A 56988-nucleotide genomic window follows, 5' to 3' on the forward strand; every position below is an offset into this window, starting at 1 on the left:
TGCTGCAGTTGAATAGCTTTTCAAATCTCTGCCAATTACCTCGGTGAAGCCGGAGCCCACTGGCTGCAATGGGTCGTTAGCGGACCTGTGCTCGGAAGTCAAAAGGGTGCTGGGGAGCGCACAACGGTAGGCGTTGTTGTGGGCCTTCCAGTGCCGGAGGAACGTGTGGCAAACGCGCTTGTGGACTGTGTGGATCGGCGATTCATCGGTCATCGCGCGATTGTCTCAGAGGAGGGTGCTGCTCCGGTGCGTTTGACTGTGAACGGCCATCAGCAGTCCTTCGGGTCAAATCCGTCAGCGGCAGGTTTAGGCTATTTGCGTTCCTTCAACTGAAAGTTGCCAATGGCTGCTCTTCGAGAAAGCATTCCTTGCGAAGCAATTTGTATATTTTCTTCGAGCCGTAAAGCTGTCTACCAAAAGCTGAACGACTCAGTGGCTGTAGAGATCGTCACCTCGAGTCCGACTCTGCCAGTAAACTGAGTCTTTGTTAGAAATTAAGAATAAATAACCGACATGAGTATTTCCAAAAGCTGGCGCATCCCATCCAACTGGCAGGACTTTGAAGAACTCTGCGAACAACTTCTTGAGCGCGAGTACCGACCATGCAGCGCACACCGCTATGGCCGAGCCGGACAAGACCAGCACGGCGTTGACATCACAGTGCTTCTCGAAGGTGATAAGAAACCAATTGGCGTCCAGTGCAAGCTCCGATCCGAGCTCACTGGTAGACAACTCAAAGACACTGATATCAATGAAATTTATCAAACCTCCCTAAAATACTCACAGGGCCTCAAATCGCTGAAGATTGCCACAACTTGTCCCTACGATAAATCGGCGACTGACATGTGTGCGCAAATTTCCGAAAGCTGGCAAAAAAAGTATCCGATTGAGCTGCTTTTCTGGCCTGATATCGAAGCCCTCCTAACCAAACATGAGGACGTCGCATGTCGGTTCTACCCTGAAGCATTTTCACCTGAACGCTTACTGCAATTTGATCGCCTTGGCCATATTCAGATCTCGTTACCGCAGTTCAACTGGGAGTCAGGCCTTAAGGAGCTTTTCAAAAGAAAAGAATTTCAAAGTATGGCAGGCACTGACCTAGAGGCACTGAAAACAATTCTTTCAGAACTTACGGCAAATACTTTAGACCCGGGAAAAGGCACCGCAACTGTGGCACGTATTACAGTGCGATCAAATAAGATAATTTTCGAAGATAACGGAAAAATCTTCAACAGCCTAACCGCTTCATTGCCAAAGAGATCGAATCAACATGGCCTTCGAACTATTAGAAAACTGCACGAGGAAAGTGGAAGGTTGGCTTGGGAATACACCCCGCACAACCCAAAATTAACCCGATTTAACACTACGCACATTACCGCCATGGCGCCTCTGGCCTCAATCCCAGAAACATGCAGATCTGCGTTGGAATTAGAGTACGTTATATCTCGTGACGAAGCACGACGTTTCGTCAGTAGGTTGGCAATTCCGCCCGAATGTGATTCATACACCGTCTGCTTGGCATTGAACGGAGTCCGGGTCGTCAGCGCATCTGCGGCAGATGAAATCCTTGAGCAATTGGTAAAGGTAATTGATGGTAGACCCCTGACACTGGAGGTCGAGCCTTCCACAGTTGCAAGTGAGCTCGAGGAATGGGTTTGCCGTCATCAAAATGTCTCAATACGCTGGGTCCAATAAGGAATCGCATTTGGTCTATTTAAGAAAGTCGTAGAACACGGACACTAAACACCGCCCATCGAAAATCAGATGACTGAAATTGGCCAATAACACCACTTTCTCTCCCGTAATATCTGACATGTTATGCCAACTGGTTAGCGGGCCTCCTGCTGTAATTGGCTGTCGCACCGCTCAGGATGGCTACTTTTGGCAAGAGCGGCCAAACCTCGTCCAGATTGCCGAGTCCCGAGTGACCGCTCCTGCCAAAAGAGCAGACACTCGCTACTAATTTTGCGGCGACCGCAATGGGGCATTAGCGGTCCTGCGCACTTCGCTCAGAAAGGAGCGGGGGAGCGAACCACGCTCGCCGGGCCCGGCCCGAAGTACACAAGCCCATCATCAAGGGTGACTACAAGCACCCATTCGGGGTGGACTGCTTCTGTGATGTAGTCGCTGGCGCGCTCTGGCCAGGAATTCCGACGTTAGCCTAGGTGCATGACTTCTCTCAGTAGCCTTCAACGAGAGGCATTTCCGTCCCATCGACCGCAATCATCGCACCCGTGGTGTTGGGGTCGATTTCTATTGGGACGCCCCACAGCTCATTGGGCTTGCCGAAGGAGTTGACGATGTTGAACTGCCGCAGCTCTTCGGGCGTCATCTTGATCAGCTTGGGGTAGGCGTTGTTGTGGGCCTTCCAGTGCCGGAGGAACGTGTGGCAAACGCGCTTGTGGACTGTGTGGATCGGCGATTCATCGGTCATCGCGCGATTGTCTCAGAGGAGGGTGCAGCTCCGGTGCGTATGACTGGGAACGGCCAGAAGCAGTCCTTGGAGGTACTCTCCTAGGCGACTGCTTCTGCCCGGTTGCGGCTGTTGCTGTTCGACTCATTAGAGTATTTTACGCATCGTATGGTCCATGCCAATAGTGAAACGATGCAAGCACGTTCACCTGGACTTTAGGTTTGCAGCGCAATGAGTAGGAGGCTTTTCTACACACGGCAACATCATTGGGCAATGCTTTCCTGATTCACAGGGTGTGATATTTTTCTCCTTATTGGTGTTAGTCCACACATCTATAACGCGAGCGCGCTTATCGGCATCAAAAGGACTGGCCGATGCTCTTGGGTGCAATGGGTAATATGCAGTGCAAGTCTTCCACACAACTAGCGGAATCAACGAATACATGAGGATTCGAATCAATGCAGCCTCGCTCTTTTGATTTTTTAATGTTATCTCATGTAACAAATAAATTCACCCTCTAGTAGTCATCGCAAACCTTCCTTGTGCATATGAATTTTTTTATTGCTGGTTTCGGTTGTTGATGCGAAAACACCGGAATTAAGGAAGCGTATGAGGAGGCTTCCGTGTCGATAAAAGTCAGGTTTACATATCAAGCAAGCATCGTCCGCGCGTGAGCCTTAAGAAATTGATAAGTTGCAAAACCTAGATTCCAGACAGCAATAACAGCGGGTGAGCTGCTCCGTCCGAGCCCATCACGACTTGTTTAGCCAAAGGAGTCGGTGATGCTGCTAGTAAAGATGCAAAGGTTTGAGGTTGCAGCCAGAAGCGAATGCGCTGCAACTTCCGTTATTTCACTGTGCGGTCTGGTCTAGCCCATGCAAACCGCCATCCCTCTGGGCGTGAAGGCCTTCAGCCGCAAGATCGACGACACACTCCTTTGCGGCTTGGCAATGGCGCTGTGGCTCTTGGCCTTTGCGTGGATTCGTCCATTGAGTGACCCGGATGAGGGACGCTATGCCGTCGTTGCTTTGGACATGCTGCGCACCGGCAATTGGGTGACGCCTCATCTCAACGGGCTTCCCTTCTTTCACAAACCACCTCTGTACTACTGGCTTGCAGCCGGTGGCTATGAGCTGTTCGGTGTCCATGCATGGGTGGCGCGCGTGCCGTCCATGCTGGGAGCATGGCTGGCATCGATGAGCCTGCTGGCTCTAGCCAGACGCTACACAAGCACCTCGACCGCCATAGCTGCGGCGATCATCTTCCTCACGATGCCCTTCGCTTATTTGGCCGCTCAGTACGCCAATATGGACATGCTGCTGGCTGGTTGCATGTGCACCTGCACCACCTGTGCATTCATTGCCACGATAGAGGCGGACCTCGGCAAGACGTGGCGCACCTGGATCACGGCGGCTGGTGTTTTTGCGGGTCTCGGCTTTCTCGCCAAAGGGCTCATTGGCCTGGTGTTACCGGGCTTGATCTGGTCAATATGGATGCTTTGGGAGCGTCGCTGGAAGCAAATGGCGCTTCCCCTGTACCCGCCAGTGTGGCTTGCCATACTGGCGGTTGCGGGGCCATGGGCATGGTTTGCGCAAAAGCAGCATCCGCAGTTTTTTCATTACTTCTTCGTTACACAGCATTTCCAGCGCTACACCGAAACGGGCTTCAACAACCCGCAGCCATGGTGGTTCTACCTGGCGGTGATCGCACTTGCATGTCTTCCATTGACTCTGGCTGGAATCTATATGCTGTTCAGGCAATGGCGGGCTCAGCAAGAGTTCATGCCCAAATCTGACTCACACCCTGCTCAAACGAACCTCGATCGGTATATGGCGGTCTGGCTGTTGGCTGTGGTGGCCTTCTTTTCTATTCCCAGCAGCAAGATCGTGGGCTATGTGCTGCCGGCACTTCCACCTCTGGCTTACCTGATCGCCCGAATCTGGCAAACGGCTCTCGATGGTGATGGGTCGAATATACTGCGGGTGAGATCTAAGCTCTCTATCACCATTGGAGCTGCGGCGGCTCTTTGCACGGTGCTGGCTATCGGCTTCGGCACCAAAGGTGTTCCACAGAAAACTCGTTGGGACCGCCTGGCCGCGCTGCCGGTGCAGCCCGACGATCGGATCATGATGCTCGGACAGTTGTACTACGGCGCTCCTTTCTACATGCACACAGGCCAGATCCCTTGGGTCGTCGATGACTGGCAAGCCGCCAAAGCATCAAAGTCCGATAACTGGAGGAAGGAACTGCTGGATGCCACAGCATTCTCTCCAAATAGCGCAAGCCATTTACTCCTTGAAAAACAGGATGTAAACCATGCTTTGTGCACAACCAAGCACCGGGTATGGGTTGTTGGAGAGCCCGAGTCTGCGAAGCAGATGACACCATCGCTATCTGGTATCAAACCGATGCTTGAGCTGGGTTCTCGCGCTGTTTGGCTTTGGACACCTAACACCGCTTGCACAGCACCTTCTCCCATCGTGCATTGATTAGGCGACGCTGTATCAACCTCAGTCTACGCTTTTATCCGAGCCAAGCACGCCTCCGCCGAGTGACTGATAGAGGGCCACCACATCACCATAGAGGCTGCCTTGCGCTGCCACGCGGGCAGCTTGCGCCTGCAGCCAGGACTGTTTGGCGGCCAGGGCCGTGGGCATGCTGGCATAGCCGGCCTTGAGCTGTGAGTCACTGAGCTTCCAGGTCGTCTGGCTGGCACTTTCACTATCTTGGCTCATCTGTAGGGCGCGAGAATCTGCATCCACGGCATACAGCGCATTGGCTACGTCCTGAAATGCAGAAAGTACCGTGCTCTGGTAGCTGGCGGTCGAAGCCTGCAGTTCGGCCTCGGCCGCCTTTTGATGGGCCCGCAATGTGCCGCCATTGAACAGAGGCGCCAGCAGGTTGGCGCCCAGGGCCCAGGTCACATTGCCAGCCGAGAACATGCGCGCAAACGTGGTGGCACCACCACCATAGGCCGCCGAGATGCTCAGCTGCGGCAGTCGCGCAGCAGTAGCTACACCCACTGCCGCACTGGCCTGCTGCACTTGGGTCTCTGCAGCGCGGATATCGGGGCGCTGGTCTACCAGCTGTGATGGCACGACCTCAGGCAGCGATGGCAGCCGGAAGCTGGACAAAGGCAGCAGGGCTGGAGCCTGATCAGGCGTGCGAGCCATGAGTGTGGCCACGAGGTTGCGAGTCTGCTCCAGTGACTTTTGCAGCGGCACCAACTGCTGTTGCAGCTGCAGCAACAGGGTTTGCTGGGTGGCGACATCCATGCCGCTGGCATAGCCGTTGGCCTGTTGCTTGCGCATATGCTGCAACTGCTGCTGGGCGGCTTCAGTGGCTTGTTGCAGCAGGTCTGTCTGCTCTTGCAGCATGGAGGTCTGGATCACTGCCGCCACCAGATTGGCAGCCAGGCTCAGTCTGGCTGCCTGCAACTGCAGTCGCTGGTTTTCTTCGGCTGCCTGCAGGCCTTCGACCTGGCGGCGGTTGCCGCCAAATAGGTCAGGGGCGTAGGAAACGCTGAGCTGGGCCGTGTGATAGGTGTATAGCGATTCGCCATTGTTCAGGGGGGGCGAGACAGATTGCCCGGTGTTCTGACGTGTGGGGCTGTAGCCCAGTTGAATCGAGGGCAGAAAGTAGCCGCGCTGAGCCACCACGTTCTGGTGTGCGGCGCGCAAAGTGGCCTGGGCCGCCTCGATGGAGGGGCTTTTGCTCAAGGCCTCTTGCACCATGGAGTCCAGCTCTGCGTTGCCAAAAGCCTGCCACCACTGGTTGCCGATGCCGCCAGCGGTGCTCACAGGCAGCGATGTCGCCACGGAGGCTCGGGTCAGGGTCTGCGGCTTGTGCACCTCGGGGCGTACATAGTCGGGGCCCACGGCGCAGCCGGCCAGCAAGGCAGTCAAGCTGCTTGCCAGGGTGATCGCGCGCAATTTTGGGTATGTAGTTGTTTTACGCACGTTTGCCTCCCAGACCTTCGCGGCGTGTATTGGGTTTCATGCGACGCAGCACCACCAGGCGCAGCGCCGGGACCACCAGCAGCAGGAATACCGGGCCTATCAGCATGCCGCCCACTACCACAGTGGCCAGGGGGCGCTGGACCTCGCTGCCGATGCTGTGGGAGATGGCGGCAGGCAGCAGGCCAATGCAGGCCGACAGAGCCGTCATCAGCAGCGGGCGCATGCGACTGCGGTACGCCTCGCCAACGGCGCGTGTGGGTTCATGGCCCATGGCACGCAGGTCCTTGTAGACGCTGAGAATCAGAATCCCGTCCATCACGGACACGCCCAGCAGTGAGATGAAGCCGATGATGGCCGAAACGCTGAGCACCTGACCCGAGACGTAGAGGGCCAGAATGCCGCCGATCACCGTGAATGGCACCGAGGCCAGCGTCAGCAGACAATAGGTGAAGTTGTTGAACAAGGCATACAGAAGCGCAAACACCAGGCAGAAGGCCACGGGGATGGCAATCATCATGCGAGCCTTGGCCTGCTGAAGCGCTTCAAATTCCCCGGCGTAGATGATGCGGTAGCCCTGCGGCAGATGCACCTCCTGAGCAATGCGATGCTGGACTTCGCTGACCGTGCTGCCCAGATCGCGCCCGCGTGCGGAAAACTTGATGGGGATGTAGCGCTCGTTGCTTTCGCGGTAGATATACGTGGCGCCCGTGTCCAGTGTGATCGTGGCAATGTCCGATAGCGGTACATAGGAGGTTCCGCCCGAGGCAGTGGTGTAGCCCACGCGCAGATTGCGCACGTTCTCGGGTGACGCACGGCTGGTTTCGGCAAAGCGCACCGTCAGGCCGAACTGCTTTTCGCCTTCCAGTACCGTGGTGGCCTGGGTACCCGCCAGCGCTGTCTGGATGGTGTTGGCCACATCGCCAGTGTTGAGGCCATAGCGTGCCGCTTTCTGGCGATCAATCTGGATGTTCATATTGGGCTGGCCCAGCACATGAAACACGCCTAGGTCGGCCACGCCGTCGATATGGCCCATGACCTCGTAGACATGGTCGGCAATCTTTTCCAGCGTGGGCAGGTCGGGACCGATGATCTTGACGGAGTTGGCACCCTTCACGCCAGACAAGCCTTCTTGCACATTGTCCTGAATGTATTGCGAGAAGTTGAAACTCACACCAGGGAACTCCGTCGCAAACCGGCTTTGAAGCTCGTTGACCAGACGGGTCTTTGTCATGCCGGGACGCCATTTCTCAAAGGGCTGCAGCGGTGCAAACAGCTCCACATTATTAAAGCCCGAAGCGTCCGAGCCGTCGTCCGGCCGGCCATGCTGGGACACCACCGTGATGACCTCGGGATACTCGTTGATGATCTGGCGCATGCGGTCGGTACGTGTCCGGCCTGATTCCAGCGAAATGGTGGGCGGCATGGACGCACGAATCCACAGATTGCCCTCTTCCAGTGCGGGCAAGAATTCGCTGCCCAGCTGCATGGCCATGAGCCCGCCGCCGGCCAGCGCGACGACGCCCAGCATCACCACCAGGCGCGCATTCTTGAGAACCCAGCTCAGAGCTGGCTCGTAGATGCGATGAATTGCGTGGACAACGAAGGTTTCCTTTTCCTCGATCTTTGCGGGCAGCAGATAGCTGGCCAGCACCGGAGTGATGGTGAACGTGGCAAGCAGCGCACCGGCCAGTGCATAGCCATAGGTACGTGCCATGGGGCCGAAGATCTGGCCTTCCACGCCCTGCATCGCAAACAAGGGGGTGAAGGCGGCAATCGTGATACAGGTCGAGAACAACACCGAGCTGTCAACCTGGGTGGCGCTTAGATAGATCATGCGCAGCCGCGAGGTCCAGCCATCGCCGGGTTGTGTGCGTGCTCCGTCTGGCCCTTTTGACATGGCTCTGAGCAGGGAGGCTCGGATGGGAGCCGGTCGTTGGAAATTGCGGAAGACGTTCTCCACCAGAATCACGGCCGCGTCTACGATGATGCCGAAGTCCACCGCTCCCAGTGACAGCAGATTGGCGGACTCTCCCGTCAACACCAGCATCATGATGCTGAAGAACAGCGCAAACGGGATATTGACGCTGACGATGACGGCACTGCGCAGATCGCCCAGAAACACCCATTGGATGAAAAACACCAGCAGGCAGCCGAAGATCAGGTTGTGAAGCACAGTATGCGTGGTTACGCCCACCAGCACTGCACGATCGTAGTAGGGTTCGAGCTTGACACCAGCGGGCAGGGTGCCGTCGGAGTTGATCTTCTGTACCGCGGCCTTGACCTTGTCGATGACATCGCTGGTGTGCAGCGTGCGGTTCATAATGACCACGCCGGTCACCACATCGTTTTGCTTGTCGCGACCTGCTTCGCCCAGACGCGGGATCGTGCCTTCCTGGATGCTGGCCACATCCTTGATCTGCACGGGCATGCCGTTTTTCTGTCCTACGACGATATTGGCGATATCGTCCAAGTTGTTGACCAGCCCCAGGCCGCGGATGTTCACCGATTGGTCGCCCACGCTAATGGCGCGTCCGCCAACGTTGAGGTTGGCATTGCCTATGGAATCCAGCAAGTTCTTGAGGGTGATGCCGTGAGCCTCAAGTCGCTTCGGATCCGCGTCGACGTGGTACTCCTTGGTGGTGCCGCCCCAGGTCACGACTTGCACCACGCCGGGCACGGTCAGTAGACGCTTTTCTATCACCCAGTTCTGCAAGGTTCGCAGATCGGTCAGGCTATAGCTCGAAGGCCCCTTGACCTGGTAGCGCAGGATTTCCCCAACCAGACTGGAGGCCTGAATCTGCGGCTGCACGCCGCCCGGCAGGCTCACATTGGCCTGCAGATTGTTGGCCACCTGCGACAGCGCAAAATAGTAGTCCGTGCCGTACTTGAAGGTGATACGCACGAAGGACAGGCCGTAGAACGAAGTGGAGCGGATGTTGTCCACATTGGGCGTGGTGGCCAGCCCGATTTCCATGGGGCGGGTGTAGTAGCGCTCCATCTCCTCGGCGGACAGACCAGGAGCCTGGGCCGTGATTTCCAGAATCACGGGAGCAGGGTTGGGGTAGGCCTCCACATTGAGCTTGGAGAAGGCCAGCAGGCCTGCTCCCATGAAGGCCAGCAGGGCCAGCAACACGATGGGTCGGCGCGAAAGGACAAAGGCTAGCAAAGGTCTGAACACTGCAATACTCCTGATGCAGACGGCAGTCTTACTGCGCGTCGGTCTCGTACAGGCTGCTCAGGAACAGCGCGTTCTTGCGGGCGATCAGTTGATCGCTTCTAAGGCCTTGCTCGATCTGTACCCAGCCGTCGGCAGTCTTCCCGCGCACCACGGCCGTCTTGGTAAACAGCGATCCCTTGGCATCCTTGCCCATGGCCAGCCATACCACGTCATGGCCGTTGCCTTCTCGAACCACTGCCTGGGCAGGGACGGCGAGGCTGTCTTCTGCGGCGGCTACCGTGATGTTGAAGTCCGCCGTCATCTGCGGGCGCAGCAAATGCTCGGGGTCGGCGACTTCGGCTCGCACCACAAAACGACGGCTGTCGGCGTCCACACTGTCGCCTACATAGGAGACCTTGGCGTCAAAGCTCTTGTCCGGCCAAGCTGAGACCCTGACCTGCACGGGTTGCCCCAGGCGATACTGGCTGAACTGGGATTCGGGCACATTGGCCACCATCCACAACGAGCGCATGTCTGAAACCACGATTGGAGCCGGGTCGCTGCCCGGCTGCACCAGTTGGCCGGGCTGTGTGCTGCGCTGCGTCACACGGCCGGCGATTGGGCTTTTGACGGCGAACTCCAGGCCTATCTTGCGATCACGCTCCATGCGGCTTATGTCTGCGTCACTCAGATCAAACAGGCGCAGATTTTGATGGGCTGCGTCATAGGCGGCCTTGGCACTTTGCTGATCGGCCTGGGCCTGTAGAAACTCCTTCTGGGGAATGCTGCTGTCTTTTGCCAGCGTCTCTGCACGCCTGAGAGTTTCGTTGGCGTTGCGCAGTGTGGCACTGGCGCTAACCAATGCGGATGCGGCTTGGGCCATGTCTGGCACCGCCACGGTGTAGAGCACCTGACCCGCCTTGACATCGTCGCCAGCCTTGACCAAGACCTGCGAGACCCGCCCCTGATAAGGCGAGAGCACCTTGGCGGTACGATCCTGATTGAAGTCGATGACACCGATGGACTGGCGCACATTGCTGAACTCGTGCGTTTCTGGCTTTCCGATCTCAAAGCTGGCAGCCTGATCGGGCTGGACCCGCACGATGCCTTTATCTACTTTGCCGGCAACGGCGTCTGTAGGCGCCTCCTCTGCCTGAGCGTTGTGAGAGCCTGCATAGATGATGCCACCGACGGCTGCCAGGCAGAGCAGAGCAGCCATTGCGATAAGGATCGTACGCTTTGGCGAAGAAGAGCGAGGTGTGCTTGGGGCGGTCATGGGGGGCCATCCTTTGAATCGAGCTGCTTGGTTGCTTATGACTGCGTTTCATGGGCGCAGTCAGCAACAGTGCTGTCGAAGTTAAGCCCCGCAAGCTTTACATCAGCTTGAAGTCCTCAGTTGTCCTCTGCATTCCGCTCCTCTAATGCGGGTAGTTGCCTTGCCTCGCAGGGCAGCGTAATTTCAAAGCAGGCGCCGAGCCCGGGTTTGTCGATCAGGACAAAGCGCCCGCCAAGGCGTTCCACAATGCGGTGGGAAATGGACAGGCCAAGGCCAGAGCCTTCGGGTTGGCCATGGTCGCCGCGCCAGAAGGGCAGCAGCAGATGCTCGCGCGTATGGTCATCCAGTGGCGGCCCGTTGTCCTGTACCTGGACTATCAGCGTGCTGCCGTGATGGTGCAGTCGCAGCCAGATCTGTTGGCCGCCATAGCGAATGGCATTGTCCAGGAGATTGGAAATGACTTCGCCCAGTAACACCGATGAACCATGGAGCATGAACTCCTGCATGGGGTCAACATGGTTTTCCAGCTCCAAGCTTTTGCCTGCAGCAAGAGCGAGGCCGCGCCAGCGAGCGGCGGGCTCCAGCACGGCCTCCACTGCGTCGAAGTGTTCGGGCTCGGCCGCAGAGTCTTCTGCCACACGGGAAAATGCCAGCAATTGCTTGACCATGCGCGCGCCGCGTGTAGCGACTTCATCGAGTTGGGCCAGAACCTCGGCATCCATGGGTTGTGTGGGGTCGGCTTTTTGAATGCGTCGCATGTCACCAACCAGCAGCCGAATTCCGGCCATGGGGGTTTGCAGTTGGTGTGCCGCATCGGCAATGAAGCGGCGCTGCTCGCTGACCGAGGCCTGCAGTCGTTGCAGCAGCGAGTTGGTGTGCGCGACCAGCTCTCGCAGCTCCTGCGGGACTTGTTCCACGGGAAGCGGGGACAGGTTATCGTCACCGTGAGCTACGACCAGGGCACTGAGCTGGCGCGTGGGGGAGAGTGCTCTGCGAATGCTGTAGTAGAACAGCGGAATGATGATGAAGCCGACGATCAGCGCGGGCAGGAAGATTGCGGTGGCGATCTCGTCCTTGACCTGTCTGCGCTTTTCCTTGGACTCCGCCACCACCACCCATACGGCCTCATCGCTGGGGGAGGGCTGTAAGCGCTGTGCGACCACTCGCAAATGGGTATGGCTGCGGCTTCCCGTGTGGTCGAAGAAGATGGCTTGCTGGTCGGTGCGGGCCTCGATCTCTGGAATCTCCAGATGCATGTCGCCCATGAGCGTGCGTCCGCTGGCCGTGTGTACCGAGTAGTGGCTCAGGGATAGCGAGTCGAACACGAGCGAATCTGCGGTTTCCTTGTTTGCGGCAAAGCTGGCTACACCGTCGTTCCAGCGTAGCTGGGCAGACAGGGCCTGCGCATCATCGGCCAGCAAGCGGTCGAACGAGGTATTGGTGCTTCGCCCTGCCAGCAGATAGGCCGCACTGGTCGCCAGCAAGGCACAGGCCACCCATAGCGAGACTACGGGCAGCATCAACTGCTTGAGCAGGCTGGGATTGATCCAGCCTAGAGGGGTGAGGTTGGTACGGCTTGGGGGCGGCATGCTCACAGTAGCTCCAGCGCGTAGCCTACGCCACGCAGGGTGACGATGTTGACTCCTGCAGGTGCCAGCTTGCGGCGCAGCTTGAGGATGTAGATCTCTACCGAGTTGGCGCTGAAGTTGCTTTCCCAGCTCGACATGGCCGAAATGATGCGCGCTTTGGGCACGGCACTGCCATGCGAGGACATCAAAAGCTCTAGCAGCGCGGCCTCTCGCGGACTCAGAGCCAAGCGTTCCCCATCACTGTTCAGTTCCTTGGTGTCGGTATTGAAACGCAAGCGCCCCAGGCTCAGCAGATTGCTGGTATTGCCGCTGCGTCTGCGGGTGATGGCGCGCAGGCGCGCCACCAGTTCTTCGGGCTCGAAGGGTTTTGCCAGATAGTCGTCTGCACCGTTGTTCAGACCTTGAACCCGGCTCGTCAGCCCGTCGTTGGCGGTGAGAATGAGCACGGCTAGATCCTTGCCCTGGTTGCGCCAGCGCGAGAGCACTTCCAGACCGCTGCGCCGAGGCAGACCCAGATCCAGCACAGCCGCGTCGTAGTCCTGTGTTGCCGATGCGGAAAGAGCGTATTCGCCATCCGTGACGACGTCCACCTGCCAACCCTCGGCCTGAAGCATGCGGCTGATGCCCAGACGCAGGGCGGGATCGTCTTCTACAACAAGTACACGCATGGTTTTCTGAATAAAGAAGTGAAAGTGTTCGATGCCATTTTTGCGCCAAATGTGACGCAATTGTGTGCCGGTATGGGCTTTGTCCAGCCACTGCGTCTAGGAAGCTTGGGGGATTGTCTAGCAAGCACATTGCTCCATGTCCGCATAGCGTGTCCCCAACTCCACTCGTGGCCGCAACTTGACCGGTGCGCATGCCCTGTAGTCTGCTGCCGGTCTGAAAGATGACAACAGCGAATTCAGACAGATGGCAGTTCAGTCTCGCAATTGCTGCTGGATACCGAAAAATCTAATGTCGGTTTTCATGGCTGAGCCGACTTTGGGTTGTGATGTTCAAACGGCTGCAATAGGTCGTAAGCAGCCTTCGGCGGCTGGCTGCTACCGGCCAGAAGCAGCCGTGCACCGTGAGATCACGAACGGAAGGTACGGGCTGGTTACAGCCGTTCGACTAAGAAATGCCAATGACTGCTGAATGGCCCACCACCGTCATTGCATCAGGGCCTTTTATGTGGGCCTGTCTAACACCTCAAAGTTGTCGAGGAGGATGTTCTTTCAAGAGTCCAAATGCCAAGCAGGTATTGCACGAGGTATATCCATATCTGTTTTTCTTCCTTAACGCACCACGAAACAGCTTCTAGAGTCAGGACACGATTTCGCTGGCCTTGAACTTCAGGCCGCGCCGATTCCTCATCGTGAACTGCCTTATGGAACCATATTCCCATTCCTCGCTTTCGCCCTCAAGAAGGCGCATGCTGCAAAGCGCTGGAGCGTTATCGCTGGCCGCGGCTTTGCCATCCATCGGCAATGCGCAAAGCAATTTGCGTGGTGTGACTTTGCGTGCGGCCACCTATAAAGGCGGCCACAAAACTTTGCTGGAGGCCGCAGGCCTGGCGCAAACGCCGTATCAGATTGACTGGAAAGAGTTCAACTCTGGCGTGCAGCACATTGAAAGCATCAACGCCGATGCGCTGGATTTTGGCTCTGGCAGCGAGATACCAGCTGTGTTTGCCGCGAAGGCCAAGGCCTCGGTCAAAGTGGTTGCGGTCTATCACGAAGACTTGAACAACCAGGCCACGCTGGCGCAAAAAGACTCGGCCATTTACAAGGTGGCAGATCTGCGTGGCAAGCGCGTGGGTTATGTGCGCGGTACCACCTCGCATCTGTATCTGTATCAACAGCTCAAGGAAGCTGGGCTGAGTTTTGACGATATCAAACCCGTCAATCTCTCGCCCGCAGATGGACTGTCGGCTTTTGCGCGCGGCGATATCGATGCCTGGGCCATTTATGGCTACAACGGCCAACTGGCCCGCACACGTCATGGTGCACGCATTCTCAAAACGGCGGTGGGTTATCTGTCGGGCAATTTTCTGATTTATGCCAATCCAAAGGCGGTGCAAGACATGCAACGCCAAGCTGCCCTGGCTGATTTGCTGCAGCGCCTGCAAAAAGCCTATGTCTGGAGCAATGCCAACTTTCTGGACTACGCCAAGGCCCAGTCCGCACAAACGCGCGTGCCGGTGGGTGACTTGGTCGAAATCTATAACAACCGCAGCCAGAACAGCAGTGTTCAGGCGGTAAGCGACAAAGCCGTTTTAAGTCACCAGCGTGTAGCCGAAGCCTTTCAGTCCATGGGGGTGCTGGAAGGTTCGGCCGATGTGCGGCCGCTGTGGGACAAAACATTCAATCGATATTTAGGCGGTACAGCCTGAGGGAGGGGAAGCAAGATGAGCAAACGACAACTTAAGGCCGGTTTTGTTCTGCATGGAGTGGGGGCGGGTTGGGGAGACTGGCGCCATGAGGCGGCGCTGACCGATGGCAGCGTGAATTTCGGTTTCTATCGAGAGCAGGCACAGCTGGCAGAAAAAGCGGGGTTCGAATTTCTGTTTGTGGCCGATAGCGTGCATATCACTGAGCGCTCCAGTCCACACTATCTCAACCGCTTTGAGCCGTTGACGATTCTTTCTGCACTGGCGGGGGGCACCTCTCATATCGGGTTGGTTGCCACCATTACAGCCAGCTATAGCGAGCCGTTTACGGTGGCGCGCCAATTGGCTTCGCTAGACCATATCAGCGGTGGCCGCGCGGGCTGGAATGTGGTGACTTCTTGGCTGGACGGTAGTGCGCGCAACTACAGTCGCAATGAGCACTATGCTCATGATGTGCGCTACCGCCTGGCGGGTGAACATCTGGATGTGGTGCAAGGTCTGTGGGACTCGTGGGAAGACGATGCACTGGTGCGCAACAAGGCTACAGGCCAATTCTTTGACAAGAAGAAGCTACACCGCTTGGATCACAAGGGTGAGTTTTTCTCGGTGGAAGGGCCGCTCAATATTGCACGTTCACGGCAAGGCCAGCCGGTGATTTTTCAGGCTGGAGCCTCCGAAGACGGTAAAAATTTTGCCGCCTCACGCTCTGATGCGATCTTTTTTCACGCCGACTCGCTGGAGCAAGCTCAAGCCTATTACCGCGACGTAAAAGCCAAGGTGGCAAAGTTTGGGCGTGACCCGAGCAAGGTGCTGCTCTTGCCTGGCATTCGCCCCATCGTAGGACGCACTGAGGAGGAAGCGCAAGAAAAGTACCGCATTGCAGCGAGCCTCGTGCCTATTGAGAATGCCTTGGCTGCTTTGGCCCGGCCTTTCAATGACCATGACTTCTCGGTCTATCCGCTGGATGAACCCTTCCCTGATTTGGGTGACATTGGACGCAACAGCCAGCAGGCCGCCAGCGATCACATCAAAAAGATTGCGCGTGAAAATGACTGGACTTTGCGTGAGGTGGCGCAGTGGTTCGCTACGCCAAAGACGGTGTTTGTCGGCACGGCCGAGCATGTAGCCAATGAAATTGAGCGCTGGTTCAACAACGAAGGCGCAGACGGCTTTAACTTCTTTGAAGCTTTGCCTAATACGTCGCTGAAAGACTTTGTTGAGCTGGTTGTGCCTTTGCTCAAGCAGCGCGGTATTTGGCGCGAAGCTTATGAGGCTGATACCTTCCGCGGCAACCTGGGGCTGGATGTGCCCGTGAACCGCAATACGGTCAAGCGCTTGGCTCAAGAGGCGAAAGAGACTCAAACAACGCAGAGTCAACCAGAAACAGCAGTGGTTTGAGTGTTCGGTATAGATTAAAAAAGGCAGCTTGCGAGCTGCCTTTTTTGTGGGTGAGTGTGAGACAGTTCAGATCACTTTGAAACCATGGGTACCATCGCGGCCCAGTTGTTCCACTAGACCAAACTCCCAGTCCAAATAGGCCTGCATGGCTTCATGGGCGTTGTCTGTGCCTTCATAGGGACGACGATAGCGGTCGACGCGGGGGCTGGCAAGGCGTTGCTCACCGGCTTCAACGGGCAGGCCTGTATCGGCCCAAGCCTGGTTGCCTCCCTCCAGTACCTCAACGGTTGCGCCGGTGGCCTCGGCAAACTCTTGTACCGCGTATTTGGCCAACAAGCTGCTGGCGCAGGTCAGCACATAGCGATCAGCCTTGGGAATGCGGCTCAGTGCTTGTTGGAGATCGGTTCGCAGCGCAAACCAGGCACCGGGGATATGGCGGCGCACATGGTTGGCGCTGGTGGTCAGGTCCACCACAGCAATGCTGTCTTTAGGTGCTTTGGCAATTGCATCAGCCAAGGCTTGGGGCTTGATCCAGGTCACGGGCGCTGTGGGCGCTGGCAGGTTTTGCGCCACCGGGCTGCTGTCTGAAAAGTCGGCACTGCTCAGACCGTCAAGCACATACACATTCCAGCCCATCTGGGCCAGCCAAGAAGCCGTCATATTGGCACGCACGCCATCATCGTCAGCCAGCACGATGCGAGCGCCGCGTACCGGTGCAGAGACATCGGTTTCTTGTACCAGTTGACCACCGGGCGCGCTGCGAAAGCCAGAGAGATGGCCTGCCGTAAATTCCTCGGGGGTTCTGACATCGAGCAGGTAAGTGGTGCGATCCACTTCTTTCTGCCAGTTGGCAATATCGCTGGGCACAGCGCGTTGTACGCCGGCTTTGTCTGCCACGTCGCGGGCTTGTTTGGCAGCAGCAGCTTTGTGCTCTGCAGAGACTGTGGCCGGAGCGCGGCGATCTGCACCGTGCTCCAGGGTCTGGCCTGCTAGCGTCCAGCCAATCGTGCCATTGCGCAGAGCGGAAATAGGATTTGGCAGACCTGCGTTGACGAGCGATTGGGTGCCAATAATGCTGCGCGTGCGGCCCGCGCAGTTCACGATGATGCGTGTTGTCGGGTTGGGCGCCAGTTCACGGGCGCGCAAGACCAGTTCAGCACCCGGCACGCTGCTGCTGCCGGGGATGTTCATGGTTTGGTACTCGTCAAAGCGGCGAGCATCCAGCACCACGACATCGGCTTTTTGATCCAGCAAGGCCTTGACTTCGGGGGCGGGCAAAGAGGGCGTGTGACGCTCGGACTCCACCAGTTCGCCAAAAGACTTGCTGGGGACGTTGACGTCGATAAAGATTTCGCCGCCTGCATCGCGCCAACCTTGCAATCCGCCTTGTAGCAGACTGACCTGGGTAAAGCCTTGGGCTTGCAGACGCTGTGCAGCAATTTCAGCAAGCCCTTCACCGTTGTCATAGACCACGATCTGGGTATTGGGGCGGGGAATGCGCCAGCGCGCATCCAACTCTAGTCGGCCCAGTGGAAGGTTGGCGGCAAACAGCGGGTGGCCTTGCGCAAACGGATCTTCTTCGCGCACATCAAGCAAGGCAATTTCGCGCTTGGCAAGCAAAGCTTCACGGACTTGAGCGGTCGTGGTGTAGGAAATAGGTTGAGTCATGGAGCGTGAGAAAGAAAAGTCAGTGAAATCAATGAGAGGTGGCAGCGTGCGATTCGGTTTCGCGCGATCTGTCCCAGATGTTGGGCAGCGTGGTGTTGCTGTAGCCAGAGATAAAGGCTTTTTCCTTGCCATCTTCTGTGAAGACAGAACGGTGGACTGCGCCGATATTGGCTCCATAGACATGGATGCTGATGGAGGTTTGGTCTTCGAAGAGATTGCTGACCTGGTGCACATCACCGATGGTGGGAGAAACGGCTTCCACGTCGCCCCGTGAAAGCACATGGGCGGCACCCTGAGGCTGCCATTGCTTTTCAGTGTTTTGCGCAAAGCCTTGGGACTTTTCCCCGCCGCGCAGCAAGCCAATCAAACCCCATACCGTATGGTTGTGCACCGGCGTTTTTTGACCGGGTCCCCATACAAAGCTCACAACGGAAAAGCGCTCAAGCGGATCTGCGTACAGCAGGTACTGCTGGTAACGCTCTGGTGATGGCTGGGCATAGGCATCTGGTAGCCAGTCATCGTGCTGCACCAGGTTGTGCAGCAGCACCTTGCCGCGCTCCAGTAACAAGGTTTCTTCAGGAGCCTCGTGGACTAGCTGGGTGAGTTGCGCGAGAAAGCGGCGCAGTCTTGCAGGGTTGTGGCTTGTCGTCATGGCTTTCGTTTACGAAGAGTGAAGTCTGAGCCGATTGCAGCAGAAGCGTGGCCCTGCTGGCCGAATACTTTCGCATAAGGATCTTCGTTTTTCTTCGTTGGCGCACCAGGGGTCTCTTGGGTTCAATGCAGGCTTGGCAACATAAGGGGATTGGTCATGGCGGCATTGGATCCAGCACAGCTGGGCGAGGGTAATGGCTTGGGGCGTCGTGCATTTTTGCGCACAGCGTCTGCAGCGGGCGCTTTGGGCTTGGTGGGCTTGGGGGCAAACCAGGTTCTGGCTGCTCCACCCACGCGCAGCCTAAAACTGGCCTGGAATATGGGGGCGGTTTGTCTTTCGCCAGCGCCGGTGGCCATAGAACGCGGTATTTTTGAAAAGCATGGTCTGAATGTTGAGCTGATTAACTTCAGCGGATCTACCGATCAGCTGTTGGAATCCATTGCCACAGGCAAGGCCGATGGCGGCCTGGGCATGATTCATCGCTGGCTCAAGCCTTTGGAGTCCGGCTTTGATGTCAAGCTGGTCGGCAGCAGCCATGGCGGCTGTGTGCGCTTGGTGGGCTTTCAACCTGCCGGCGTCACCACGCTCAAAGCGCTCAAGGGAAAGACGATTGCTGTTTCAGACCTGAATAGTCCCGGTAAGAATTTCTTCTCGATTCTGCTTCTCAAGGCTGGGCTGGATCCTGAAAAGGACGTGAACTGGCGACAGTTCCCCGGCGACATGCTGGGTGTGGCGGTGGAAAAGGGTGAAGCCCACGCAATTGCTGACGGAGACCCGAATCTCGCCATCATTGAGCGCCGCACCAAGGGCCTGGTGGAGCTGGCGACCAATTTGAGCGGTGAATATGCGACCAAGACTTGCTGCGTGGTAGGTGTGACAGGCAAGCTGGTGCGAAACGAAAAACCGGTGGTCGCTTCTTTGGTCAGAGCAATCAACGAAGCATCTGATTTTGTCGCCAATTACCCTGCGGAAACGGCTCGTATCTACAGCGCCTATTCGAAGGTGTCTGAGGCTGACTTGCGTGCGGTGCTGGCTACATTGACGCACAAGCATCACCCGCAGGGCCAGGCTTTGCGCCAAGAAATTGAATTCTACGCACGTGATTTCAAAACCGTTGGGGTGCTGAAACCCTCAACGGATCCCGCTCGCTTTGCGACCCATGTTCATGTGGATGTACTGACCTGAGGAGAAGGCTATGAGTGCGGTGAATATTTCTGCAACGCTGGAGCACTCTATCGAGGTTAAGTCTCCGTTGTCAGTGCCTCAAACACGTAGATCGATCCAGGCTTTGTGGTTGGTTGGGTTGTCGGCTGCGGTGTCCTGGGGAGTTTTATCTGCAGTGACCTTGCTCTGGCCCAACGCAGAGGTCGGCTTTAGCGATTGGGCCTACACCACTGAGTTTGGATGTGCTGCTGCAGTTGTGGCGCTGGTTGCGTTACTGCAGGCGATGAGCCCTTTGATTGGTATTCCCGTCACAAAGCGGGTTAAAGCACTGGGGCCTTGGTTGGTGGCGTTGGGCGCAGGTTTGACTGGGTGGGAAATTGTGACTGCCAAATTGGCCAGCTTGCCAACGCCATTTTTTGCACCACCTCAAAGCCTGATAGAAGTTTTTACCACGGACGCAGCCAAGCTGCTGGACAGCACCGGTAACTCTTTGGTGCTGCTGTCAGCAGGAATTGTGTGCGGTGCATGGACGGGCTTTCTGGTTGGGGTATGGATTGGTTGGTCGCGTCAGGCCAGCTACTGGATTCACCCTGTGCTGCGGGTTCTGGGACCCATCCCCGCCACGGCTTTGCTCCCTGTCTCGTTTTTCTTCTTTCCATCCAGTTGGTCCACTGCGGTGTTTTTGATCGCTTTGGGAACAGGTTTCCCTGTGGCTGTGCTGACATGGTCTGGCATTGCCGGCGTGAACAAGAATTTTTATGACGTGGCACGAACCATGGGGGCATCGCAGTGGTTTTTGATCTTGCGTGTGGCTGTACCTGCTGCCTTGCCTCAGGTGTTTGTGGGCCTGTTCATGGGTTTGGGCGCAGCGTTCTCCACCTTGGTTGCAGCTGAGATGCTGGGAGTGAAGTCGGGCTTGGGTTGGTATCTGACCTGGGCGCAGGGCTGGGCAGCCTATCCCAACATGTATGGGGCGCTGATTGTGATGGCACTGCTGTTCTCTGGCCTGATTAGCTTGCTATTTTTGGTTCGTGACCGCGTGCTGCGCTGGCAAAAAGGAGTGGTGAAATGGTAGGGCGAGTTGCAGAAGTCACGCGGGCCGATGCGTCCACGGTGCAAGCGGGCGCGCATGTGCAAATTGAGGCGGTTAACCACTGGTTTGGTGACGGCGACAAGCGCTTGCAGGTGCTGGATGATTTTTCTTTAGATATCGCTCCTGGCGAGTTTGTGGCCCTCTTGGGCCCTAGCGGCTGTGGTAAATCGAGCCTGCTGCGTTTGGTGGCTGGCCTGGATACGCCTACGACGGGAGAGATACGTCACAACAGCCAGCAGATTGAAGATCCAGATCCTTCACGCTTGCTGGTGTTCCAAGATCCCACGCTGTTCCCATGGCGCACTGTGCGTGACAACGTATTGCTAGGTTTGCAGGCCAGAGGTTTGCAGAAGACCCATGCCGCACGGGTTGATCAGGCTTTGTCTTTGGTGGGGTTGCAAGATTTTGCGCAGGCTTTCCCGCATCAATTGTCTGGCGGTATGGCGCAGCGTGCGGCTTTGGCACGGGCCTTGGTCAATGATCCTGAGTTGTTGATACTCGATGAACCGCTGGGCAAGCTTGACTCCTTGACGAGACTCGGTATGCAGACGGAAATTGTGCAGCTGTGGCAGCGCAAAGGCTTCTCTGCGCTGCTGGTAACCCATGATGTGGAAGAGGCGCTATTCCTTGCGCAGCGCATCGTGGTGCTTTCAGATCGACCAGCGCGGGTCAAGGCCGTTTTGCACAACGATCTGCCATATCCGCGTCACCGCAGCCATCCAGAACTGACGGAGCTGCGTCACGAAGCCCTCAAGCTGCTAGGTCTGGATGCAAGTTGGTAACTTGAGAATTTGGTAATGGCGAGCAGAGCTTGAATAGGTTGGTATGACGGATGATGGAGTCAAGACCCTTTTATGGGTCTTGCACCAGGCACAACTTGGCCTGGCAGCTTTCCTGGAAGTATTGGGGGTCAGCTCTTGGCCATTTAGCCATAGGTTGGCGGCAGAGCAGCTTCTTTTTGATCGGGGGCAGGCTGCGCGCGTGGTGTTGGCTGCACTGGCCATTGTTGCATTGCTGCTGATTTTGGCTGTGGCACTGTGGTGGCGAAAGAGGCCACGCAGGCTGCTGGTGCTCGGGGCTCTGGCGATCTTGATCGCTCTGTTCACGCCATGGCCTATATGGCGTTTGCTGTTGACGCCCACCGTCCCCACCGCGTTTCACGCCAGCGCCGTGCCTTTTAACGCTAGTGCAGTGATGCAAGGGCGGCAGCTTTATCAAGCACATTGCTTGCGTTGCCATGGCGCGTTGGGGGACGGCGATGGAGTGGATGCCGATAAGCAAGCGATATGGCCACCTACTTTGAATCGATCCATCTTGTGGCGACGATTTGAGGGTGAGCTGTTCTGGAGTGTTCGCCATGGCATGACAGACAGGCATGGCGCCGTAACCATGCCTGCTGCCGATGCATTAATGACGGATGAGCAGATCTGGATGGTCTTGGGCTTTGTTCGTGCGCAAGCGGCGGGGCAGTCTCTTAAGCGTGAAGGCGTTTGGGAGTTTCCTGTGGCTTTGCCAGATGAGGCCGTGAGATGTGCAGGGCGTGGCCCAGGCAGTCAACGCTTGGATGCCTTGCGCGGGCAGACCGTGCGCCTGGTCTTTGCAGGGGACACCATGGTCAGAGAAGACCCGCGGATGGTGACGGTGTCGGTGGGTGAGACGCAAGGCATAGATTGCACAAGCGATAGTGCAGAGATGCGCCGCGCTTTGAGCATCTTGCTGGGGGTGGAGGATGGCCAGTTGGGCGGGTATCAGATTCTGGTGGATAGACAAGGTTGGCTGCGCGCGCAATCCAAGCCTGGTAGTTCCGGCTGGAGTGAAGATGATCTGGTGTGTCGCACGGCGGATACCCTCCAAATCAGCAAGCCTGCTAGCGAGGCTGACGGCTTGCAGGCTCTGATACGCCGTATGGATGCCGAGCCCGTTCGCGCGGTGGTTGCGGGCTTCTCTCACTGAGTTGTGCCTCAGGTTTCACATGCGAAAAGCGAATGTGAAAACTCGTTTTTCTTCGTTGGTTGATTCAGGCGTTCGACCTATGGTTGAGGTCAATGATCAACTAACAAGGAATACACATGAGCGCTCAGTTCATCGGCATGATTCAGCCCCATGAAGTATCGGAAATCATTGCCAGGCGCGGTCCTGCCATAAATCCCGCTTATGTTCGTGCATCTGCCCAGGCCCACGAGTACGCGGGCTTTGACCGTATTCTGGTGCCTGCCAGCGGCAGCAGTCCAGATACGTTGCTGACGGTCAACTATGCCGCAGCTGCAACAAAAAATATTAACTTTCTGCTGGCACATCGCCCAGGCTTTGTCGAACCTACGTTGGCGGCTCGCCAGTTGGCGACTCTGGACCACTACACCGGTGGTCGGGTTGCGGTGCACATCATCTCGGGCGGCTCCGATGAAGACCAGCAGCGTGATGGCGACTTCTTGAGTCATGACGAGCGCTATGCGCGAACCGATGAGTACCTAGGTTTGCTGCGCCGTGTCTGGGGCGAAGACAAACCGTTTGATCACGAAGGGCGCTACTACCGCGCCAAGGGTGTGTGGTCTGAAGTCAAGCCTTTGCAGCAACCTCATATTCCGATCTACTTTGGCGGAGCTTCAGCACCTGCGCTGGAGGTTGCAGGTCGCCATGCCAATCTCTATGCGTTGTGGGGCGAGTCTTTGGCTCAGGCGGGTGATCTGGTGCAGCGTGTAAGAGCCGCTGCAGCGCTCCATAAACGTGAGATCGATTTCAGCATTTCGTTCCGACCTATTTTGGGTGCGACGGAAGCCGAAGCCTGGGATCGTGCACAGCATATTCTTGAGACTACAAGGCACTTGCGTTCCGAGCAAAGCTATGCCCGTGGTGGCCCACAGCAAAGCGAGGGTGCACGTCGTTTGTTGGCCGATGCAGCCAACGGCGACCGTGTGGATGAGCGCCTATGGACGGCGATTGCCCGTGAAACAGGTGGGCGCTCCAACACCACATCGCTGGTGGGCACGGCCGAGCAAGTGGCCGATGCGCTGATCAAGTACTACGACTTGGGTATTCACACCTTCTTGATTCGAGGCTTTGATCCTTTGCCAGATACCTTGGCCTATGGGCGTGAGCTGCTGCCTCTGGTGAAGGACAAGCTTGCAAGCAGCAAACGGGTGAGCGTTGCGGTCACCCATTCATCGCCAGCCTTGCAAGCCCTGGCGGCTTGAAACTCTTTTTGAAGAAATCGAACTGTCTATGTCTACTGTTATTGCCTTGTCCGAGCAAGTGCTCAGTCAGCGACTGGAGATTAACGCCCACCCCCGTCGACAAGACTGGTTTGAAGAGCCTGCGCCGCAGCGCGGCATCCTGCAAGAGCGTCAATATCGTCGTGAGCAACTTGCAATTGCTTTTCGATTGTTCGCACGCCACGGCTTGCATATAGGCCTGGCCGGCCATATTACGGCCCGTGACCCCGAGTGGAGTGACCATTTCTGGGTCAATCCATTAGGCATCAACTTCTCGCAAATTCGTGTTTCGGATCTATTGCTAGTCAACTCTGCCGGAGAAATTGTGGTGGGCAAAGGGCCGCTGAACCGTGCAGCGTTTGCGATTCATGCAGCCCTGCATGAGGCGCGTCCCAATATCGTGGCTGCGGCGCACACCCATTCCACCTATGGCAAGGCATGGTCCACCTTGGGGCGCTTGCTAGACCCATTGACCCAGGATTCATGCGCGTTCTACCAAGATCATGCGCTGTTTGACGATTATTCCGGGGTGGTGCTTGAGACCGATGAGGGCGAACGCATTGCCAAGGTGCTGGGAGAGCGCAAGGCGGTGATTCTCAAGAATCACGGTATCTTGACAGCGGGTCCATCGGTCGAAGCTGCGGCTTGGTGGTATATCGCACTAGAGAATGTTTGCCACACACAGTTGCTTGCAGAAGCGGCAGGCACACCGCAACCCATACCGCACGAGATTGCTGCATTGACGCATTCGCAAATTGGTGGCCCTGGTGGTGCTTATCACACCTTCCGCGATTTGGCAGCCGTTATTGTGCGTGAGCAGCCGGAGGTGCTGCAATGAACGCGCCGTTGAAATTACCGGAGCTGGTGCGTAGCCTGTCAGCTGATTTTGCGCAGCGTGCGGCTGCGCATGATAGGGATGCGAGCTTTCCTTTTGAGAATTTCTCGGATCTGCATCAAGCGGGCTTGCTGACCTTGGCCGCTCCCATCTCGCTTGGTGGGCAGGGGGCCACATTGGCGCAGCTCAGTGATGTGATTGGAGCGATTGGTAAGGGCGATCCTGCTACGGCACTGGTGCTGATCATGCAGTTCACTCAGCACCGCAGTTTGGGGCGCGTGGGTAATCGTTGGCCCAAAGCTTTGGCGCAAAAAGTAGTGCGTGAGGCCGCGGAGAAAGGGGCGTTGATCAACGCCTTGCGTGTGGAGCCTGAGTTGGGATCTCCTGCGCGTGGAGGTCTGCCTGCGACCATTGCACGCCAAACACCGGAGGGGTGGCGAGTCTCGGGGCGCAAGCTGTACTCAACAGGTGCGCCGATTCTGAGCTGGTATGCACTATGGGTGCGTACCGATGAGGCCGAGCCTAGAGTTGGCTATTTGCTGGTTCCTGCGGGGCTGGCCGGTACACGTATTGAAGAGACGTGGGACCACCTGGGTTTGCGCGCCAGTGGCAGCCATGATGTGGTGTTTGAAGATGTGCTGGTGCCTTTCGAGAATGCAGTGGATTTGCGTCTTCCGGCCGAATGGCTTGGTGCAGATCCCCAGGCGCAGGCAGAGATTGCTGTGCTGATCTCAGCGCTTTATACGGGTGTGGCCGAGGCCGCACGAGATTGGTTGCTGGGTTTCTTGCATGCACGCAAACCGTCTTCTTTGGGGGCTTCTTTGGCGACCTTGCCGCGTGCCCAAGAAATTGTTGGTCGTATAGAAAGTTTGTTACTGACAAATCAGCGCTTGATCGCTGGACTGGCCAGAGGCCAGGACGATGGTGTATTTCCATCAGCGAACGAAGCAGGGCTGATCAAGAGCGTGACTACCAATAATGCTGTGCAGGCGGTCGAGTTGGCCCAGTCGCTGACCAGCAACCATGGGCTGACACGGCATAACCCCTTGGAGCGCCATTGGCGTGATGTGCTGTGCGGTCGTATCCATACGCCTCAAGACGATAGCGTGTGGATTACCGTGGGGCGCAAGGCCCTGGGGATTTGATCATGGGCGCAATGACAGACGCACCCGCCTTGGCGCCTTCGCTGCGCCAAGCCGTCGTGCTTAATCAGTTGGGTAGTGCGGTTTTGTCCGCATCTACCGGTGTGCAGGTTCTGGATGCGGGCCAAGATTTGGCCTGGGAGCGTTGTCACGAGGCCGATGTGTTGCTGACGGCTCCACGTAGTGGATGGCGCGATGCCCCTAAAGAAAAGCCGGCAGGCTGGCCAGGGCGTCTGCGTTGGGTGCATCTGGCTTCGGTTGGCATCGATTATTTTCCCGCTTGGTTGTTTGAGGGTGTTCAAGTCAGTTGTGCGCGTGGTGTGGCGGCTGAGCCTATTGCCGACTACGTGCTTTCTGTACTGCTGGAGCAGTCTTTGGCGTTGAATGCGCGCCGTGCGAAAAACGCTGCGGCTTGGGAACGGCAATCGACTTTGGTGATCTCCCAGCCCATGAGGCTGCTTGCAGAGCAAACACTGGGTATTGTGGGTTACGGTGCCATAGGTAAGGCGGTAGCCCAACGTGCAAAAGCATTTGGCATGACGGTGCAGGCTTTGCGCAATGGAAAAGGATCTGCGCAGTTGACTGAGGATGGAACATCCTATGCCAAAGACCTGTCTCAATTGCTTGCTAGCAGTGACCATGTGGTGTTGGCTTTGCCGTTAACGGCGGAGAGCAGGGGATTGATCAATGCCGATGCATTGGCGTATTGCAAGCCGGGCCTGCATCTGATCAATGTGGCTCGTGGGGGCTTGGTAGACCAAGATGCACTCAAAGTTGCGCTGGATTCAGGTCTGCTCGGCGCAGCCAGCCTGGATGTGACCGAGCCTGAACCTCTGCCAGAAGACCATTGGCTCTACAGCCACGAGAAGGTCAGGCTCACCCCGCATATTTCTTGGGCCGCAGGCGATGTGCAAGCTGCGACCCGGGACAAGTTTGCCGAGAATCTCCAACGTTATCGGAGCTCCCAAGCTCTGTTTGATGTGGTGGATCTCAGCAAGGGCTACTGAGTTGTCTCACCGTTTTTCGCATAAGCATCTGCGAATTAATCGCTTCACCTAAAGCAACTTGACTGCTGCAATGGTTCTTGTATTTCAGACATCACAAGGACGGTTATGCAAAGAAGACAATTCCATCAAGTGCTAGGCGCTGTTTTTGCGGGTTCCAGCTTGTTGGGCGCTTCAAGTGTGGGGGCGCAAGGCAATCGCGTGCAACTGCGTGCAGGCGATCAAAAAGGCGGGTTGAAAGCCTTGCTGGATGCGGCAGGTGAGACCAAGGATTTGCCCTATGACATCAAGTGGAGTGAGTTCCCGGCAGCCGCACCTTTGGCGGAGGCGTTAAATGCCCGGGCCATTGATTTCGGCATTATTGGCGATGCACCCTTGTTGTTTAGTCTGGCGGCGGGCAGCGCTGCCAAGGCATTTGCCGCACAGCGCTCTGATGCCTATGGCACCGCCATTTTGGTGCGCCCAGATTCAGCATTCAAATCCGTCAACGACCTTAAGGGCAAAAGCATTGCCACGAATCGTGGCTCGATCGGACATTTTGTAGCGCTCAAAGCCTTGGATGCAGCAGGGCTGCCACTGGACTCCGTTCAGTTCAAATTCATTCCGCCAGCCGATGCCAAGCTGGCGCTGACACAAGGCGCGGTGGATGCGTGGGCAACTTGGGAGCCATATACAGCTTTGGCGGAAACTAGCCAGCATGCACGCGTACTGGTGAATGGACGAGGGCTGTGGAGTGGCCTGAGCTTTTTGGCTGCTACCGATGTAGCTCTAAAAGAAAAGCGTGAAGCCCTGCAGGACTTCAAACAGCGTGTCGCCAGAGCACAAATCTGGTCTTACAAAAATGCAGATGCTTATGGACAATCGCTGGCCAAAATCATTGGCATTCCCGTGGCTGCAGCAACTCTGCAATTTGAGCGTAGAGCCATGCGTTGGCAAGATATTGATGCCGCAGTCATTGCTGACCAGCAGCGCACCGCGGATTTTTATGTGAAAGCACGGTTACTCAAGCAAAAGCTGGAGGTTGAGACGACCTTTGATAAGAGCTTTAGGTTCCTTTGACTCGGGCTGGGATTTATCAAAAATTCTGATGTCAGAAACTGGACCTCCCATTCGCGCCCTCGTGCTGAACGGTGCTACTTCTGGCCGAACGCTGCTATAACAGGCTGAGGTAGTCGGTTCAATGAGAACGCCCAATTCGACCCGTTTCTCACGGTGGGTATCGATTGACGGGAATATTTGCTCTATTGGATACATCCAATGTGTAGATCCATTGATTGCGAAGGAGTGAATCATGGGCATAGAGCACAGCAAAATCCTCGGACGCGAAGAGGTTGCACAGGGCACGATGGCATTCCATCTCGCCAAACCGGCGGGATTTGATTTCCGCCCTGGACAGGCGTTTGAAATCCAGCTACCGGGCGCGGTCCCAGGGGAGAGCAAAGAGGAGCGATGTCACGCATTCTCCATCGTCAGCGCGCCGCACGAGAGTGAATTGGTGTTTGCCACGCGTATGAGGGACAGTGTTTACAAACGCGCTTTGCTAGCTCTGCCAGTAGGTGCTGAGCTGGATATCGATGGGCCATTTGGTTCGCTTACCTTGCACAAAAACACGGCGCGAGCGGGTGTGCTCATCGCCGGTGGGATTGGCGTGACGCCGTTCATGAGCATGCTTCGAAACGCTGCAATGCAGCAGTCACAGCAGGATTTGCTTCTGCTGTACTCCAATCGTCGTCCAGAAGATTCGGCGTTTCTCTCTGAGCTTCAAGCTCTCGAAAAGAAGAATCCAAAATTCCGGCTCAAGGCCACCATGACGGATATGGCGCACTCTGCCGTGGATTGGAGTGGTGATACACAAACGATTGATAAAGAGTGGCTCCAGCAGGCCATTGAGGGCTTGGCTAATCCGATCTTTTATGTTGCTGGCCCACCTTCCATGGTGGCGGCAATGCAGCAGTTGCTGTTATCAGCCGGCATTGATGAGGACGATGTGCGTAGTGAGGAGTTCTTTGGATATTGAACTGGCAGACTTTCCCCCTTGATCAGGGTGAGTCTGCCATGACGCATTTGGATGCAGCCGCTTGACATACCTCGCCAGGCTCTTACCAGTGCAGATAGAACATGGCCTTGGCCAGCAAGACAATGACCAGCACATGGCAGAACACGCTCAGATGCAATCGGTGCGAGCGTCGTCCATTAAGTTGTCCTTGGCGGCGCCACCACATGGCGCTGGCGAAGTGCGCAAGCACGCTAAGCGCCAGCGCAATCTTGAGCACCATCAGCATGCCTGTACTGCTGGCCAATGGGTGCGCCAGTACCGAGCGGTGCTGCCAGGCCAAGCCTGCTCCCGCAGAATACAGCACTAGCAACACCCAGGGCATGACGGTGGTCGCGCGTGTCCCCAGCGCCTGCTCCACGGGGAGCATGTGCTGCTGCGGCACTCGGCTGTGCACATTGGCCAGCAGCACGACTTCGAAGAACACTGTGCCTGCAAACGCCACGGCGGCCAGCAGGTGTAGTGTGATCAGCAGGCCATAGCTCATGTCTGGGCCTTCTCTCTTGACAGTCGTATGGCAGGAATCAACGGCACTGCGCTGACAGACGTTGGCGGTATCAGGTCCGCAAGAGTGAATCCATCTAGATGCGCCATGAAGCTGTGCAAAGCTCCCTGCAACATGCCTGCGAGGCGGCAGTTGCCGGTCAGCGTGCACCGGTTGTCGTTGCCAAAGCATTCCACCAGCGTGAAGTCGGACTCTAGTCCACGTATCACTGTACCGATATGGATTTGCTGAGGTTCACGGGCGAGGCGCATGCCGCCTCCCTTGCCACGTACCGTCTCGATCCAACCCTGCAGGGCCAGTTGATGCGTCACTTTCATCAGATTTGCCTCGGAAATGCTATAAGCCTGCGCAACCTCGGAAATCGTGCACAGGCGCTCTGGCCGCTGGGCCACATGCATGAGCAGCCGCAGCGCATAGTCGGTCATCAGGGTTAGACGCATTGAGTGATCTCGTTCAAACAGATTTTCTGGACTTGCTGGCGACATGTCCTGGGGGTTGAGCCGCTGAGAGTCCAGCTGGTGGCAGGCGCGGCCGAATCAGCAAGGGCGCAAATCGCCACAGGTACAAAGCAAAGGCCAGCACCCATGCAAGCGCCGAGGCATGCAGCGCGGCTTGAGGGAGCACCCCGGGCAGAAGTGCCAGCAGGCGCAGCAAAGCGGCGGCAAGCACCAGCACATACATGACCACGATGCTCCCATCGGCGCGCAATGGTCGCCCCAGATGGCCCAAAGCCGTACGTGTCACCATGCCGATTATCAGCACCGCAAAGCCGGCCACACCGATCACATGGACCGGCCAGGCCAAGCGCAGTACCCAGCCGCTCGCCTGGAACGCTGCCACCAGCAGGCCCGTGCCCAAGGCCGCATGACCCAGATACAGAATCCACAGCAACGGCACCTGACGCACAGCCCAGGGTTTCCAGGCCAGCACCTGCCATAGGGTGATTAGTCCCGTGACGGCCAATGCGGTCACCATACCCGACACCCATCCCAGCAACAGGCAGACAATGCCAAGCACGCCAGCCCAGAGTTGCCACTGCCCGCTGGCCGTATGCATGGGAATCTGCAGATCCGTCACTGCCCGCATTGCGAAGAATGGAATAACGCGCCGCGCAACCAGTAGTGCAATCACAGCCATGCACAGCAGCCCTGTATAAAGGTAATGCATCAGCGTTGCGTAGTCGCTGCCTTGCCATACCGAGCGCAGAAAGAGTGCATCGGCCACGCCCAGGCCTGACAGCAGCAGCGGCAGGCCGTAATTGTGCCGGCTGCGTGCTGCATAGATCACCCGGCCCAGCACTACGGCAGCGGCGGCGAAAAACAGCAGTTCACACACAACGGCAAAGGCAAAAGCTGTATCACCCACCACCAGGAAACCCACGCGCGCCAGCAGCCACAGTACGCACAACCCGCCCAGCGCCCGGCCCTGAATAGGGTTGCTTCCAGTCCAGTTACTAGCCGCCGTGAGCAGAAAGCCCACGGCAATCGTCGCCACAAAGGCCCACAACATCTCGTGCGCATGCCACTGCACGCCGCCCAAACGCCCCGCAAGCCACTGTGGCGCGAACACCCACAACGCGACCGACACCGCAGCCCACAGACAGCCGGCCATGTACAAGGGCCTGAAGCCAAGCTCCAGTAAGGCTTTCCACTGGGGTGCAGGAGCCTTGGGCTGGGGCACAGACCCCATTGGCTCCTCGATCTGCAGCAGCTCAGACATGGCTCACCACCGCCGGTAGTGCCTTGGGATCACGGCTCATCTGGTAGCCCGACCACAGGCTCTGTGCAATACGGCGCGCCGCCTGCCACGCTTGATCGGCCATTGCGCGGTTGGGTTGCTCGGCCAGCGTGATCTCGAACAGGCCCAGCCAGCGCTCAAACAGCTCCAGGCTTAGACCCGGTAGCGCAGCATGCTTGGGCATAGGGGCCCCTGAAAAGCGTGCTGTGCGTCGCAAAATGGCCGACCAGAAATTCACCAGTTTGGTCAGATGATGGTCCCAGTCCGCTATACGTGCATCGAAGATGGGGCCGAGCACCTCGTCCTGGCGTATTCGCGCATAGAAGGAGTGCACCAGGCTGACGACTTCCTCTTCAGTGCAAAGCTCATGAATCCTCATTGCACAATTCCTTTCGCTGTCGTTACTGCACATAAGATTCATTAATTATGTATCTTATAACTGGGCATGTCTCTAGGTGCATGGTGTTGTTGCATAAATCAGCACCGGGCCAGACTACCCCTGACCCCAGACGTGGCTATGCCACAGTCACCGCTTGCGGGCAGCCCAGCTCAGTGAACCGATTGAAAAATAGCGGCGCGGATATGAAGCTCTTTGACCTGCCGCTCGAACGTACGTGACATCACCTGTTCACCGAGTCGCTTGATGCAGTGGCTTTTGGTCTCCACCAGGCTGCATCGGTGATACCCACTCTAGCTCTTGCATCGTTTGCGCCCGAAGCGCCTGCAGGCGGCGATAGCCGCATTGCGATAAGCGCCCGTATCCTTCCCTTTTGGCATAAGAGCGGCTAACACCACCGATCCACGAAGCGTGCACAGATAATCGCCGCGGCCAGTTTCAGCAACGCTTCGTGGATGTCCAGTCGCCTTTCAAAGCGAATGCGCAGCTTGCCAAAGCCTGCAAACTATCCGGGTGTTCTCTCCACGACCCAGCGATGTATGCCCAGCTTTTCGCTGCAATCCTGCTGGCGATACCGCGCTGCCTCAAGTAAGCACGGCAGCGTTTGTAGTCGTAGCCTTTGTCGGCGTGCAGCTTCGCCGGTCGCTTGCGTGCCCGCCCCAGCAGGCCTGCAATAGCTGGAATCGCATCCATGCACTTCTCGAACATCATGGAGTGGCACCGCTGACGAGGAGCACCAACGGGATGCCTCTGACATCTACAACGAGGTGTCGTTTGGAGCCGAGCTTGCCTCTATCGGTGGGGTTGGGGCCCGTTTCCTGGCTCTCCGGGGGCTTGGTACCGATGAGCCATCGATGCTGGCCCGGCTCCAATCAATCTGGTCATGTTCGCGCAGTCGCACCAGCATCGCCAGATGCAATTTCTGCCAGACGCCGTTGGCCTTCCAATCACGTAAGCGCCGCCAGCAAGTCATGCCGCTGCCATACCCCAAAGCTTGAGGTAGGTCTTCCCATGCAATGCCGGTGTGCAGAACAAGCAAGATGCCATTGAGGGCAACTTCATCACTGATGGTGCGCTTACGACGTCCTCCTTTGCGTGAGGCAACGAATGGCGGGATGAGGGGTTCGAGTTGTGATCGGGGCACGAGGCATACGGCTGCGAAGCATAGATGCTTCGCAGCCCTTCAACGGAAAGTAGTGTTAGCTGCTCTTAGCTGCAGTTTTCACAAACACGGGGTTCGAATAGAACCACAGGTCGCTGTAGTTGCGTGCATTGATCTTATTGAAGCGCGCCACATGGTCGGTGCCGTCATCGATTTTCAGATCGGGCAGCGGTTCGCCATTAGCGGTTTCTCCGGTTACGTCGGTGCCCAGATTAGTGCCGCGCAGACGGAAATACTGATCGCCCGTAGCTTTCACCGTAGTGGTCATCGTGTAGTAGCCCTCGGAGTCGAGCTTCCAGTCCGCACGGGTAAAGCGTTTGAGAACGCGGGTCGATGGATTGGTGGCTTCATCGTAGCCAGGTGTGCCCGGGGTCTTGCGGCCGGTGACATTACCCACGATTAGGTCGATATGGTCCACCACGGGCTTGACGTTGGCATACTGCCCGCTGCCCAGTTGGTATTCGAAATTGTTGCGCGCAGGGCTCTTGAAGCGGATGGTGATGCTCAGCTCTTCGCCGCTTTGTGCCGACACTTCAGAGCCCATTTCGCCCGTAGCCTTGCTGCCTTTCACCTTGAAGTCCAGCCCATTGATCAGATCGCCATACACGGCAAATAACTTGCCATTGCGCAGCGTGGTCAGCAGTGATTGCGGGTCCTTGATATCGCCCCACAGGTAGTTCTTGGCATATTCGCCCGGCGCGTAGCCACTGCTGTATTTGCCTTGCGACATGGTGAAGTGGTAGTCCGAGTCGGCTACATTCCAGATGCGGCGGCCTTCAGACAGCAGCGCATCCCAGGCTCCCCCCAATTTGGCCACCATATAGTCCACACCGCCATAGGTGCGGGAAGGCAGGTTTGCGTCGATATAGTCGCTCGTGTAACCACCTCGGTCCGGTTCCATTTGGTTGCCCACCATGCCTTCGAGGGTAAAGACAATGTCGGGGGCCAGATCATTCATCTCACGCAACTGGGCAATTGTGTACTTGCCAGGGTTACGCGATGGGTGGTTGATCTGCAGATAGCTGGTGCTAGGGTAGTTTTTCTTGAGCCAGGCAATCGCGGCCATGGCTTCGACATGGGTGTTGTAGCCCGTGCCGGCCTTGGGGCCCCAGGCCGCTACATCTTCGGGCTTGAACAGTGCCGCATCGCGGTTGGTGAACAGATATTCGAACTGGTTGGCGGCCTTGAGCGCATCGGTCGACATGGGGTTGTCGGTCAGAATGCCGACGTTGCCGTGGTCATGCGAAGGCATGTCCCATTCAAAGGACGAGAAGATCACTTTGTCGGCGTACTTGCCTTGGGCTTGCAGTTCCTTGATGCGCGGCACCTGGAACTTGGCCATGGCTTCGGACATGGGAATCTGCGGGTTCAGACGGTTGCCGTTATTGTCCCAACTGGTCAGGCGAAGGTGATCGGACAGCGTAGCCCAGTCCAAACCAAAGCGGTCAAAAGCCGAGGCCAGCACTTTGTCCAAGGTGTTCACCTGCTGCGCATCGTCGGACTGCATCGTGTGCACATGCAAATCACCAGTGGTCCAGCGGCCTTGTACTACCGGTGGTTGGGGCGTGGTGGGGGCAGAATCAGAATCGTTGGAACCTCCGCATGCGACCAGCACGGCGGTGCTGAGAATGAGTGTGGCGGAGGCAATGGCAACGCGATTGAGAGCGAAGCCGGGGGATGCAGTTTTCATGACAACGAACACAAAGGGGCAAGGCTTTGAAGCCTATCCAGATGGGATGCGGGATGGTGGAAACCCTTAATGTCAACCTATGCTGTGACTACACGATGACAGTTGTGTTGGTGTGCTGGAGTAAAAATGGATGAAAACTCTTTCTTGGGCGTTGTTTACTGCAGCGCAGCCAGTGAGGCTGGATAAAGTTTATGGATGCTTGAGGCGTCTTGTTAGCCGCAATCTACGATTTGCGTGGGTGGCGTTAGCTGTTCTTAGAGTGGCTCACACCACTTAGGCGGTGCCTGCGCGACTGGAATGCCACTGGTGTCTGGGAGCAGTTACACCAGGCCATGTTGGCTCGCTTGCGTGAACATGATCAGATTGATTGGAGCAGGACCAGCGTTGATGGCTCCTCGGTACCAAGCCCCCGAGGTTTAGGAAACGGAGCCCAACTCCACGGACAGAGGCAAGCTTGGCTCCACGCGACACATTGTTGTAGACGCCAGAGGCATCCCGCTGGTGATCTTGGTCAGCAGTGCAAACAGACATGACTCCAAGATGTTTGAGGCGTGCGTGGACGCGATTCCTACGATTTCAGGCTTGGCAGGGCGTCCCCGTAAAAGGCCGGCGAAGCTGCACGCCGACAAGGGCTATGACTACAAGCGTTGCCGACAGTACCTGAGGTGGTAAGGCATCGCTGGCCGCATTGGCAGACGGGGGATTGAAAGCAGCGAGCGGCTGGGCAAGCACCGGTGGGTGGTGGAGAGGAGGCATAGCTGATTTGCAGGATTTGGCAAGCTGCGAATCCGCTTTGAACGACGGTTGGATATCCACGAAGCGCTGCTGAAATTGGCGGCGGCGGCCCTCTGCGCACGCTTCGTGGCTCGGTGGTGTTAGCCAATGAAATGGACGTCCCTCCTTCACCCGAGCACAGTAAGCGCTCTGCCACAACCGGGGTGCAGCCTTCATTTACCACCAGGAGTCCACCATGCAAGCAGACGATTCTGCGGCTGTCGAGCATGACACGTCCTACGAAGTTCGGATCGCTGACATCCTGGCCCAGCCCGCACACGCCTTATTTCTTGAGCAGTGGCTTGTTGTCGGACATGACATCGGGTGCACCCAGCAGCACCGAGAAGCCGTATCGACCAATGGAGCGCGGGAGTCTCCTTTGTGGCTGCTCTTGTGGCCGACGCAGCCTTGTGAGCCCTGGTCCTGCCAACCTTGCTCTTAGCACGCGGTAGTGAGCACGGCTAGTTGGCCGAGGCCCAAGCATGTAGCTAGACCAACCCTATCACCGCATTGCTGGCTCCGCGAGCTAGCACCCGGGAGAACGATTGGCACATTCCTGCGAAAGTATCCGCGCTGGTACTGAGCAGGCTGTCGCTGCGGTAGATCAGGCAGTTGTCGAAGGTCGGCGGCGGCTCCTCTATGGGCAGGGCCACAACATCGTTGCCCAGCAAATTGTTGTCCATCATAGCTATGGGCACCATGGCCAGCCAGTCCGTGCCTCGAAGCAGGGGCGTGAGGTGGGAGAAGGACTCGCAGGTGGCGGCCACGCGCGGCATGGACAGGCCTTGCTCGGTATGAAAGCGCAGTACGGTTCCCCCGGGGCCGCCGGGCGGGCCCAGCAGCACCCACTCCTGGCCTTGCAAGGCTTTGAGGCGGCATGCCCCGGCCAGGGGGTGACCGCGCCTGGCTATCACCACCAGGGCGCTGCGAAACAGCCTGCGCACTTCAAAGCCCGCGGCTACGCCGGTATCGGGCACGGCGGTGACTGCCAGTTGTATGCGCGACTGCTGTAACTCGGGCAGCAATTGCTCGTAAAAGCCGCTGAACAAGCGCAACTGCACTGAGGGAAAGCGTCGGTGGAACTCGGGAACCACCAAGTGCAGCAAAACTGCCGTGGGCGTGGGCCCCAGGCCAATGGCCAGGCTGCCGCCCTCGGCAGTGAGGGCCTGGCGCGCATCCTCCTCGGCCTTGTAGGCCTCGCGCGTAATGAGCTTGGCGCGCGGCAGCAGCCTCTCGCCCTCGGCTGTCAGTGCAACGCCTTGCACCGAGCGGCGCAGCAGTTGCACGCCCAGCGTGGCTTCCAGCGCCTTGAGGCTGGTCGTGATCCCGGCCTGTGAAATATCCAGCTGGCGCGAAGCCGCCCTGAAGCCGCCGAACTCTACCACGGCCAAAAAAACTCTCAACTGTTGCAGCGTCATGGCCTTTTCCGATAAGAAAACCTGATCACTATAAGCCTCTCCTGGCTTATCTGGCGCAGCGCTTGTCCATACGATCGACTACGCAAAAACACTTTTCGCCATCTCATTTAATTCAGAAATTCCAAAGTGAAAACACAGGTTGCAATCATTGGAGGCGGGCCCGCCGGATTACTTTTGTCCCATTTGCTGTACCAGGCCGGCGTGGACAGCGTAGTGCTGGAGCACCGCAGTCGCGCCCAGGTTGAGGCACGCATACGCGCAGGTGTGCTCGAGCAGGGCACAGTCGATCTGTTGCGCAGTTGCGGTCTGGGCGAGCGCATGGACAAAGAAGGCCATTTGCACGACGGAATGAAAATCGCCTGGGCCGGCCAGGAGAGCTTCTTCATTGATGTGCGCAAGCACCTGGGTCAGCGCTTCATGGCCTATGGCCAGACCCAGATTCAGGAGGACTTGCATGCGGCCAGTGATGCACGCTCGGCGCGCATACTGCATGAGGCCATGAACATAAGCTTGCATGATGTGGACGGCCAGGCGCCTTTCGTCACCTTCGAGCACAAAGGCCGCGCACAACGACTGGACTGCGAGTTCATCGGGGGCTGTGACGGCTTTCACGGCGTCTCACGCAAGAGCATTCCCGCCGATGTGCTGCGCGAGTTCGAGAAAGTCTATCCGTTTGGCTGGCTGGGCATTCTGTCTGAGACGCCGCCGCTGGACGACATCGTCTACGCAAATCACCCGCGCGGCTTTGCTCTGGCCTCCATGCGCAACCCCATGCTGAGCCGCTACTACATACAAGTGCCCCTGGACACGCGCCTGGAAGACTGGTCGGACGAGCGCTTTTGGGAAGAACTCAAGGCCCGCTATCCCAAGGAGATGGCCGAGCGCATCGTCACCGGCCCGTCCATAGAAAAATCGATTGCCCCCTTGCGCAGCTACGTGGCCGAGCCCATGCGCCATGGCCGACTGTTCCTGGCCGGCGACGCGGCCCACATCGTGCCGCCCACGGGTGCCAAGGGACTGAACCTGGCTGTTTCAGATGTGTTCTACCTGTCCAGAGCCTTGGCCAGCTTCTATGCCACGGGCTCGGCCGAGCTCATAGACGGCTACAGCGACATGGCGCTGCGCCGCGTCTGGGCCTCGGTGCGCACCTCCTGGTATCTGACCAATCTGCTGCACCGCTTTCCGGACAGTTCGGCCTTCGACCAGCGCGCCCAGGAGTACGAGCTCGAATACTTGCGCGGCAACCCCTCGGCCCAGTTGGCCTTGGCCGAGCAATACGCAGGCCTGCCGTTCGAGGAAACCGCAGGCGTAGCTGCAACTAAAGAGAAAGGAGAAGAAGCATGAAGGAGCAACTTATGGAGACAAAGGCAGCCCTGGCTGACATTCCCGGCACCTATGTCTTCGACGGTACCCAGCACCGCCAGGGCCTGAGGCTCAACCTATTTTGCAAGTCCCTGGACGACAAACACAACCGCGAGCGCTTTCGCCAAGACCCTGAGCAATATCTTGCAGACCATGCAATGTCCGATGAACAACTGGTCGCCGTACGCTCTCGCGACTGGCTGACCATGCTGAGTCTGGGCGGCAATATCTACTACCTGTTCAAGCTGGCCATCTTCGATGGATGGAGCATGCAGCACGCGGGAGCGGCCATGTCCGGCACGGGCATGAGCGTGGAGGAATTCCGCCAGATGATGCTCGGTGGCGGCCGGCCCATAGAGGGCTGGCGCAGCCGCAAGGAGGCTTGCCATGGCTGAGATCATTGGAGGCGTGGGCACATCGCATGTGCCTGCCATTGGCGCGGCCATTGACCATGGCAAATGCCACGAACCCTACTGGCAGCCTGTGTTTTCGGGCATGCAGGCCGCGCGTGACTGGATCGCGAAGACCCGGCCCGATGTCTGCATCATCGTCTACAACGACCATGCATCCTGCTTCGACCTGAGGCTGACGCCGACCTTTGCGCTGGGCGTGGGCGAGAAGTTCGCCCCGCATGACGAAGGCTATGGCCCCAGGCCCGTGCCCGAGGTCCAGGGCGTTCCCGAACTGGCCTGGCATATCGCCGAGTCCCTGATAGCCCAGAACTTCGACCTCACCCTGGTCAGCGAGATGAGCGTAGACCATGGACTGACCGTGCCCTTGTCGATTCTCTACGACCAGCCTTCGGTCTGGCCCTGCAAGGTGATTCCATTGTGCGTGAACGTGATACAGCACCCGCTGCCCACAGCCGCGCGCTGCCATGCGCTGGGCAAGGCCTTGCGTGTCGCCATAGAAAGCTATGCCAGCGGCCTCAAGGTCGTCGTTATCGGTACGGGCGGGCTATCGCACCAATTGCAGGGGGAGCGTGCCGGTCTGATCAACGCGGCTTATGACCAGCGCTGGCTGGACCTCTTCATACACGAGCCCGAGCGGGTTGCAGAAATCGGTGTTGCCGAGATGCTGCGCGAGACGGGCTCGGAAGGGGTGGAAGCCATCATGTGGATGGTCATGCGCGGCTGCCTCGACGCCCGAGTCAAGACCTTACACCGCTTCTACCACGTGCCCGTCTCCAACACCGCTTACGGACTCGTGGTGCTGGAAAACGAATGACTCCCTTGAGCTGTCTGCAGAGCTGGAGGGGACAGTCTGCTCGTGGGGAGCTAGTTTTTGGCACTTGGGTACTGAGTAGGCATTCCCCTGAGCAGCGAGGGCCTGCTCACACAATGCTCAGCACTGCTGAGGTCACTGAATTTCAAACAACAAGGAGGCAAACCATGTTCATCCACCTCAAACTCACACGCCGCCCGATTCTCGCAGCGCTTGCTGCCATGGCCGCACTGACCTCGCCGGCCATGGCATCTAACGTCGGTGCTTGGCCGCAAAAGCCTGTACGTGTTATTGTCAACTTTCCGCCGGGAAGTTCGCCCGATGTGGTCGCTAGGGCGATTACCGTGCCCCTGGCACAGGCCTTGGGCCAGCCTTTTGTGATCGACAACCGGTCGGGCGCTGGCGGCAGCTTGGGCGCCGATGCCGCGGCCAAGTCCGCCGCCGACGGCTATACGCTGCTAGCCTCTTCAGGTAGTGCTATCTCTATAAATCCCCATGTCTATCGCAAGCTTCCTTACGACACGGAAAAGGACTTGACCCCCGTGGCCGCAGCAGCGCGCATAGAGCTGTTTTTGGTTGCGCGCGCCAATGCACCCTTCAACAACTTCGATGAGTTGGTCGCTTATGCGAGAGCCAACCCCGGCCAACTGAGCTATGGCTCGCCTGGAAACGGAACGGCTCCCCATATCGCCGGCGAAATGCTCAAGGAGCAGGCCAAGATCAACCTGCTGCATGTGCCATACCGGGGAGCTGCCAATGTGCTGCAGGACGTGCTCGCAGGACAGATCGACATTTTCTTTGACCCGGGCATTGCCATTAGCCATATTCAGAGCAAAAAACTCAAGCTGATCGCCGTGGGCAGCCTCAAGCGCTCCAGCCTGTTTGCCCAAACGCCAACACTGGATGAGCTAGGCCTCAAGGGCTTTGATGCAGGCACCAGCCATGCGTTCTATCTGCCAGCAGGAACCTCTCAGCCTATCGTCCAGCGCCTGAACCAGGAAATCAATCGCATTGTGCAAACGCCCGCGGTCACCTCCCAGATCCACGCTCTAGGGGCCGAAGTGCAGGTGCTGTCTCCAGAACGGCTGCGCACCCAAATCCGGCAGGATCACCAGCGCTTTGGCGAAGTGGTCAAGCGCCAGGGTATTCGCGCAGAATAAATGCTGGCAGGCGATGTGGATTTAAAGGCTTGGGAAGTCCATCGTGCATGCGCTCATGACTGAGCATCGCTTTGAGGTCCGCGGGTAGCCCAGCTCTACGAGCAGGTGATTGCCGAGGCCACCCGGCCGTCCATCTGAAGCCTTACGCGCAGCGCCCAGATGTCCTTGAGCTTGAACGGAGCCTTCTGCCCGACGATCTTGCCCTTGTTCCACGGCTCGCGATGAGCGGTACTACCTGTGGAACCCATGATGGTCTCCCATCGAGTTGAGGGGCACTCAGGACGCGCTGGCTTCGACTCGCCTGAGCGACTAGCGATGCTCCGCTGCCACAGCCTTATGAATGTCAGCTTCCTGGCGCAGCCATGAATTCAAGATTTCGGCCAATTGCAGAGGAGGACAGCATGAGGGAGCGGTCAATCAATGGCTGATGTCAGCTGCTGCGGACATTTAGAACACCATCACATGGTCAACTAGATACCTGCCGTCTTTTTGGACTAGAACCATCTCCGCCACGAAGTCCCCTGGTTGTTTTGTAAAGGTCTGCTTCCAGACGACCGCAACAGATTCGGGTCTCCGAAAGGCCGCAACGAACTCCCTCTTGGCAAAGAATCCCTTGGTGCTCTGATAGTCTTGGCATATCCATTCCAGTCGTTCTTTTGATAGGACGCTTTTCAAGCGATCCGTAAAGTCCTTAATGTGTCTTTCATAGTCGACGGCCGTTGACGCATCCATCAAGTTGTCCATGATCGGATTGGCAATCGACAGGATTTCGGGATCTGTTTTTTTTGACAAGTCCATATGGGAACCTTTTGAGAGTTGACGCAATTTAGATCGCATTGTTGCCGAGTCAGGCGTATGTGCAATGAGTACACATGTCTGATTGCTGAACGACTGCTACGTGGTTCTTATCTGATTGGCTGCTCAGGGTCGTTTACGGACTTAGGTTGTGCCGAGGCTCACATAAGGCTTTGCGCCAATCCCATGGCGCGATTGTCGCGGCCTCTCGCCAAAGCCCAACTCTCTTGCTCTGCAAACTCGTATTGCCCGCGCTCCTGCGGTGACTGTTCGCGGGCATATGCGCGATACCACCAGCAAACAAGCGCGTTTTTGTGCATGACATCGTATTTAAAATCAATGACTTAGGAGGTTTTATGCCATCAACTGCAGAAAGCAGGGTTGATGGTATCGACGAGGCGGATGGTATTGGCGACGCTCGGTACCATGCAAAGTGCCATCGAAACCCGCCGACTTCGTACGACCGGCTAGTTCCAGATAGAGCTAGATAGAAATGAAAAAAGCCCGCGATATCGCGGGCTTGCATGAGAAAAGGTCTAAAGCTTGCGTGTCAGTTCACGACAGCTCTTTATTCCCACTCGATGGTTGCTGGTGGCTTGGTGCTCACGTCATAGGTGACGCGGTTGATGCCGCGCACTTCGTTGATGATGCGGCCGGAGACCTTCTTGAGCAGGCCGTAGGGCAGCTCGGCCCAGTCGGCAGTCATGAAGTCGCTGGTGACCACGGCGCGCAGGGCCACGACGTAGTCGTAGGTGCGGCCGTCGCCCATAACGCCCACGCTCTTGACGGGCAGGAACACGGTAAAGGCCTGGCTGGTCAGGTCGTACCAGCTCTTGCCGGTCTTTTCGTCGATCCAGTTGTTCAGCTCTTCGATGAAGATGGCATCTGCGCGACGCAGCAGGTCGGCATATTCCTTCTTCACTTCGCCCAGAATGCGCACGCCCAGGCCGGGGCCGGGGAAGGGGTGGCGGTAGACCATGCCGCGGGGCAGGCCCAGGGCCACGCCCAGTTCGCGCACTTCGTCCTTGAACAGGTCGCGCAGGGGCTCCAGCAGCTTCAGGCCCAGTTGCTCGGGCAGGCCGCCGACGTTGTGGTGGCTCTTGATGGTGACGGCCTTCTTGCTCTTGGCGCCGCCCGACTCGATCACGTCGGGGTAGATGGTGCCCTGGGCCAGGAAGGTGGCACCCTTGGAGCCGGCGTTGGCAGCCTTGAGCTTCTCGGCTTCGGCCTTGAATACGTCCACGAACAGGCGGCCGATGATCTTGCGCTTTTGCTCGGGCTCGGACACGCCGGCCAGCTCGCCCAGGAACAGGGCGGAGGCATCGACGCGCACGACCTTGGCGTGCAGCTTGCCTTCGAACATGTCCATGACCATATCGCCTTCGTTCAGGCGCAGCAGGCCGTGATCGACGAACACGCAGGTCAGCTGGTCGCCGATGGCGCGGTGGATCAGGGCTGCAGCCACGGAGGAGTCCACGCCGCCGGACAGGCCCAGGATCACTTCTTCGTCGCCCACCTGCTCGCGGATCTTGGTCACGGCTTCTTCGATGTAGTCGCCCATGATCCAGTCAGCTTGCGTGCCGCAGATGTCGAGCACAAAGCGGTTGAGCAGTGCCTGGCCCTGCACGGTATGCGTGACTTCGGGGTGGAACTGCACGGCGTAGTAGCGACGTGCTTCGTCGGCCATGCCGGCGATGGGGCAGGACGGCGTGGAGGCCATGACCTTGAAGCCTGGAGGCAGTTCGGTGACCTTGTCGCCGTGGCTCATCCAGACCTTGAGCATGCCGTGGCCTTCGGCCGTGGCGAAGTCTTCGATGCCTTCCAGCAGCTTGGTGTGGCCATGGGCGCGCACTTCGGCGTAACCGAATTCACGGGTGTTGGAGCCTTCGACCTTGCCGCCCAACTGGGTGGCCATGGTCTGCATGCCGTAGCAAATGCCCAGCACGGGCAGGTTCAGCTCGAACACGGCGTCGGGAGCGCGGTCGTCCACTTCGTAGACGGAGGCATGGCTGCCGGACAGGATGATGCCCTTGAGCTTGCCGTCGGCGGCAAACTCGCGCACCCAGTCGCTGCTCACATCGCAGGGGTGAACTTCGCAGTAGACATTGGCCTCGCGCACGCGGCGAGCAATCAGCTGCGTGACCTGGGAGCCGAAGTCCAGAATAAGAATCTTGTCGTGTTGCATGGTGATCAAGGGCAAGAGGGTGGCAAAAAAGGATTAGAAATCTTCGGGAGCCCAGACGGTGACGCCGCTTTTGCGGGCGGCCGCGATCTGGGCTGCATCGAATGTGGCCAGTGGCAGGCGCAGCGACTGCGCCAGCCACAGGTATGCGGCATCGTAGGTGGGCAGGCCGGTGTCCAGCGCCACATCCAGCACGGCCTTGTGCTGGGCAGGAGCCAGGTCGTGCAGTTCCACGCGGTGGCGAATGGCTTCCAGCACGCCCCACAGGCCTTCGACCGAAGTCTGCGGGATACGGCCATTATTGACGCCCGATGCAATCAGGTTGCCGCATTCCCACTGCCAGAGGTTGGGGGCTTGCGGGTCGACTTCATCGCGGCGGATGCGGGTGTAGAGGCGTCTGGTGTGCTCGCTGGCGTCGTCAGGCAGCAACCAGGCGGCGGTGACGGATGCATCAAGCACAAAAGCGGTGGCGCTCATGCCTGGCTCCGTCCTGTGTGGCGCAAACCGGTGATGCTGTTCGCCGCCGGGTTTATGGCTGCTTGGGCTTTCACTGTCTGCTGCAGAGCTGAAATCTGTTCCAGCTCACGGGCAATCTGTTCATCGGTGATCACGGGCTTGCGGCGCATGGGCAGCATGCGCACGACTTCTTTGCCATGGCGCGTGATGCGAACTTCTTCGCCTTGCTCGACCATTTCGACCAGGGCGGAAAAGCGGCTTTTGGCTTCGTAGATACCGATAGATTGCATGGTGGAAAACAAAAAATCTGGCTAGAACCAGTAGTTCAGGCCAGATTTTAGCAATCTGACCAGATTTTTCAATCTGGTCAGATTTCAAGGGGCTTGCTTAGTCAGCGCGGTAGTTGGGCGCTTCCTTGGTGATCTGCACGTCATGCACGTGAGATTCGCGAATGCCGGCTGCGGTGATTTCCACAAACTCGGCCTTTTCGTTCATCTCGGAGATCGTGGCGCAACCGCAGTAGCCCATGGAGGCGCGCACGCCGCCAGCCATCTGATAGACGATGGAGACCATGGAGCCCTTGTAGGGGACGCGGCCTTCGATGCCTTCGGGAACCAGCTTGTCGGCATTGGGGTTGCCGGTGGAGGATTCCTGGAAGTAACGGTCGGCAGAGCCTTGCTGCATGGCACCGATGGAGCCCATGCCGCGGTAGCTCTTGTACGAGCGGCCCTGGTACAGAATCACTTCGCCGGGAGCTTCTTCGGTGCCGGCAAACATGCCGCCCATCATGATGGTGGAGGCGCCAGCGGCCAGGGCTTTGGAGATGTCGCCGGAGAAGCGGATGCCGCCGTCACCGATCAGGGGCACGCCCGTGCCCTTCAGGGCGTCGGCCACATTGGAGATGGCCATGATCTGGGGCACGCCCACACCGGCCACGATACGGGTGGTGCAGATGGAGCCGGGGCCGATACCGACCTTGACCGCATCGGCACCGGCTTCCACCAGAGCCAGGGCGGCAGCACCGGTGGCAATATTGCCGCCGATGACGTCCACCTGGGGGTAGTTCTGCTTGACCCAGCGCACGCGATCGATCACGCCCTTGGAATGGCCGTGAGCCGTATCCACCACGATCGCGTCCACACCGGCCTTGACCAGCAGTTCCACGCGCTCTTCGGTGCCAGCACCCACGCCGACAGCGGCAGCCACGCGAAGGCGGCCCGATGCGTCACGTGCGGCATTGGGGAAGGTGGTTTGCTTGTTGATGTCCTTGACAGTGATCAGGCCCTTGAGTTCAAAGGCGTCGTTCACCACCAGGATTCGTTCGAGCTTGTGCTTGTTCAGCAGTGCCTTGGCTTCGGCGGGGCTGGTGCCGTCTTTTTCATTGACGGTGATCAGCTTCTCGCGGGGCGTCATGATCTGGCTGACCTTGACGTCGTAGCGGGTCTCGAAGCGCAGATCGCGGCTGGTCACAATGCCGACCACCTTGCCGCCGTCGCACACGGGGAAGCCCGAAATGCCGCGTTCTTCCGACAACTGCAGCACTTGCAGCACGGTGTGTTCGGGGGTGATGACCACAGGGTCGTGCACCACACCGGATTCGTGGCGCTTGACCTTGGACACTTCAGCGGCTTGTTGCTCGGCTGTCATGTTCTTGTGGATCACGCCGATACCGCCTTCTTGCGCAATGGCGATGGCCAGACGCGCTTCTGTCACCGTGTCCATGGCGGCAGACACCAGGGGCAGGTTCAGGCGGATATTGCGAGTGAATTGGGTGGCGAGGGAAACGTCCTTGGGCAGGACTTCGGAGTAGGCGGGAACGAGCAGGACGTCGTCAAAGGTCAGTGCTTTTCCGAGAAGGCGCATGTGATGGCTCCAAAAGAAAGATTGTACCTGTGACTTGCCGCACAATGTGGGCTCGTGACCCAGAATCCCCAACGCCAGTCCAAGACTTATTGACTCCATGCACGCCATCAAGTTCGCTTTGTTTGCAGCCATTGCCTGCTGCACGGTCCCCGCAATTGCCCAGTGGCAATGGATTGATGGTCAGGGGCGCAAGGTGTTCAGCGACAGGGCTCCGCCGGCCGATATCCCTGCCAAGAATATTTTGCGCAGCCCCGGCGGTGCCAGGCCCGTAGCACCTTCTGCGGTGCCGGAGGTCGGCGCGGCTAAGCCCGCGGCGGACGCCGGTGTGGACAAGGGGCTGGAAGAGCAAAAGCGCAAGATGCAGGAGCAGGAAGCAGCCAAGACCCAGGCCGACAGACTGCAAAAGGAAAGGCAGCGCCAGGACAACTGCAATCGTGCCAGACAGGCCAAGACAACCCTGGCGTCGGGCCGCTTGCTCTCCCATGTGAATGCCAAGGGCGAGCGTGGCTTCATGGATGAGGCCGCGCGAGATGCCGAGATCAAGCGCGCCGATGCCGTGATCGCTTCCGATTGCGGGCCCATGGCCGAGCCGGCGCAGTAGTCGCCGGAGTCTTCGCCGGGATCTCGATAAAAAAGCGCCTTCTGAAGGCGCTTTTTTTGAGTCCTGTTGGCTAGTAACCCGCCTTGGCTCCGTCTCTCTGACGTTTGAAAAGTCCGGCGCTGCGCGCACCCTGGCGGGCAAAGCGTTCGCGTCGGGCAACCTTGGGGTCCACGGTCAGCGGGCGATAGACTTCCAGGCGATCGCCATGTTTGAGAACCTGGCCCGGATTCGCGACCTTGCCCCAGATACCGACCATGCCGGCCAAGGGTTCGGGCAGTTGCAGGTCCGGCAATGCTGTTGAAGCGGTCACGGCATCCAGCGCCTGCTGGACGGTGCTACCTGCGGGAAGCTGCAACAAGGCTTCCTGCACGGTGCCGGAGCAGGGCGAGATGCAGACCGTGATGTCGATCACCTCCGGCAGGGCATCAGCCATAGATTTGCTCGGCTCGCTTGATGAAGGCGTCGACCATGGAGCCTGCGATGCGGTCGAAGACCGGGCCGATGATGGCAGCTACGGCACCGTTCTCGAAGCCGTAGTCCAGTTGCAGCTCGACCTTGCAGGCGCGCTGCGTGCCGTCGCCTACAGGATGAAAGCGCCAGTGGCCTTCAAGACGCGAGAAAGGTCCCTTGACCAGACGCATGCTGACCTGCTTGCCGCCGTCATCCATGCTACTGTTCGTGTTGCGCGTCACGAAAGACTTGCGCAGTCCGCTGAACGCAATACCCACCTCGGCTGTCATGCCTGTGTCGTCCTGCTCCAGGATCTTGGCATGATCGCACCAGGGCAGAAAGTCGGCATAGTGGGCCACATCCGTCACGAGGGCAAACATTTCTTCGGGGCTGTACCAGATGAGGACGGACTTGTTGACGTTTTTCATGAACAAAGAGCAATCAGCAGGGCGCAAGAGCAGGGAATTGGCCTAGGCCAATGCACCCAGAGGCGCGATGCGAAACTAAAATCATCGCTCAGAGGCGAGACGGCAATCCAGTATTGTAGGGAGAGCTTTCATCTCCGGTCCGCCTGCAACTAATATTCCATGGCCAAGAAACCAGAAACATCGTCGCGCATTGCCGACAATAAAAAAGCAGCTTTCAACTATTTCTTCGAGGAGCGCCACGAAGCCGGCATGGTGCTGCACGGCTGGGAGGTCAAGGCCCTGCGCAGCGGCAAGGTGCAGCTCACCGATGGCTATGTGCTGATCAAGGACGGCGAGCTGTTCCTGCTGGGCTGCCAGATCAACCCGCTCAAGACGGCTTCCACCCACGTCAATCCCGACTCGGCACGTATCAAGAAGCTGCTCTTGAAAAAGGACGAGATCAAGCGCCTCGTCGGCAAGGTCGAGCAAAAGGGCTATACCCTGGTGCCCATCAATCTGCACTGGAAGAACGGATACGTGAAATGCGAGATCGCTCTGGCCAAGGGCAAGGCCGAGCATGACAAGCGCGACGTGATCAAGGACCGCGAAGGCAAGCGCGAGGTGGAGCGCGCCATGAAAAACCGCAACCGTTGACCTGCCGCGCCTGGATCGATCTTCCGCACTGACACAGTTCTGACATCAAGGCCCGCTATGTTGGGCCTTGCTTTACTGACATATCGCAGCAAGGAGTTTGGTCATGGGCACTTGGTCGCACGGCAATTTCGATAACGACACCGCATTGGACTGGCTGGCCGATATCACGGGCCAGCTCATCGATGAAATTGCCGAGGCCCTGGACTCGCCCGAGGCCTTGCAGGCGGGCGAGTCTGAGTCCGATCTGGTTCCCTGCCGCATCGAGCTGCTGTGCGCCATGGCCGAGGGTGGCATGCATCCGCTGTGGCCGGATCTGCAGACGCTGGAGCAATGGAAAGCCACTTATCTGCAGGCCTGGGACCAGAGCATCGACGAGCTGGAGCCCGAGGAGGGCTACAAGCAGGACCGCCGCATCGCGATCATCGAGACCTTCGATCGCATGATCGCGCTGGCTGCAGCAGAAGAGGAAGAGGGCGTGGACGAAGACTGGGGCGAAGAGTAAGCCCCTCAGTCACCCAGGACGCCTGCCCCGGGCCTGCCGCGACGCGGCTGCCTCAAGGGTTTTCGCCGTAGCGGGTCTTGAAATCGAACTCCAGGCGTTCGCAGTCCTGAGGGGTTTTGAACTCCTGGGTCTTGCGCTCGGCCTCGGGCTTGGCCGTCTGTTTCCAGCAGATCTTGATGGTTTCTGCTTCCGTCCAGCGCTGCTTGCTGAGCGGATCGTCCATGAACTGGCCGATGAGCATGAGCGCGCCAAAGATGATCACGGGCAGGGCGATGAGCCAGACCACCAGGCGGTTTTTGGCGGGGGCAGCGGGCTTGGAGGTCTCGGTTTGGGGTGTATCGCTCATAGTGGTTGCCGATTATCCGCAAGCCGATGATGAAGACATTAATGCAACGCATGAAAATTCATGATCGCTGTTATCGGCACAAGGCCGCGCGGGTATGTAGCCGCAAACCTATAATGTTCGGCTGATTTGCCTGTCTGCGCAGCTCCTGAAAAAGCAGCGCCGGGCCGTACTGATCGCAGGCGTCATGCAGGCGTCTTCATACCAAACACCATGAGTACACCCACTTTTTCCGTTGCGGACATCCGCAAGACGTTCCTGGATTTCTACGCTTCCAAGGGCCACACGGTTGTCGCGTCCAGCTCGCTGGTTCCCGGCAACGATCCGACGCTGATGTTCACCAACTCCGGCATGGTGCAGTTCAAGGACGTGTTCCTGGGCACGGACAAGCGCCCCTACAACCGCGCAACTTCGGTGCAGGCCTGCCTGCGCGCCGGCGGCAAGCACAACGACCTGGAAAACGTGGGCTACACCGCGCGCCACCACACGTTCTTCGAAATGCTGGGCAACTGGTCCTTCGGCGACTACTTCAAGAAGGAGTCCATCGAGTGGGGCTGGGAGCTGCTGACCAAGGTTTTCGGCCTGCCCGCCGAGAAGCTGCTGGCCACGGTCTATCACGAAGACGACGAGGCCTATGACATCTGGAAGAACGTCATCGGCCTGCCTGCCGAGCGCATCATCCGCATCGGCGACAACAAGGGCGGCAAGTACAAGAGCGACAACTTCTGGATGATGGCCGACACCGGCCCCTGCGGCCCCTGCTCGGAAATCTTCTACGACCACGGCGAGCACATTGCCGGCGGCCCTCCCGGCTCGCCTGACGAAGATGGCGATCGCTTCATCGAGATCTGGAACCACGTGTTCATGCAGTTCGACATGAAGGAAGACGGCTCCGTGGTGAAGCTGCCCGCACCTTGCGTGGACACCGGCATGGGCCTGGAGCGCCTGGCTGCCATTCTGCAGCATGTGCACAGCAACTACGAGATCGACCTGTTCCAGGCATTGATCAAGGCTGCCGGCCGCGAAACCCGCACCGAAGATCTGAGCACTCCTTCGCTGAAGGTGATTGCCGACCATATCCGTGCCACCTCCTTCCTGGTGTCCGACGGCGTGATTCCTTCCAACGAAGGTCGCGGCTATGTGCAGCGCCGCATCATCCGCCGCGCCATCCGTCACGGCTACAAGCTGGGCCAGAAGACTCCCTTCTTCCACAAGCTGGTGGCCGACCTGGTGGTGCAGATGGGCGATGCCTACCCCAAGCTCAAGGAGCAGGAAGCGCATATCACCAGCGTGCTCAAGGCCGAGGAAGAGCGTTTCTTCGAGACCCTGGCCAACGGCATGGAAATCCTGGATAGCGCGCTGGCCGGTGACGTCAAGGTGCTGCCCGGCGATGTGGCCTTCAAGCTGCACGACACCTACGGCTTCCCGCTGGACCTGTCCAACGACGTGGCGCGCGAGCGTGGCGTGACTGTGGACGAGGCAGGCTTCAACGCCGCCATGCAGCACCAGAAGGAAACGGCGCGCGCAGCCGGCAAGTTCAAGATGGACCGCGCGCTGGAATACACGGGGGACGCCAATGTGTTCACCGGCTACGACAAGCTGGCCGAGGCTGCCAAGATCGTCGCGCTGTACGCCGATGGCGTGAGCGTGAATGAACTCAAGGCCGGCCAAAGCGGTGTCGTGGTGCTGGACACGACCCCCTTCTACGCCGAATCCGGCGGCCAGGTCGGCGACCAGGGCGTGATTGCCGCAGGCGGCAACCGCTTTGCTGTGGAAGACACGCTCAAGATCAAGGCCGATGTATTCGGTCACCACGGCGTGCTGGAAGCCGGCAGCCTGAAGGTGGGCGATGCCGTTGAAGCACAGGTGGATACGGCCGTGCGCGCCGCGACCATGCGCAACCACTCGGTCACCCACATCATGCACAAGGCCTTGCGCGAAGTGCTGGGCGGCCATGTGCAGCAAAAGGGCTCGCTGGTCAATGCCGAGCGCACCCGCTTCGACTTTGCGCACAATGCCCCGGTGACGGCCGAGCAGATCCGCGAGATCGAAGCCCGCGTGAATGCCGAGGTGCTGGCCAACACCGCCACCGACGCCCGCGTGATGGACATCGAAAGCGCCCAGAAGACCGGCGCCATGATGCTGTTCGGCGAGAAGTACGGCGAAACCGTGCGCGTGCTGGACATCGGCTCCAGCCGCGAGCTCTGTGGCGGCACTCACGTCAGCCGTACCGGCGACATCGGCCTGTTCAAGGTGGTGGGCGAATCCGGCGTGGCCGCAGGCGTGCGCCGTATCGAAGGCATTACCGGCGAGAACGCGCTGGCCTATCTGCAGTCGCTGGAGTCCACCGTGGATCAGGCCGCAGCCGCTTTCAAGGCTCCTGCGGCCGAGCTGACCAACCGCATCGGCGGTGCGCTGGATCAGATCAAGGCACTGGAAAAGGAAATCGCTGCGCTCAAGGGCAAGCTGGCTTCCAGCCAGGGTGATGAGCTGGCCACGCAGGCTGCCGACGTCAATGGCGTCAAGGTGCTGGCAGCCAAGCTCGAAGGCGCCGATGCCAAGACCTTGCGCGACACCATGGACAAGCTCAAGGACAAGCTGGGCGCAGCCGTGATCGTGCTGGCTGCCGTGGACGGCGACAAGGTGCAACTGGCTGCAGGCGTGACCAAGGCTGAAACTGCCAAGGTCAAGGCCGGCGAGCTGGTGAACTTTGTGGCCCAGCAAGTGGGCGGCAAGGGCGGTGGCAAGCCCGATATGGCCATGGCCGGCGGCACTGATGCCGCAGCCGTGCCCGCAGCGCTGGCCAGCGTGCAGGCCTGGGTGGCCGAGCGCCTGTAAGCGCATCGGAAAAGGCAGCTGGGGCTGCCTTGACCCAAAACAAAACGCTCCTCAATGAGGAGCGTTTTTTATTGTTGGAGCGAACCCTTGGAAACTGGCATAACCCAAGTCGGAGACACCGAGGAAGGGCCTGGGCCGGCCGCGCCGCCCCGCACCGAGGGTGTCGTCCCCCTTTCCTTATCGCGAAGCGCGTAGAGAAAAGGGGGAAGGCGCAAAGCGCCTCAGGGGGCTACTTCTTCCTGAACACCAGGTCCCAGACGCCATGACCGAGGCGAATGCCGCGGTTTTCGAATTTGGTCAGCGGACGGTAGTCGGGCTTTTCGGCGTAGTTCTCGGCCGTGTTCTGCAGCATGGGTTCTGCGTTCAGCACTTCCAGGATCTGCACCGCATAGGGTTCCCAGTCGGTGGCGCAGTGGATGTAGCCGCCGGGCTTGATGCGAGCAGCCAGCTTGGCGATCAGCGGACTCTGGATCAGGCGGCGCTTGTTGTGCTTTTTCTTGTGCCAGGGGTCGGGGAAGAAGATGTGCACGCCGTCGATCGAGGCTTCGGGCAGCATGTTGTCGATGACTTCCACGGCATCGTGCTGGAGGATGCGGATGTTCTCGATCTCCTGCTCGCCAATGCGCTTGAGCAGCGCGCCCACGCCGGGCTCGTGCACTTCGCAGCACAGGAAATTATCGTCGGGGCGCACGCGGGCGATATGGGCGGTGGCTTCACCCATGCCGAAGCCGATCTCCAGAATCAGCTTGCCGTCGCGGCCATAGGCGGCAGCGGCGTCCAGAGGAGCCTTCTGGTATTGCAGCAGGAAGCGCGGACCCAGTTCTTCAAAAGCCTTGGCCTGGCCCGTGGTGGTGCGGCCGGCGCGGCGTACATAGCTCTTGATGGTCTTGGGATAGGCCACGCCTTCGGGCGCCTGGCCTTGGGATGCTGCGGATGCGTCAGCGGCTGGCACGTTTTCGGCCATATCGGTGGTAGGTGTTGGATTTGAAGAAGTCACGGGGCGATATTGTAGGTTTGGCGCCAGCACCGGACCCAGAAGTCCAGCGCCAAAGGCAAGGCGCTTGCGGGGCTTTCGCTGCTGGAGGATGCGGCTGCGGGCGCTTGTGGCAGGCCGAGCTGCTGCGCTGCGGCAGAAAGCACGGTCAGCGGCTGGCTGACATCCACGGCGGGTGCGCCATGCTGTTTGGAGAGCTTTTCTCCGTTTTCCATGCAGACCAGCGGCGTGTGCAGATAGCGCGGCTGGGTCAGACCAAGGGCGTGCTGCAGCACGATCTGGCGAGGGGTGTTGTCGGCCAGGTCTTCGCCGCGCACCACATCGGTGATGGCTTGCTCGGCATCGTCGACGACCACGGCCAGCTGGTAGGCCCAGAGCCCGTCCGCTCGGCGCAGCACAAAGTCGCCCACGCTGGCGAGCAGGTTTTGCTGCTGGGCGCCCAGACGTTGGTCCTGCCAGTGCAGCACGGGGCGCTTGCTTTCCAGGCAAGAGTGCCCGATTGCTATGCTTTGCGTAGCTGCTTGCGCTTGTTGGAAGGGTGTTTCGGGTTGATTCTCTTGTAAGTCATGTACCTGCTGCTCCAGCGCAAAGCGCCAGGCTCTGGCAGGCTTGCCCTGCAGGCCATGGCGGCAGGTTCCGGGGTAGGGCCGCTCCACATGGCGCTCGTGAGTCAGTCCCTGTGCCAGCCAGGCGGCTTCGATGTCCTTGCGCGTGCAGCCGCAGGGGTAGGCCATTTTTTGCGCCTGCAGCTGTTGCAGCGCTTTTTCATAGAGTGCATGGCGCTGCGACTGCCAGACCACGGGGGCATCGGAGTGCAGGCCGCAGGCGGCCAGCTGGCGCAGGATTTCCTGGTCGGCGCCAGCCTGGCAGCGTGGCGGATCGATGTCTTCGATGCGAATCAGCCAGCGTCCGTGGTGGGCGCGTGCATCCAGCCAGCTGGCCAGCGCCGCGACCAGAGAGCCGGCATGCAGCGGCCCGGTGGGAGAGGGCGCAAAGCGCCCGATATATGGCCCCGTGCAGGGAGCGCTGGAGGGGGGACGGGAGAGGGCCGCAGTCATGAGGGACGCCATCTTACGCCCCTTGACTGCGCGCAGTTGGCTCAGGCCAGGGCCAGCCCCATTTCCAGACCCGAGACAAAAGCGTCTTCCACCCGCATGCCTATGCACCAGTCCCCGCACAGGCTCAGGCCGACCGAGGGGTCGTGGCTGAACGGCCTGCCCAGGGGGGGCAGCGTCTGGGCATGCTGCCAGAGGTAGACGCTGGCATGGCGCGGCGCAACGCGGATGCCCGTGATCTCGCCGAAGGCCTTTTGCAGCTTGGCAAGCACGCGCGTGGCGTCGTCGTGGCGGTGCTCGTTGGACCACAGCGGGTTGGCATGAATCGTCCAGCGCTCGGTCTGGGCGCGGCCGGGTTTGGAGGACTCGCGGGCCACCCAGGCAACGCGCTCATGCGTGCTGCGTGCGGCATTCCACTGCGGGCCCAGTGTGGTCAGTCCGGCCTGCGCGGCCATGGGGTAGGACAGCGTCATGGCCCAGCAGGGGGCCATTTCCACAGGGGCCAGTGTCCTGGCCAGAGCCGCACCCTGAGGCGCGGTCTGCAGCAGCTGCGCGGCCACGGGCGCCGGCACGGCCAGCACCACGGCATCGAAGTCGGCAGCAATCTGCGGGCCGTGGTCTTCGGTATCCAGCATCAGGGACCATTGGTGGCGACTGTGGCTGCTGCCGCTGGCAATGTGGTGGCTCATGGCGCGCAGGGACTGGCCCAGATGCAGGCGTCCGGCATCCCATAGCGGCGCTGCCCAGGCCAGTGGCAGCGATTGCATATCGGGCATGCCGACCCAGTGGGTCTCGCGCACCGGCGTGTGCTTGTCGACTCTGCGGCCCTGGGCGTTGCGGGTCTGCACGCTGTTCAGGCTCCAGGCGCGCAAATTGCCGGGCGTGGTGTCCAGCACTTGCTGAAAGCGCGGATCGCGTACGGTGAAGAACTGGGCGCCGATGTCAAAGCTGCCGTAGGGGCCGCTGACCGAGCGCATGCGTCCGCCGGCCTGGGTCAGGCGCTCATAGACATGGACGTCGTGCCCGGCCTGCATCAGCGTGCGGGCACAGGCCAGACCTGCAATGCCCGCGCCGATGACGGCAATGCGCTTGGCGCCGGTATGCGGGGAAGGGGAAGAAGCGGAGGCAGTTGCGGACGCGCGAGTGCGGGAAGCATTCATGAAAAAGCCTTTTCGACACCGTTTGAGTTCTAGCGTAGCAGCTATCCAAAAGATAGCAAGTGCTGCTTGTGCTGAATTGTTGCAGCGCAACTCACTCTACACCTCCCGGATGTCGGCTGTGAGCCGCCGCAGCTTATTGGCGGTGATGGTTTTCCATGAGCGCCTTGCGCGTGGCCGGACTCTCGAGCTGCGTCAGCCACCATTGCAGCGCGCGCCCGGGCGTGCGGTGGGCCGGGCCGGGCCAGGCATAGTGCAGACGCAGATTGCGACTGGCGCGCTGCACCTGTCTTGTGACCAGCAGGCCGGCATCGAGATAGGCCTGAACCATGCCGCGTGGCAGAAAGCCGGCGCCAATGCCGCGTATCTGGGCCTCCAGCTTGGCCTGCATGCTGTCCACAGTAAGCACGTCCTGGCCGTTGACCAGGCCAAAGCTGGTGTTGCTGCGCACGCCCGAGTCGGCCACGGCCACCATGCGATGCTGCAGCAGCAATTCGTCGGACAGCGGCTCATCGAGTCTGGCCAGGGGGTGGTGGGGCGCGACGGCGAAGACGAAATCCATCTCCCCGATTTCGCGCGTCTGCAGCTCGGAGACATTGCTGGTGTTGACCGCCACTCCAATGGCCAGATCGGCATGGCCGCTGGTCAGCACTTCCAGTGTGCCGTTGAGAATGCCATCACGCAGCTTGAGCGTGGTGGGCGGGGTCAGCGCATAGAAGGCTTCGACCAGCTCGAAGATGGGCGTGCGGGCCACGGCCCCGTCGATGACGATGGTCAGCTGCGGCTCCCAGCCCGTGGCCACACGCTTGACGCGGTGCGCCACGGCGTCGATCTCCTGCAGCAGGCGGGCGCCTTCGCGCAGCAGGGCCTGGCCGGCCTCCGTGGCCTGGGCATGGCGCGAGCTGCGGTCAAACAGCAGCACATCGAGCGCATCCTCGATCTGGCGCACGCGGTAGGTCAGCGCACTGGGCACCAGGCCCAGGGAGCGCGCAGCGGCGGCAAAGCTGCCGGTTTCGGCAATGGCCTGCAGCATGGCCAGGCTGTCGGGGGTGAGCACATCGCGGGAGCTGGGCATGGTGAGATTGATGATTCAAACAGTTTGAATGATGCCATCAACGCCGTTCAGCCACAGCCTGGCAGGTGACTTCTACAGTAGAGCCCATAGAGACAGTCACTTGAACGAAAGGAAGCACACCATGATGACTCTGCGCAAATCCCAGGAACGCGGCTACGCCGACCACGGCTGGCTCAAGTCCTATCACAGCTTTTCGTTTGCCGGTTACTACGACCCGCGCCATATGGGGTTCGGCAATCTGCGCGTGATCAACGAAGACCGGATTGCCCCCGGCACAGGCTTTGGCTCGCACGGCCACCGCGATATGGAAATCATCAGCTATGTGCTCGAAGGTGCGCTCTCGCACAAGGACAGCATGGGCAATGAAACCCCCATCCTGCCTGGAGAGGTGCAGCGCATGAGCGCGGGCTCGGGGGTGGTGCACAGCGAGCAGAACTACGCCAAGGAGCAGACCACGCACTTTCTGCAGATCTGGCTGCTGCCCGCACGGACAGGTATCGAGCCAGGCTATGCCCAGAAGACATTCAGCGAGGCGCAAAAGCGTGGGCGTCTGTGTCTGGTGGCTTCACCCGACGGTGCCGAGGGTTCGGTGAGCATGAATGCCGATGCACGCCTGTATGCCGGTCTGTTCGATGCAGAAGAGGCTGCCGATGTGGCCCTGCCAGCCGGTCGCAAGACCTATGTGCACCTGGTGCGTGGCGAGCTGGACGTGAATGGACAAAAGCTGACAAGCGGCGACGCTGCACTTATTGAAAATGAGGAGCGCCTGCGCCTTGCCAATGGCCGGGCTGCGGAAGTTCTGGTGTTTGACCTGGAACCTTGAGTCTGACGATTTCAAGGCTTGTACTGATATGAACCAACGCGGCCCTGGGTCGCAATGACTGGAGTTTAAATGTTGAATCAATTGCGAAATCCTCTGGACCTGGTGGGCCGTGTGCTGATTGCCCTGCTGTTTCTGCCAGCAGGCATTCAGAAAATCAGTGGCTTTGCGGGCACCGTGGGTTACGCCGCATCGGCGGGCATGCCCATGCCCCAGGTGGCGGTGGCGGTGGGCCTGGTGATCGAGATCGTGGGCGGTCTGGCCATATTGTTGGGCTGGCATACGCGCTGCGCGGCCTTGATCCTGGGATTTTTCACGCTGATCGCCAGCTTCTTCTTCCATAACTTCTGGGGCGTGCCCGCAGAGGCCGCCATGATGCAGCAG

General features: G+C 58.7%; 50 protein-coding genes and 4 pseudogenes (1 of these 54 only partly in view). 25 read left to right on the forward strand and 29 right to left on the reverse strand.

Translation table 11 applies throughout. From position 1 onward, the window contains the following. The first annotated feature begins 513 nt into the window (after positions 1–513). Positions 514–1695 carry a restriction endonuclease gene (locus tag JAO85_RS19085; RefSeq protein WP_202788755.1) on the forward strand — a complete coding sequence of 394 codons (1182 nt, stop codon included), beginning with the start codon at positions 514–516 and terminating at the stop codon, positions 1693–1695. 484 nt (positions 1696–2179) lie between these two features. On the opposite strand, the gene JAO85_RS19090 is transcribed toward JAO85_RS19085, so the two are convergent. Then, positions 2180–2434, reverse strand: coding sequence for a hypothetical protein (locus JAO85_RS19090; RefSeq protein ID WP_202788756.1), 255 nt, complete (start codon positions 2432–2434; stop codon positions 2180–2182). A gap of 854 nt (positions 2435–3288) precedes the next feature. Here JAO85_RS19090 and JAO85_RS19095 point away from each other — a divergent pair. Continuing rightward, entirely contained in the window at positions 3289–4902 is a 1614-nt protein-coding gene (locus JAO85_RS19095) for a glycosyltransferase family 39 protein (RefSeq protein ID WP_202788757.1), read from the forward strand. A 21-nt stretch (positions 4903–4923) separates the two neighbouring features. Here JAO85_RS19095 and JAO85_RS19100 read toward each other — a convergent pair whose 3' ends face one another. The 5 genes from JAO85_RS19100 to JAO85_RS19120 all read right to left on the reverse strand — a co-directional run bounded on the left by JAO85_RS19100 (position 4924) and on the right by JAO85_RS19120 (position 13062). Beyond that, on the reverse strand, positions 4924–6318 hold the full coding sequence (locus JAO85_RS19100) for an efflux transporter outer membrane subunit (protein ID WP_237734915.1): 1395 nt from the start codon (positions 6316–6318) through the stop codon (positions 4924–4926). A gap of 46 nt (positions 6319–6364) precedes the next feature. Further along, entirely contained in the window at positions 6365–9550 is a 3186-nt protein-coding gene (locus JAO85_RS19105; protein WP_202788759.1) for a CusA/CzcA family heavy metal efflux RND transporter, read from the reverse strand. 28 nt (positions 9551–9578) lie between these two features. Further along, a complete protein-coding gene (locus JAO85_RS19110) occupies positions 9579–10748 on the reverse strand; it encodes an efflux RND transporter periplasmic adaptor subunit (RefSeq protein WP_229228474.1) in 1170 nt (389 codons plus the stop codon). Between the two features lie 173 nt (positions 10749–10921). After that, on the reverse strand, positions 10922–12394 hold the full coding sequence (locus tag JAO85_RS19115) for a sensor histidine kinase (protein ID WP_202788761.1): 1473 nt from the start codon (positions 12392–12394) through the stop codon (positions 10922–10924). Between the two features lie 2 nt (positions 12395–12396). Next, positions 12397–13062, reverse strand: coding sequence for a response regulator transcription factor (locus JAO85_RS19120; protein ID WP_202788762.1), 666 nt, complete (start codon positions 13060–13062; stop codon positions 12397–12399). 746 nt (positions 13063–13808) lie between these two features. Here JAO85_RS19120 and JAO85_RS19125 point away from each other — a divergent pair. Next, complete coding sequence (locus tag JAO85_RS19125) at positions 13809–14768, forward strand: ABC transporter substrate-binding protein (RefSeq protein ID WP_202788763.1); 960 nt, start codon at positions 13809–13811, stop codon at positions 14766–14768. 15 nt (positions 14769–14783) lie between these two features. Continuing rightward, positions 14784–16163, forward strand: coding sequence for an LLM class flavin-dependent oxidoreductase (locus JAO85_RS19130; RefSeq protein ID WP_202788764.1), 1380 nt, complete (start codon positions 14784–14786; stop codon positions 16161–16163). A 66-nt stretch (positions 16164–16229) separates the two neighbouring features. Here the strand turns inward: JAO85_RS19130 and JAO85_RS19135 are convergent, their stop codons facing one another. Both JAO85_RS19135 and JAO85_RS19140 read right to left on the reverse strand, forming a co-directional pair. Further along, positions 16230–17831: a rhodanese homology domain-containing protein gene (locus JAO85_RS19135; RefSeq protein WP_202788765.1), complete on the reverse strand. Its 1602-nt coding sequence runs from the start codon at positions 17829–17831 to the stop codon at positions 16230–16232. 28 nt (positions 17832–17859) lie between these two features. After that, positions 17860–18483, reverse strand: coding sequence for a cysteine dioxygenase (locus JAO85_RS19140; RefSeq protein ID WP_202788766.1), 624 nt, complete (start codon positions 18481–18483; stop codon positions 17860–17862). Between the two features lie 156 nt (positions 18484–18639). Here JAO85_RS19140 and JAO85_RS19145 point away from each other — a divergent pair, with 156 nt between their 5' ends. The 10 genes from JAO85_RS19145 (at position 18640) to JAO85_RS19190 (ending at position 28947) form a co-directional block, all read left to right on the forward strand. Next, positions 18640–19668 (forward strand): ABC transporter substrate-binding protein, encoded by a 1029-nt coding sequence (locus JAO85_RS19145; protein ID WP_202788767.1) that lies wholly within the window; start codon positions 18640–18642, stop codon positions 19666–19668. 10 nt (positions 19669–19678) lie between these two features. Then, on the forward strand, positions 19679–20722 hold the full coding sequence (locus JAO85_RS19150; protein WP_202788768.1) for an ABC transporter permease: 1044 nt from the start codon (positions 19679–19681) through the stop codon (positions 20720–20722). Further along, entirely contained in the window at positions 20716–21522 is an 807-nt protein-coding gene (locus JAO85_RS19155; protein ID WP_202788769.1) for an ABC transporter ATP-binding protein, read from the forward strand. The genes JAO85_RS19150 and JAO85_RS19155 overlap by 7 nt, the downstream gene beginning before the upstream one ends. Positions 21523–21565: 43 nt before the next feature. Beyond that, entirely contained in the window at positions 21566–22693 is a 1128-nt protein-coding gene (locus JAO85_RS19160; protein ID WP_202788770.1) for a cytochrome c, read from the forward strand. A 116-nt stretch (positions 22694–22809) separates the two neighbouring features. Then, a complete protein-coding gene (locus tag JAO85_RS19165) occupies positions 22810–23931 on the forward strand; it encodes an LLM class flavin-dependent oxidoreductase (RefSeq protein WP_202788771.1) in 1122 nt (373 codons plus the stop codon). 28 nt (positions 23932–23959) lie between these two features. Further along, a complete protein-coding gene (locus JAO85_RS19170; RefSeq protein WP_202788772.1) occupies positions 23960–24787 on the forward strand; it encodes a class II aldolase/adducin family protein in 828 nt (275 codons plus the stop codon). After that, positions 24784–25929 (forward strand): acyl-CoA dehydrogenase family protein, encoded by a 1146-nt coding sequence (locus JAO85_RS19175; RefSeq protein WP_202788773.1) that lies wholly within the window; start codon positions 24784–24786, stop codon positions 25927–25929. The genes JAO85_RS19170 and JAO85_RS19175 overlap by 4 nt, the downstream gene beginning before the upstream one ends. Before the next feature lie 2 nt (positions 25930–25931). Then, complete coding sequence (locus tag JAO85_RS19180) at positions 25932–26933, forward strand: D-isomer specific 2-hydroxyacid dehydrogenase family protein (protein WP_237734916.1); 1002 nt, start codon at positions 25932–25934, stop codon at positions 26931–26933. A gap of 105 nt (positions 26934–27038) precedes the next feature. Continuing rightward, positions 27039–27989 carry an ABC transporter substrate-binding protein gene (locus tag JAO85_RS19185; protein ID WP_202788775.1) on the forward strand — a complete coding sequence of 317 codons (951 nt, stop codon included), beginning with the start codon at positions 27039–27041 and terminating at the stop codon, positions 27987–27989. A 232-nt stretch (positions 27990–28221) separates the two neighbouring features. Continuing rightward, positions 28222–28947 carry a ferredoxin--NADP reductase gene (locus tag JAO85_RS19190; protein WP_054075873.1) on the forward strand — a complete coding sequence of 242 codons (726 nt, stop codon included), beginning with the start codon at positions 28222–28224 and terminating at the stop codon, positions 28945–28947. 82 nt (positions 28948–29029) lie between these two features. Here JAO85_RS19190 and JAO85_RS19195 read toward each other — a convergent pair whose 3' ends face one another. From JAO85_RS19195 to JAO85_RS19225, 7 genes and pseudogenes are all read right to left on the reverse strand, one after another. After that, positions 29030–29470, reverse strand: coding sequence for a CopD family copper resistance protein (locus JAO85_RS19195; RefSeq protein WP_202788776.1), 441 nt, complete (start codon positions 29468–29470; stop codon positions 29030–29032). Then, complete coding sequence (locus JAO85_RS19200) at positions 29467–29928, reverse strand: Rrf2 family transcriptional regulator (protein ID WP_202788777.1); 462 nt, start codon at positions 29926–29928, stop codon at positions 29467–29469. Before JAO85_RS19200 ends, JAO85_RS19195 begins: the two co-directional genes overlap by 4 nt. 13 nt (positions 29929–29941) lie before the next feature. Further along, a complete protein-coding gene (locus JAO85_RS19205; protein ID WP_202788778.1) occupies positions 29942–31207 on the reverse strand; it encodes an NnrS family protein in 1266 nt (421 codons plus the stop codon). Continuing rightward, the gene (locus tag JAO85_RS19210) at positions 31200–31604 is read right to left on the reverse strand and encodes a group III truncated hemoglobin (protein ID WP_202788779.1); all 405 of its coding nucleotides are present in this window, start codon (positions 31602–31604) and stop codon (positions 31200–31202) included. The genes JAO85_RS19205 and JAO85_RS19210 overlap by 8 nt, the downstream gene beginning before the upstream one ends. Positions 31605–31740: 136 nt before the next feature. Beyond that, positions 31741–31978, reverse strand: a pseudogene (locus JAO85_RS19215) (IS5/IS1182 family transposase); the annotation flags it as partial. Positions 31979–32010: 32 nt separating this feature from the next. Continuing rightward, a pseudogene (locus JAO85_RS19220) lies at positions 32011–32766 on the reverse strand (IS5 family transposase). Between the two features lie 55 nt (positions 32767–32821). Beyond that, the gene (locus tag JAO85_RS19225; protein ID WP_202788780.1) at positions 32822–34474 is read right to left on the reverse strand and encodes an S-layer protein; all 1653 of its coding nucleotides are present in this window, start codon (positions 34472–34474) and stop codon (positions 32822–32824) included. A 278-nt stretch (positions 34475–34752) separates the two neighbouring features. Here JAO85_RS19225 and JAO85_RS19230 point away from each other — a divergent pair. Further along, a pseudogene (locus JAO85_RS19230) lies at positions 34753–35353 on the forward strand (IS5 family transposase); the annotation flags it as partial. Positions 35354–35736: 383 nt separating this feature from the next. Here JAO85_RS19230 and JAO85_RS19235 read toward each other — a convergent pair. Then, on the reverse strand, positions 35737–36666 hold the full coding sequence (locus JAO85_RS19235) for a LysR substrate-binding domain-containing protein (RefSeq protein ID WP_012838458.1): 930 nt from the start codon (positions 36664–36666) through the stop codon (positions 35737–35739). A gap of 126 nt (positions 36667–36792) precedes the next feature. On the opposite strand from JAO85_RS19235, the gene pobA reads away from it, so the two are divergent. The 4 genes from pobA (at position 36793) to JAO85_RS19255 (ending at position 40412) form a co-directional block, all read left to right on the forward strand. Continuing rightward, positions 36793–38010, forward strand: coding sequence for a 4-hydroxybenzoate 3-monooxygenase (pobA, locus tag JAO85_RS19240; protein WP_202788781.1), 1218 nt, complete (start codon positions 36793–36795; stop codon positions 38008–38010). Then, positions 38007–38423: a protocatechuate 4,5-dioxygenase subunit alpha gene (ligA, locus tag JAO85_RS19245; RefSeq protein ID WP_012838456.1), complete on the forward strand. Its 417-nt coding sequence runs from the start codon at positions 38007–38009 to the stop codon at positions 38421–38423. The genes pobA and ligA overlap by 4 nt, the downstream gene beginning before the upstream one ends. Beyond that, positions 38416–39255 carry a class III extradiol dioxygenase subunit beta gene (locus JAO85_RS19250; RefSeq protein WP_202788782.1) on the forward strand — a complete coding sequence of 280 codons (840 nt, stop codon included), beginning with the start codon at positions 38416–38418 and terminating at the stop codon, positions 39253–39255. Before ligA ends, JAO85_RS19250 begins: the two co-directional genes overlap by 8 nt. Positions 39256–39419: 164 nt before the next feature. Beyond that, positions 39420–40412 (forward strand): tripartite tricarboxylate transporter substrate binding protein, encoded by a 993-nt coding sequence (locus JAO85_RS19255; protein ID WP_202788783.1) that lies wholly within the window; start codon positions 39420–39422, stop codon positions 40410–40412. 119 nt (positions 40413–40531) lie between these two features. On the opposite strand, the pseudogene JAO85_RS19260 reads toward JAO85_RS19255, so the two are convergent. The 6 genes and pseudogenes from JAO85_RS19260 to guaB form a co-directional block, all read right to left on the reverse strand. Further along, a pseudogene (locus JAO85_RS19260) lies at positions 40532–40660 on the reverse strand (integrase); the annotation flags it as partial. 199 nt (positions 40661–40859) lie between these two features. Beyond that, on the reverse strand, positions 40860–41210 hold the full coding sequence (locus tag JAO85_RS19265; protein ID WP_053284543.1) for a hypothetical protein: 351 nt from the start codon (positions 41208–41210) through the stop codon (positions 40860–40862). 565 nt (positions 41211–41775) lie between these two features. Next, positions 41776–43392, reverse strand: a complete 1617-nt coding sequence (gene guaA, locus JAO85_RS19270; RefSeq protein WP_202788784.1) for a glutamine-hydrolyzing GMP synthase — start codon at positions 43390–43392, stop codon at positions 41776–41778. Between the two features lie 33 nt (positions 43393–43425). Then, positions 43426–43866, reverse strand: coding sequence for a type II toxin-antitoxin system VapC family toxin (locus JAO85_RS19275; protein WP_003064858.1), 441 nt, complete (start codon positions 43864–43866; stop codon positions 43426–43428). After that, the gene (locus JAO85_RS19280; protein WP_202788785.1) at positions 43863–44135 is read right to left on the reverse strand and encodes a type II toxin-antitoxin system Phd/YefM family antitoxin; all 273 of its coding nucleotides are present in this window, start codon (positions 44133–44135) and stop codon (positions 43863–43865) included. Before JAO85_RS19280 ends, JAO85_RS19275 begins: the two co-directional genes overlap by 4 nt. Positions 44136–44232: 97 nt before the next feature. Beyond that, on the reverse strand, positions 44233–45708 hold the full coding sequence (gene guaB, locus JAO85_RS19285; protein ID WP_003064862.1) for an IMP dehydrogenase: 1476 nt from the start codon (positions 45706–45708) through the stop codon (positions 44233–44235). Between the two features lie 97 nt (positions 45709–45805). On the opposite strand from guaB, the gene JAO85_RS19290 reads away from it, so the two are divergent. Beyond that, complete coding sequence (locus JAO85_RS19290; protein WP_202788786.1) at positions 45806–46309, forward strand: DUF4124 domain-containing protein; 504 nt, start codon at positions 45806–45808, stop codon at positions 46307–46309. Positions 46310–46379: 70 nt separating this feature from the next. Here JAO85_RS19290 and JAO85_RS19295 read toward each other — a convergent pair whose 3' ends face one another. Further along, a complete protein-coding gene (locus JAO85_RS19295) occupies positions 46380–46742 on the reverse strand; it encodes an RnfH family protein (protein WP_012838448.1) in 363 nt (120 codons plus the stop codon). Further along, positions 46735–47187, reverse strand: coding sequence for a type II toxin-antitoxin system RatA family toxin (locus JAO85_RS19300; RefSeq protein ID WP_003064868.1), 453 nt, complete (start codon positions 47185–47187; stop codon positions 46735–46737). Before JAO85_RS19300 ends, JAO85_RS19295 begins: the two co-directional genes overlap by 8 nt. Before the next feature lie 159 nt (positions 47188–47346). Between JAO85_RS19300 and smpB the strand changes: the two genes are divergently transcribed. Then, positions 47347–47820: an SsrA-binding protein SmpB gene (smpB, locus tag JAO85_RS19305; protein WP_003054725.1), complete on the forward strand. Its 474-nt coding sequence runs from the start codon at positions 47347–47349 to the stop codon at positions 47818–47820. A gap of 103 nt (positions 47821–47923) precedes the next feature. Further along, positions 47924–48322, forward strand: coding sequence for a DUF4259 domain-containing protein (locus JAO85_RS19310; protein ID WP_202788787.1), 399 nt, complete (start codon positions 47924–47926; stop codon positions 48320–48322). 52 nt (positions 48323–48374) lie between these two features. Here the strand turns inward: JAO85_RS19310 and JAO85_RS19315 are convergent, their stop codons facing one another. Beyond that, positions 48375–48668, reverse strand: coding sequence for a hypothetical protein (locus tag JAO85_RS19315; protein ID WP_003064870.1), 294 nt, complete (start codon positions 48666–48668; stop codon positions 48375–48377). Positions 48669–48878: 210 nt separating this feature from the next. Here JAO85_RS19315 and alaS point away from each other — a divergent pair, with 210 nt between their 5' ends. Further along, the gene (alaS, locus tag JAO85_RS19320; protein WP_202788788.1) at positions 48879–51503 is read left to right on the forward strand and encodes an alanine--tRNA ligase; all 2625 of its coding nucleotides are present in this window, start codon (positions 48879–48881) and stop codon (positions 51501–51503) included. 229 nt (positions 51504–51732) lie between these two features. Here alaS and trmB read toward each other — a convergent pair whose 3' ends face one another. The 4 genes from trmB to JAO85_RS19340 all read right to left on the reverse strand — a co-directional run bounded on the left by trmB (position 51733) and on the right by JAO85_RS19340 (position 55784). Continuing rightward, a complete protein-coding gene (trmB, locus tag JAO85_RS19325) occupies positions 51733–52467 on the reverse strand; it encodes a tRNA (guanosine(46)-N7)-methyltransferase TrmB (RefSeq protein WP_003074922.1) in 735 nt (244 codons plus the stop codon). Between the two features lie 29 nt (positions 52468–52496). Beyond that, positions 52497–53555, reverse strand: a complete 1059-nt coding sequence (gene gluQRS, locus JAO85_RS19330) for a tRNA glutamyl-Q(34) synthetase GluQRS (protein ID WP_202788789.1) — start codon at positions 53553–53555, stop codon at positions 52497–52499. A gap of 41 nt (positions 53556–53596) precedes the next feature. Then, on the reverse strand, positions 53597–54712 hold the full coding sequence (locus JAO85_RS19335) for an NAD(P)/FAD-dependent oxidoreductase (RefSeq protein WP_202788790.1): 1116 nt from the start codon (positions 54710–54712) through the stop codon (positions 53597–53599). Positions 54713–54845: 133 nt separating this feature from the next. Next, positions 54846–55784: a LysR family transcriptional regulator gene (locus tag JAO85_RS19340; RefSeq protein WP_034366916.1), complete on the reverse strand. Its 939-nt coding sequence runs from the start codon at positions 55782–55784 to the stop codon at positions 54846–54848. A gap of 121 nt (positions 55785–55905) precedes the next feature. Here JAO85_RS19340 and JAO85_RS19345 point away from each other — a divergent pair, with 121 nt between their 5' ends. Both JAO85_RS19345 and JAO85_RS19350 read left to right on the forward strand, forming a co-directional pair. Continuing rightward, positions 55906–56607, forward strand: coding sequence for a pirin family protein (locus JAO85_RS19345; protein ID WP_202788791.1), 702 nt, complete (start codon positions 55906–55908; stop codon positions 56605–56607). A 69-nt stretch (positions 56608–56676) separates the two neighbouring features. Continuing rightward, positions 56677–56988 carry the 5' portion of a DoxX family protein gene (locus JAO85_RS19350; protein WP_012838442.1) on the forward strand. Its footprint extends 96 nt past the window's final position, so the window shows 312 of its 408 coding nt (coding positions 1–312); the start codon lies at positions 56677–56679; its stop codon lies beyond the right edge, outside the window.

This window comes from Comamonas sp. NyZ500 (assembly GCF_016772095.1).
In the GTDB taxonomy this organism is placed as follows: Bacteria; Pseudomonadota; Gammaproteobacteria; order Burkholderiales; family Burkholderiaceae_C; genus Comamonas; species Comamonas thiooxydans.

Bases quoted from the DNA above. Each gene is read 5' to 3' on its own strand.
- smpB (WP_003054725.1), top strand. From the start codon at position 47,347: ATGGCCAAGAAACCAGAAACATCGTCGCGCATTGCCGACAATAAAAAA.
- JAO85_RS19185 (WP_202788775.1), top strand. From the start codon at position 27,039: ATGCAAAGAAGACAATTCCATCAAGTGCTAGGCGCTGTTTTTGCGGGT.
- gluQRS (WP_202788789.1), bottom strand. From the start codon at position 53,555: ATGACTGCGGCCCTCTCCCGTCCCCCCTCCAGCGCTCCCTGCACGGGG.
- JAO85_RS19265 (WP_053284543.1), bottom strand. From the start codon at position 41,210: ATGGACTTGTCAAAAAAAACAGATCCCGAAATCCTGTCGATTGCCAAT.
- JAO85_RS19165 (WP_202788771.1), top strand. From the start codon at position 22,810: ATGAGCGCTCAGTTCATCGGCATGATTCAGCCCCATGAAGTATCGGAA.
- JAO85_RS19200 (WP_202788777.1), bottom strand. From the start codon at position 29,928: ATGCGTCTAACCCTGATGACCGACTATGCGCTGCGGCTGCTCATGCAT.
- JAO85_RS19090 (WP_202788756.1), bottom strand. From the start codon at position 2,434: ATGACCGATGAATCGCCGATCCACACAGTCCACAAGCGCGTTTGCCAC.
- JAO85_RS19120 (WP_202788762.1), bottom strand. From the start codon at position 13,062: ATGCGTGTACTTGTTGTAGAAGACGATCCCGCCCTGCGTCTGGGCATC.
- JAO85_RS19210 (WP_202788779.1), bottom strand. From the start codon at position 31,604: ATGAGGATTCATGAGCTTTGCACTGAAGAGGAAGTCGTCAGCCTGGTG.
- JAO85_RS19335 (WP_202788790.1), bottom strand. From the start codon at position 54,712: ATGAATGCTTCCCGCACTCGCGCGTCCGCAACTGCCTCCGCTTCTTCC.
- JAO85_RS19155 (WP_202788769.1), top strand. From the start codon at position 20,716: ATGGTAGGGCGAGTTGCAGAAGTCACGCGGGCCGATGCGTCCACGGTG.
- JAO85_RS19170 (WP_202788772.1), top strand. From the start codon at position 23,960: ATGTCTACTGTTATTGCCTTGTCCGAGCAAGTGCTCAGTCAGCGACTG.
- JAO85_RS19150 (WP_202788768.1), top strand. From the start codon at position 19,679: ATGAGTGCGGTGAATATTTCTGCAACGCTGGAGCACTCTATCGAGGTT.
- ligA (WP_012838456.1), top strand. From the start codon at position 38,007: ATGAAGGAGCAACTTATGGAGACAAAGGCAGCCCTGGCTGACATTCCC.
- JAO85_RS19190 (WP_054075873.1), top strand. From the start codon at position 28,222: ATGGGCATAGAGCACAGCAAAATCCTCGGACGCGAAGAGGTTGCACAG.
- JAO85_RS19195 (WP_202788776.1), bottom strand. From the start codon at position 29,470: ATGAGCTATGGCCTGCTGATCACACTACACCTGCTGGCCGCCGTGGCG.
- JAO85_RS19290 (WP_202788786.1), top strand. From the start codon at position 45,806: ATGCACGCCATCAAGTTCGCTTTGTTTGCAGCCATTGCCTGCTGCACG.
- trmB (WP_003074922.1), bottom strand. From the start codon at position 52,467: ATGGCCGAAAACGTGCCAGCCGCTGACGCATCCGCAGCATCCCAAGGC.
- JAO85_RS19280 (WP_202788785.1), bottom strand. From the start codon at position 44,135: ATGCAATCTATCGGTATCTACGAAGCCAAAAGCCGCTTTTCCGCCCTG.
- JAO85_RS19205 (WP_202788778.1), bottom strand. From the start codon at position 31,207: ATGTCTGAGCTGCTGCAGATCGAGGAGCCAATGGGGTCTGTGCCCCAG.
- JAO85_RS19125 (WP_202788763.1), top strand. From the start codon at position 13,809: ATGCTGCAAAGCGCTGGAGCGTTATCGCTGGCCGCGGCTTTGCCATCC.
- JAO85_RS19340 (WP_034366916.1), bottom strand. From the start codon at position 55,784: ATGCCCAGCTCCCGCGATGTGCTCACCCCCGACAGCCTGGCCATGCTG.
- JAO85_RS19255 (WP_202788783.1), top strand. From the start codon at position 39,420: ATGTTCATCCACCTCAAACTCACACGCCGCCCGATTCTCGCAGCGCTT.
- JAO85_RS19135 (WP_202788765.1), bottom strand. From the start codon at position 17,831: ATGACTCAACCTATTTCCTACACCACGACCGCTCAAGTCCGTGAAGCT.
- JAO85_RS19140 (WP_202788766.1), bottom strand. From the start codon at position 18,483: ATGACGACAAGCCACAACCCTGCAAGACTGCGCCGCTTTCTCGCGCAA.
- JAO85_RS19175 (WP_202788773.1), top strand. From the start codon at position 24,784: ATGAACGCGCCGTTGAAATTACCGGAGCTGGTGCGTAGCCTGTCAGCT.
- JAO85_RS19315 (WP_003064870.1), bottom strand. From the start codon at position 48,668: ATGAGCGATACACCCCAAACCGAGACCTCCAAGCCCGCTGCCCCCGCC.
- JAO85_RS19300 (WP_003064868.1), bottom strand. From the start codon at position 47,187: ATGAAAAACGTCAACAAGTCCGTCCTCATCTGGTACAGCCCCGAAGAA.
- JAO85_RS19110 (WP_229228474.1), bottom strand. From the start codon at position 10,748: ATGGCTGCTCTGCTCTGCCTGGCAGCCGTCGGTGGCATCATCTATGCA.
- JAO85_RS19085 (WP_202788755.1), top strand. From the start codon at position 514: ATGAGTATTTCCAAAAGCTGGCGCATCCCATCCAACTGGCAGGACTTT.
- JAO85_RS19275 (WP_003064858.1), bottom strand. From the start codon at position 43,866: ATGAGCGCCACCGCTTTTGTGCTTGATGCATCCGTCACCGCCGCCTGG.
- JAO85_RS19250 (WP_202788782.1), top strand. From the start codon at position 38,416: ATGGCTGAGATCATTGGAGGCGTGGGCACATCGCATGTGCCTGCCATT.
- JAO85_RS19295 (WP_012838448.1), bottom strand. From the start codon at position 46,742: ATGGCTGATGCCCTGCCGGAGGTGATCGACATCACGGTCTGCATCTCG.
- guaB (WP_003064862.1), bottom strand. From the start codon at position 45,708: ATGCGCCTTCTCGGAAAAGCACTGACCTTTGACGACGTCCTGCTCGTT.
- JAO85_RS19180 (WP_237734916.1), top strand. From the start codon at position 25,932: ATGGGCGCAATGACAGACGCACCCGCCTTGGCGCCTTCGCTGCGCCAA.
- JAO85_RS19115 (WP_202788761.1), bottom strand. From the start codon at position 12,394: ATGCCGCCCCCAAGCCGTACCAACCTCACCCCTCTAGGCTGGATCAAT.
- JAO85_RS19145 (WP_202788767.1), top strand. From the start codon at position 18,640: ATGGCGGCATTGGATCCAGCACAGCTGGGCGAGGGTAATGGCTTGGGG.
- JAO85_RS19095 (WP_202788757.1), top strand. From the start codon at position 3,289: ATGCAAACCGCCATCCCTCTGGGCGTGAAGGCCTTCAGCCGCAAGATC.
- JAO85_RS19130 (WP_202788764.1), top strand. From the start codon at position 14,784: ATGAGCAAACGACAACTTAAGGCCGGTTTTGTTCTGCATGGAGTGGGG.
- JAO85_RS19225 (WP_202788780.1), bottom strand. From the start codon at position 34,474: ATGAAAACTGCATCCCCCGGCTTCGCTCTCAATCGCGTTGCCATTGCC.
- alaS (WP_202788788.1), top strand. From the start codon at position 48,879: ATGAGTACACCCACTTTTTCCGTTGCGGACATCCGCAAGACGTTCCTG.
- guaA (WP_202788784.1), bottom strand. From the start codon at position 43,392: ATGCAACACGACAAGATTCTTATTCTGGACTTCGGCTCCCAGGTCACG.
- JAO85_RS19235 (WP_012838458.1), bottom strand. From the start codon at position 36,666: ATGACGCTGCAACAGTTGAGAGTTTTTTTGGCCGTGGTAGAGTTCGGC.
- JAO85_RS19310 (WP_202788787.1), top strand. From the start codon at position 47,924: ATGGGCACTTGGTCGCACGGCAATTTCGATAACGACACCGCATTGGAC.
- JAO85_RS19345 (WP_202788791.1), top strand. From the start codon at position 55,906: ATGATGACTCTGCGCAAATCCCAGGAACGCGGCTACGCCGACCACGGC.
- JAO85_RS19160 (WP_202788770.1), top strand. From the start codon at position 21,566: ATGACGGATGATGGAGTCAAGACCCTTTTATGGGTCTTGCACCAGGCA.